Source organism: Paenibacillus sp. J22P90 (assembly GCF_059692195.1).
Genome location: NZ_JCAUAY010000005.1, coordinates 230,687 through 288,357, shown reverse-complemented (window position 1 = coordinate 288,357; position 57,671 = coordinate 230,687). Strand labels below are relative to the sequence as shown.

The 57,671-nt window shown below is 46.7% G+C and carries 52 protein-coding genes and 1 other annotated feature (2 of these 53 running past the window's edge); of the genes, 13 read left to right on the top strand and 39 right to left on the bottom strand.

Features of this window, described 5'->3' with window-relative positions:
- From priA to dapF, 8 genes are all read right to left on the bottom strand, one after another.
- A protein-coding gene (gene priA / locus AC58UX_RS18730) for a primosomal protein N' (protein WP_497255409.1) crosses the window boundary here: on the bottom strand, positions 1-1,571 show its 5' portion. Its footprint begins 943 nt before the window's first position; the window shows 1,571 of its 2,514 coding nt (coding positions 1-1,571); its start codon is at positions 1,569-1,571; the stop codon falls past the left edge of the window.
- Entirely contained in the window at positions 1,571-2,794 is a 1,224-nt protein-coding gene (gene coaBC, locus AC58UX_RS18725) for a bifunctional phosphopantothenoylcysteine decarboxylase/phosphopantothenate--cysteine ligase CoaBC (protein ID WP_497255407.1), read from the bottom strand. Before coaBC ends, priA begins: the two co-directional genes overlap by 1 nt.
- Positions 2,795-2,863: 69 nt before the next feature.
- On the bottom strand, positions 2,864-3,091 hold the full coding sequence (gene rpoZ / locus AC58UX_RS18720; protein WP_068668722.1) for a DNA-directed RNA polymerase subunit omega: 228 nt from the start codon (positions 3,089-3,091) through the stop codon (positions 2,864-2,866).
- On the bottom strand, positions 3,092-3,730 hold the full coding sequence (gmk, locus tag AC58UX_RS18715) for a guanylate kinase (RefSeq protein ID WP_056612367.1): 639 nt from the start codon (positions 3,728-3,730) through the stop codon (positions 3,092-3,094).
- On the bottom strand, positions 3,720-3,980 hold the full coding sequence (remA, locus tag AC58UX_RS18710) for an extracellular matrix/biofilm regulator RemA (RefSeq protein WP_009672664.1): 261 nt from the start codon (positions 3,978-3,980) through the stop codon (positions 3,720-3,722). Before remA ends, gmk begins: the two co-directional genes overlap by 11 nt.
- Before the next feature lie 35 nt (positions 3,981-4,015).
- Positions 4,016-4,915, bottom strand: coding sequence for a YicC/YloC family endoribonuclease (locus AC58UX_RS18705; RefSeq protein WP_497255404.1), 900 nt, complete (start codon positions 4,913-4,915; stop codon positions 4,016-4,018).
- A 14-nt stretch (positions 4,916-4,929) separates the two neighbouring features.
- Positions 4,930-6,804, bottom strand: a complete 1,875-nt coding sequence (locus tag AC58UX_RS18700; RefSeq protein ID WP_497255402.1) for a bifunctional homocysteine S-methyltransferase/methylenetetrahydrofolate reductase — start codon at positions 6,802-6,804, stop codon at positions 4,930-4,932.
- 16 nt (positions 6,805-6,820) lie between these two features.
- Entirely contained in the window at positions 6,821-7,651 is an 831-nt protein-coding gene (dapF, locus tag AC58UX_RS18695) for a diaminopimelate epimerase (RefSeq protein WP_497255400.1), read from the bottom strand.
- Between the two features lie 196 nt (positions 7,652-7,847).
- Here dapF and AC58UX_RS18690 point away from each other — a divergent pair, with 196 nt between their 5' ends.
- The gene (locus AC58UX_RS18690; RefSeq protein WP_497255398.1) at positions 7,848-8,075 is read left to right on the top strand and encodes a hypothetical protein; all 228 of its coding nucleotides are present in this window, start codon (positions 7,848-7,850) and stop codon (positions 8,073-8,075) included.
- Between the two features lie 275 nt (positions 8,076-8,350).
- Here the strand turns inward: AC58UX_RS18690 and AC58UX_RS18685 are convergent, their stop codons facing one another.
- Positions 8,351-11,164: a calcium-translocating P-type ATPase, SERCA-type gene (locus AC58UX_RS18685; protein WP_497255396.1), complete on the bottom strand. Its 2,814-nt coding sequence runs from the start codon at positions 11,162-11,164 to the stop codon at positions 8,351-8,353.
- 269 nt (positions 11,165-11,433) lie between these two features.
- Between AC58UX_RS18685 and AC58UX_RS18680 the strand changes: the two genes are divergently transcribed.
- Complete coding sequence (locus AC58UX_RS18680; protein ID WP_497255394.1) at positions 11,434-13,194, top strand: Rqc2 family fibronectin-binding protein; 1,761 nt, start codon at positions 11,434-11,436, stop codon at positions 13,192-13,194.
- A gap of 69 nt (positions 13,195-13,263) precedes the next feature.
- Here AC58UX_RS18680 and galU read toward each other — a convergent pair whose 3' ends face one another.
- The 5 genes from galU to AC58UX_RS18655 form a co-directional block, all read right to left on the bottom strand.
- Positions 13,264-14,142 carry a UTP--glucose-1-phosphate uridylyltransferase GalU gene (gene galU / locus AC58UX_RS18675; RefSeq protein ID WP_497255393.1) on the bottom strand — a complete coding sequence of 293 codons (879 nt, stop codon included), beginning with the start codon at positions 14,140-14,142 and terminating at the stop codon, positions 13,264-13,266.
- Positions 14,139-14,975: a PHP domain-containing protein gene (locus AC58UX_RS18670; RefSeq protein ID WP_497255391.1), complete on the bottom strand. Its 837-nt coding sequence runs from the start codon at positions 14,973-14,975 to the stop codon at positions 14,139-14,141. The genes galU and AC58UX_RS18670 overlap by 4 nt, the downstream gene beginning before the upstream one ends.
- A 20-nt stretch (positions 14,976-14,995) precedes the next feature.
- Positions 14,996-15,907: a selenium metabolism-associated LysR family transcriptional regulator gene (locus AC58UX_RS18665; protein ID WP_497255389.1), complete on the bottom strand. Its 912-nt coding sequence runs from the start codon at positions 15,905-15,907 to the stop codon at positions 14,996-14,998.
- A 111-nt stretch (positions 15,908-16,018) separates the two neighbouring features.
- Positions 16,019-16,456 carry a hypothetical protein gene (locus AC58UX_RS18660; RefSeq protein ID WP_497255387.1) on the bottom strand — a complete coding sequence of 146 codons (438 nt, stop codon included), beginning with the start codon at positions 16,454-16,456 and terminating at the stop codon, positions 16,019-16,021.
- 267 nt (positions 16,457-16,723) lie between these two features.
- Entirely contained in the window at positions 16,724-16,987 is a 264-nt protein-coding gene (locus AC58UX_RS18655) for a YlbG family protein (RefSeq protein WP_056612401.1), read from the bottom strand.
- Between the two features lie 47 nt (positions 16,988-17,034).
- Here AC58UX_RS18655 and AC58UX_RS18650 point away from each other — a divergent pair, with 47 nt between their 5' ends.
- The gene (locus AC58UX_RS18650; RefSeq protein WP_497255385.1) at positions 17,035-18,039 is read left to right on the top strand and encodes an asparaginase; all 1,005 of its coding nucleotides are present in this window, start codon (positions 17,035-17,037) and stop codon (positions 18,037-18,039) included.
- 6 nt (positions 18,040-18,045) lie between these two features.
- On the opposite strand, the gene AC58UX_RS18645 is transcribed toward AC58UX_RS18650, so the two are convergent.
- The 4 genes from AC58UX_RS18645 to AC58UX_RS18630 form a co-directional block, all read right to left on the bottom strand.
- Positions 18,046-18,483, bottom strand: a complete 438-nt coding sequence (locus AC58UX_RS18645; protein WP_497255383.1) for a YlbF/YmcA family competence regulator — start codon at positions 18,481-18,483, stop codon at positions 18,046-18,048.
- A gap of 62 nt (positions 18,484-18,545) precedes the next feature.
- Positions 18,546-20,582 (bottom strand): helicase-associated domain-containing protein, encoded by a 2,037-nt coding sequence (locus AC58UX_RS18640; RefSeq protein ID WP_497255381.1) that lies wholly within the window; start codon positions 20,580-20,582, stop codon positions 18,546-18,548.
- A gap of 13 nt (positions 20,583-20,595) precedes the next feature.
- Positions 20,596-22,269, bottom strand: coding sequence for a DNA repair helicase XPB (locus tag AC58UX_RS18635; RefSeq protein WP_497255944.1), 1,674 nt, complete (start codon positions 22,267-22,269; stop codon positions 20,596-20,598).
- 81 nt (positions 22,270-22,350) lie between these two features.
- Positions 22,351-22,539, bottom strand: a complete 189-nt coding sequence (locus AC58UX_RS18630) for a hypothetical protein (RefSeq protein WP_497255379.1) — start codon at positions 22,537-22,539, stop codon at positions 22,351-22,353.
- A 117-nt stretch (positions 22,540-22,656) separates the two neighbouring features.
- Between AC58UX_RS18630 and AC58UX_RS18625 the strand changes: the two genes are divergently transcribed.
- A complete protein-coding gene (locus AC58UX_RS18625; RefSeq protein WP_497255377.1) occupies positions 22,657-23,583 on the top strand; it encodes a LysR family transcriptional regulator in 927 nt (308 codons plus the stop codon).
- On the opposite strand, the gene AC58UX_RS18620 is transcribed toward AC58UX_RS18625, so the two are convergent.
- The 5 genes from AC58UX_RS18620 to AC58UX_RS18600 form a co-directional block, all read right to left on the bottom strand.
- The gene (locus AC58UX_RS18620; RefSeq protein WP_497255375.1) at positions 23,528-24,601 is read right to left on the bottom strand and encodes a Gfo/Idh/MocA family protein; all 1,074 of its coding nucleotides are present in this window, start codon (positions 24,599-24,601) and stop codon (positions 23,528-23,530) included. The two genes, AC58UX_RS18625 and AC58UX_RS18620, sit on opposite strands and share 56 nt — an antisense overlap.
- 21 nt (positions 24,602-24,622) lie before the next feature.
- The gene (locus tag AC58UX_RS18615) at positions 24,623-25,774 is read right to left on the bottom strand and encodes a Gfo/Idh/MocA family protein (RefSeq protein WP_497255373.1); all 1,152 of its coding nucleotides are present in this window, start codon (positions 25,772-25,774) and stop codon (positions 24,623-24,625) included.
- Between the two features lie 135 nt (positions 25,775-25,909).
- Positions 25,910-28,015 (bottom strand): PAS domain-containing protein, encoded by a 2,106-nt coding sequence (locus AC58UX_RS18610; protein ID WP_497255372.1) that lies wholly within the window; start codon positions 28,013-28,015, stop codon positions 25,910-25,912.
- A gap of 135 nt (positions 28,016-28,150) precedes the next feature.
- Positions 28,151-28,600: a CBS domain-containing protein gene (locus AC58UX_RS18605; RefSeq protein WP_497255370.1), complete on the bottom strand. Its 450-nt coding sequence runs from the start codon at positions 28,598-28,600 to the stop codon at positions 28,151-28,153.
- Between the two features lie 67 nt (positions 28,601-28,667).
- Positions 28,668-29,837 carry a M20 family metallopeptidase gene (locus tag AC58UX_RS18600; protein WP_497255369.1) on the bottom strand — a complete coding sequence of 390 codons (1,170 nt, stop codon included), beginning with the start codon at positions 29,835-29,837 and terminating at the stop codon, positions 28,668-28,670.
- A 205-nt stretch (positions 29,838-30,042) separates the two neighbouring features.
- On the opposite strand from AC58UX_RS18600, the gene AC58UX_RS18595 reads away from it, so the two are divergent.
- Complete coding sequence (locus AC58UX_RS18595) at positions 30,043-30,390, top strand: YugN family protein (RefSeq protein WP_056612435.1); 348 nt, start codon at positions 30,043-30,045, stop codon at positions 30,388-30,390.
- A 13-nt stretch (positions 30,391-30,403) separates the two neighbouring features.
- The gene (gene ftsW / locus AC58UX_RS18590) at positions 30,404-31,582 is read left to right on the top strand and encodes a putative lipid II flippase FtsW (protein WP_497255367.1); all 1,179 of its coding nucleotides are present in this window, start codon (positions 30,404-30,406) and stop codon (positions 31,580-31,582) included.
- Positions 31,583-31,614: 32 nt separating this feature from the next.
- Here ftsW and AC58UX_RS18585 read toward each other — a convergent pair whose 3' ends face one another.
- Positions 31,615-31,992, bottom strand: a complete 378-nt coding sequence (locus AC58UX_RS18585; protein ID WP_497255366.1) for an Asp23/Gls24 family envelope stress response protein — start codon at positions 31,990-31,992, stop codon at positions 31,615-31,617.
- Between the two features lie 161 nt (positions 31,993-32,153).
- Here AC58UX_RS18585 and cax point away from each other — a divergent pair, with 161 nt between their 5' ends.
- Complete coding sequence (cax, locus tag AC58UX_RS18580) at positions 32,154-33,200, top strand: calcium/proton exchanger (RefSeq protein ID WP_497255364.1); 1,047 nt, start codon at positions 32,154-32,156, stop codon at positions 33,198-33,200.
- Between the two features lie 36 nt (positions 33,201-33,236).
- Here cax and AC58UX_RS18575 read toward each other — a convergent pair whose 3' ends face one another.
- From AC58UX_RS18575 to AC58UX_RS18560, 4 genes are all read right to left on the bottom strand, one after another.
- On the bottom strand, positions 33,237-33,524 hold the full coding sequence (locus AC58UX_RS18575; RefSeq protein WP_056612445.1) for an Fpa/YlaN family protein: 288 nt from the start codon (positions 33,522-33,524) through the stop codon (positions 33,237-33,239).
- Between the two features lie 123 nt (positions 33,525-33,647).
- Complete coding sequence (locus AC58UX_RS18570; protein ID WP_497255362.1) at positions 33,648-33,896, bottom strand: HPr family phosphocarrier protein; 249 nt, start codon at positions 33,894-33,896, stop codon at positions 33,648-33,650.
- A 114-nt stretch (positions 33,897-34,010) separates the two neighbouring features.
- On the bottom strand, positions 34,011-34,694 hold the full coding sequence (locus tag AC58UX_RS18565; protein ID WP_497255360.1) for a TVP38/TMEM64 family protein: 684 nt from the start codon (positions 34,692-34,694) through the stop codon (positions 34,011-34,013).
- Between the two features lie 137 nt (positions 34,695-34,831).
- Positions 34,832-36,817, bottom strand: coding sequence for a diguanylate cyclase (locus AC58UX_RS18560; protein WP_497255358.1), 1,986 nt, complete (start codon positions 36,815-36,817; stop codon positions 34,832-34,834).
- 348 nt (positions 36,818-37,165) lie between these two features.
- Here AC58UX_RS18560 and rpsD point away from each other — a divergent pair, with 348 nt between their 5' ends.
- Entirely contained in the window at positions 37,166-37,765 is a 600-nt protein-coding gene (rpsD, locus tag AC58UX_RS18555; RefSeq protein WP_497255356.1) for a 30S ribosomal protein S4, read from the top strand.
- 53 nt (positions 37,766-37,818) lie between these two features.
- Here rpsD and tyrS read toward each other — a convergent pair whose 3' ends face one another.
- A complete protein-coding gene (tyrS, locus tag AC58UX_RS18550; protein WP_497255354.1) occupies positions 37,819-39,078 on the bottom strand; it encodes a tyrosine--tRNA ligase in 1,260 nt (419 codons plus the stop codon).
- A 51-nt stretch (positions 39,079-39,129) separates the two neighbouring features.
- Positions 39,130-39,520 (bottom strand) — a binding site (T-box leader).
- Positions 39,521-39,647: 127 nt separating this feature from the next.
- On the opposite strand from tyrS, the gene AC58UX_RS18545 reads away from it, so the two are divergent.
- A complete protein-coding gene (locus AC58UX_RS18545; RefSeq protein WP_497255352.1) occupies positions 39,648-42,785 on the top strand; it encodes a transglycosylase domain-containing protein in 3,138 nt (1,045 codons plus the stop codon).
- 128 nt (positions 42,786-42,913) lie between these two features.
- Here AC58UX_RS18545 and acsA read toward each other — a convergent pair whose 3' ends face one another.
- Positions 42,914-44,638, bottom strand: a complete 1,725-nt coding sequence (acsA, locus tag AC58UX_RS18540; RefSeq protein WP_497255350.1) for an acetate--CoA ligase — start codon at positions 44,636-44,638, stop codon at positions 42,914-42,916.
- A 221-nt stretch (positions 44,639-44,859) separates the two neighbouring features.
- Here acsA and AC58UX_RS18535 point away from each other — a divergent pair, with 221 nt between their 5' ends.
- Both AC58UX_RS18535 and AC58UX_RS18530 read left to right on the top strand, forming a co-directional pair.
- The gene (locus tag AC58UX_RS18535; protein ID WP_497255348.1) at positions 44,860-45,498 is read left to right on the top strand and encodes a GNAT family N-acetyltransferase; all 639 of its coding nucleotides are present in this window, start codon (positions 44,860-44,862) and stop codon (positions 45,496-45,498) included.
- 68 nt (positions 45,499-45,566) lie between these two features.
- The gene (locus AC58UX_RS18530; RefSeq protein ID WP_497255346.1) at positions 45,567-46,754 is read left to right on the top strand and encodes an acetoin utilization protein AcuC; all 1,188 of its coding nucleotides are present in this window, start codon (positions 45,567-45,569) and stop codon (positions 46,752-46,754) included.
- Between the two features lie 383 nt (positions 46,755-47,137).
- Here AC58UX_RS18530 and AC58UX_RS18525 read toward each other — a convergent pair whose 3' ends face one another.
- From AC58UX_RS18525 to AC58UX_RS18500, 6 genes are all read right to left on the bottom strand, one after another.
- The gene (locus AC58UX_RS18525; RefSeq protein ID WP_497255344.1) at positions 47,138-47,839 is read right to left on the bottom strand and encodes a 5'-methylthioadenosine/adenosylhomocysteine nucleosidase; all 702 of its coding nucleotides are present in this window, start codon (positions 47,837-47,839) and stop codon (positions 47,138-47,140) included.
- Positions 47,840-47,935: 96 nt separating this feature from the next.
- Positions 47,936-48,937, bottom strand: coding sequence for a catabolite control protein A (gene ccpA, locus AC58UX_RS18520; RefSeq protein WP_497255342.1), 1,002 nt, complete (start codon positions 48,935-48,937; stop codon positions 47,936-47,938).
- A gap of 183 nt (positions 48,938-49,120) precedes the next feature.
- Positions 49,121-49,528, bottom strand: a complete 408-nt coding sequence (locus AC58UX_RS18515; protein ID WP_497255340.1) for a hypothetical protein — start codon at positions 49,526-49,528, stop codon at positions 49,121-49,123.
- Positions 49,529-49,652: 124 nt separating this feature from the next.
- Positions 49,653-50,195: a type 1 glutamine amidotransferase domain-containing protein gene (locus AC58UX_RS18510; RefSeq protein WP_497255338.1), complete on the bottom strand. Its 543-nt coding sequence runs from the start codon at positions 50,193-50,195 to the stop codon at positions 49,653-49,655.
- A gap of 1 nt (position 50,196) precedes the next feature.
- The gene (ptsP, locus tag AC58UX_RS18505) at positions 50,197-51,945 is read right to left on the bottom strand and encodes a phosphoenolpyruvate--protein phosphotransferase (protein WP_497255336.1); all 1,749 of its coding nucleotides are present in this window, start codon (positions 51,943-51,945) and stop codon (positions 50,197-50,199) included.
- A complete protein-coding gene (locus AC58UX_RS18500) occupies positions 51,942-53,831 on the bottom strand; it encodes a glucose PTS transporter subunit IIA (protein ID WP_497255334.1) in 1,890 nt (629 codons plus the stop codon). The genes ptsP and AC58UX_RS18500 overlap by 4 nt, the downstream gene beginning before the upstream one ends.
- Before the next feature lie 264 nt (positions 53,832-54,095).
- On the opposite strand from AC58UX_RS18500, the gene AC58UX_RS18495 reads away from it, so the two are divergent.
- Positions 54,096-54,662 (top strand): NAD(P)/FAD-dependent oxidoreductase, encoded by a 567-nt coding sequence (locus tag AC58UX_RS18495; protein WP_497255332.1) that lies wholly within the window; start codon positions 54,096-54,098, stop codon positions 54,660-54,662.
- 86 nt (positions 54,663-54,748) lie between these two features.
- Here the strand turns inward: AC58UX_RS18495 and AC58UX_RS18490 are convergent, their stop codons facing one another.
- The 3 genes from AC58UX_RS18490 to aroA are packed head-to-tail and all read right to left on the bottom strand — an operon-like array spanning position 54,749 to position 57,339.
- Positions 54,749-55,174, bottom strand: a complete 426-nt coding sequence (locus AC58UX_RS18490; protein ID WP_497255330.1) for a CoA-binding protein — start codon at positions 55,172-55,174, stop codon at positions 54,749-54,751.
- A 13-nt stretch (positions 55,175-55,187) separates the two neighbouring features.
- Complete coding sequence (locus tag AC58UX_RS18485) at positions 55,188-56,009, bottom strand: C39 family peptidase (protein ID WP_497255328.1); 822 nt, start codon at positions 56,007-56,009, stop codon at positions 55,188-55,190.
- Positions 56,010-56,040: 31 nt separating this feature from the next.
- On the bottom strand, positions 56,041-57,339 hold the full coding sequence (aroA, locus tag AC58UX_RS18480; protein WP_497255326.1) for a 3-phosphoshikimate 1-carboxyvinyltransferase: 1,299 nt from the start codon (positions 57,337-57,339) through the stop codon (positions 56,041-56,043).
- A gap of 273 nt (positions 57,340-57,612) precedes the next feature.
- Between aroA and AC58UX_RS18475 the strand changes: the two genes are divergently transcribed.
- Positions 57,613-57,671, top strand: the 5' end (the start) of a protein-coding gene (locus AC58UX_RS18475; protein WP_497255324.1) for a rhodanese-like domain-containing protein. It continues 232 nt past the right edge of the window; the window shows 59 of its 291 coding nt (coding positions 1-59); the start codon lies at positions 57,613-57,615; its stop codon lies off the right edge, out of view.

Below are 57,671 nucleotides of genomic sequence, written 5' to 3'. Positions count from 1 at the left end.
CGGCACATCACGAACGTCGCGTAGCCCCGCCGATTCAATAGCAAAACCGTCTGTTCCTTCTTTTGTAACCGATCTTCGATCGCTTTATACAAGGATCTGCTAAACATCGACCGATTGCCGGTTTTTAGCTCCTCACGCATATCAACAATGGTCACTGGCGGCATCGGCCTGCTCGCAACGCGTTCCTTCATCGTCAGCAGTGTAAACGGAGGTTTCGGTCGATCTCTCCTGCGTCTCGTTTTCTCCATGCTCTCCAGAGAAGGCGTAGCGGATCCAAGCACAACAACAGCATCCTGCTGCTTTGCCCTTTGCACAGCGACATCACGGGTATGATATTTCGGACTCTCTTCTTGTTTATAGGAGGATTCATGCTCTTCATCGATAATGATCAAGCCAATGTTCGTAAAAGGGGCAAAAATCGCCGATCGAGCACCGATCACGACCTTCACTTGCTTGCGCGTAATTTTGCGCCACTCATCATATCGTTCGCCATTGGACAATCGGCTGTGAAGAACAGCAACAAGGTCGCCGAATCTCCCTTTAAAACGCTCCACCATTTGCGGCGTCAATGAAATTTCCGGCACAAGCACAATCGCTTCCTTATCCATATCCAAGCATTGCTGGATGGATTGGAGGTATACCTCTGTCTTGCCGCTTCCCGTCACGCCATGCAGCAGAAACACCTCATGTCGATCTTCTGCTACCGCATCGCGAATAGGAGCAAACACACCGCTCTGCTCTTCCGTCAGCGTCAGCGGCTTCGTCCGTGCAAAAGCACGCCCGCTATACGGGTCGCGCATCACTTCGACCTCGCGCAGCTCGATCCAGCCGCGATCCGCCAAGCTTTTGACCGTGCTCGCCCCGACCTCGATCGTTTCCATCAGCTCTGTCAGCCGAATGGCGTGCGGATGCTCAATCAGATAGCGCAGCACGTCCTTCTGTTTGTTCGCTCTAGCGGGAAGCTCGGCTAGCGCCTCTTCCAAACCATGGCCATCTGCAGGCGGAAATACGGTTAATGCCTTTTTCGTGCTCATCCGGTCTTTGACCAGCTGCACTTCCGCAAGTCTGCCCGTAGACAATAGCTCTTTAATCAGAGCGCCTTCCGTGGAAAAACGCTCCAACAGCACATCCATCGAAACGGATTCCTTGCTCTTCACAAAAGAAATGATCGCCTGTATATCCGGCATATCCAGAAATGTTTGCTCCTCCGACTCCTCGCCGACGATAATCACACGCTCATACTTCGCTTTGAGTGCCGCAGGCAGCATCGCTTGCAAGGCCGTCACCTCGTGGCACAAATACATATGGGCGATCCAACGCCCTAAACTCACAAGCTCGCTCGTTAAAGGAGGAACCAGATCCAATACATTTTGAATCGGTTTGATCCGCTTGGCATCGACCTGCGTCTCCTCTTGCAGTTCAACTACAAACCCCTGCAGAACACGAGGCCCAAAAGGCACCCCTACGCGACTGCCGACCTCAACCCACTTGCGCAGGGATACCGGCACTTCATAGTCGAACGCCCGATTCGTTTGCTTCGCTGGAACATCGACAATGACTTTGGCGTACATCAGGATTCCCCCGCCGCGGCCGCCATTCGTTCAGCTGCAAGCTCAAGCAGCTTGCGTGCAACGTCCCATTTGCTTTGTATCGGCAGCGCTTGTACAAGCCCATTATGATCATAGAAGCGAACGACATTCGTATCCACGCCAAACCCCGCGCCCGCTTGGGAGACATCGTTCCCCACGATCAAATCGCAGTTTTTGCGCTTCAACTTGTCCATTGCATGCTCGTCCAAACGCTCTGTTTCCGCAGCAAACCCGATGACGAAATGACTTGAAGTTTTCAGTGTGCCTATTTCCTGTAAAATATCAGGATTTTTGATCAGCTCAAGCGTTAACGAGTCTGCTTTCTTTTTGATTTTCTGCTCGGCTACTACCGCAGGACGATAGTCGGCTACAGCAGCCGCTTTGATGATAAGCTGGTTTTCCGAGAGCCTGCTTAATACCGCTTCGCGCATGTCTAGTGCAGACTGCACAGGAACAAGCTGAACACCTTCAGGTACGGTTAGGACTGATGGACCTGAGACCAACGTTACCTTTGCCCCCATCCGAACGGCTTCTTCCGCAATCGCATACCCCATTTTGCCTGATGAATCATTAGTCAAATAACGAACCGGATCCAGACGTTCCACGGTGCCGCCTGCCGTCACGAGGACGCGTTTACCCGTTAAACGCCCAGCTTCCCCTTGAAAATGCCGCTCAACCGCAGCAAAAATCTCCTCTGGCTCCGCAAGACGCCCCTTGCCCACATACCCACAGGCTAGCTGCCCTTCGCCTGGCTCAATGAAACGTACGCCGCGGCGGCGCAGCGTCTCCATGTTCGTCTGTACGGCTGGATTCGCGTACATATGCACATTCATCGCAGGCGCTACCCAGATCGGCGCCATGGTTGCAAGCAATGTCGTGCTCAGCATATCATCGCCAAGTCCCAATGCCAGCTTGCCAATCGTATTCGCCGTAGCAGGGGCAATCAGCACGAGATCCGCGCTGTCGGCCAAATTGATATGAGACACGACTGCCGGATCCTTCTCATCGAACGTATCGACAAAAACATGATGCCGCGACAAGGTTTGAAACGTTAACGGCGCAACGAATTGCACCGCAGAGCGTGTCATAATTACCCGCACAACCGCCCCAGCTTGTGATAATTTACTCGTTAACGCAGCAGCTTTATAAGCCGCAATACCTCCACAGACACCGAGCACAATCGTTTTGCCTTGCAATACCCCCATGGGAATCCCCTTTCGTAATGCCAAATGAGAAAAAAATAACAACCACAAAGGGTTGTTGGGTAAGGCAGTTTATTTCTTCGAGTATTTCTCATTCTCGTTTGCGTTAATTTTCTCGTAACCGATGTAATTCCCGTAAAGCTCTTCTAGGGCAAGACCTACGTGTTTGTGAGCCTTCTGGCCTTTCAAATCGGATTTTGCACCGTCGCGCAGGGATCTAGCTCTTTTGGAAGCTGCAACAACCAAGGAATACTTGCTGTCAACAATATCAAGCAGTTTATCAATTGAAGGGTATAACATTCAATTCACCTCATCCATCCATTGTACGATTTTTGGAAACATACGATCTTTTTTGCAATGCTCAGCGGCAAGAATCGCTTGTATTTTCGCGCATGCGGTGTCTACATGATCATTCACGATCGCATAGTCATAGTGTTCCATCAGACGAATTTCATCGATGGCTACTGACATGCGGCTGCGAATAACTTCATCCGTCTCTGTACCGCGTGTAACAATACGATTCTCAAGCTCATCGAGAGATGGCGGCAGCAAGAAAATAAATACACCTTCGTCAAACTTCTGTTTGACCTGCAGCGCCCCTTGAACTTCAATCTCCAAGATCACATCATGGCCTGAACGCAATGTTTCTTCTACGAAACGTCTTGGTGTGCCATAGAAATTTCCCACGTATTCAGCCCATTCTAGCACTTCATCTGTTTCAATTAATTGCTGAAATTGCTCGCGGGTTTTGAAAAAATAATTAACTCCGTCTACTTCACCTTGTCTAGGAGAACGCGTAGTCGCCGATACCGAATAGACAATGTCCGGAGCAACCTTACGCAATGCCGCACACACCGTGCCCTTGCCGACACCAGACGGTCCGGATAAAACAATCAGAATACCTCTCTCACGCTCAAGAGTGTTCGTATTACTCGTCATGATCATCGTCCTTATTCGAAAGTCTATGCGCTACCGTCTCTGGTTGTACTGCCGACAAAATCACATGATCGCTGTCCGTGATAATAACGGCACGGGTTCTTCTACCATATGTAGCGTCAATCAGCATGTGACGATCACGCGCTTCTTGAATGATTCTCTTGATTGGAGCTGATTCTGGACTCACAATCGAGATAATGCGGTTCGCCGATACGATGTTGCCGAACCCGATATTAATTAATTTGATAGCCATCTAGGACTTCCTCCTCGCGAAGCAGCATGCAAGCTTCACTCGATATTCTGTATTTGTTCCCGCATTTTCTCAAGCTCTGCCTTCATCGCAATCACTCTAGCTGTAGGCTCAGCATGATTCGACTTCGATCCGATCGTGTTCACTTCCCGATTCATTTCTTGAATCAAGAAGTCCAGCTTTCGGCCAACAGGCTCTTTGTCTGAAAGCAAATCTTCACATTGCCCAAAATGACTCTTCAGACGCGTCAATTCTTCATCCACATTGGAACGGTCTGCGAATAGCGCAATCTCCGTCGCAAGGCGCTGCTCATCCACAGGTACCCCATCCAACACAAGGGACTGAATGCGACTCGTCATCTTCGCCGCATACTCCTGAACGACTTGTGGAGCTAGCGCTTCTAACTCGATATGCACCCGCTTCATCACGGCTAACCGCTCTCGAATATCCTGCTCCAGGAATTCCCCTTCGCGGCGTCTCATTGCGGATAGCTGAGCGACAGCCTCCTGCAAACAGGCACAAAGCTCCTGTTCCATCTCGTCATCTGGCTCTTGACGTACATCCTTCATCTGAATCAGCTCAGGAAGTCTCAATAAATCCTTGAGCTCCACCTGACCCGCGATCCCATACCGATGCTTCAACTGCGCAGCTGCTTCCAGATAAGCATCTGCCAAATCAAAATTAACCGTTACGTTCTTCGGGGAAGCCGCTTCACGTTCCGCCGTGATAAAGACATCTACACGTCCTCGCTTCACAGCATGCAATACCGTTTTCTTCAAAGCGTCTTCAAAAGCCGCCCATTCCTTAGGCAACCGAATCGACACTTCACTATACCTATGATTGACCGATTTCACATCGATAAACACGTTGTATCCCGCAAAAGAACGATTCGCTTGTCCGAACCCGGTCATACTGCAAATCATTCTAATCACATCCATTACCCTATTTTAATTCATTTTGAAAGTGGGTACAAGTGGAAATCATGCCTTTTCGACTTTTCCCATACATAATTAGTCAGATCTACGCACATTTCATACGCCAGAAAAGGGGTCATCAGATAGATCCCGTTGAAATATTGCATAGCGGTATCCAACAGCTCTTTGGCGATTTCAACGCCCATCGCCCGCCCTTCCGGCCCCTTGAGACCGTTCATCCGATTACGTACTTCGTCTGACAAGCGAATACCCGGAACCTCATTGTGCAAGTATTCGGCATTCCCGCCGCTAGCCAGCGGAGCGATCCCGATGAAGATCGGAATTTGCAAATGTTTGGTTGCTTCATAAATTTGCTCGATCAGTTTGGCATCGTACACAGGCTGCGTCATGATATAATCCGCGCCTGCCTCAATTTTGCGCTCCAAGCGCTGAACAGCCTTATCCAAATGCTTCACATTCGGATTAAACGCCGCGCCAACAACGAAATTAGCCTTCTGCTTCAAAGGTTTACCAGAGAAGGCAATACCTTCGTTGAGCTGTTTGATCATTCGAATGATTTCGAATGAGGTAAGATCGTACACCGAGCTGGACCCGGGGAGATCGCCAAATTTGGCAGGATCGCCGGTCACGGCCAGCACGTGGTCTATCCCCAGCGCGTGCAAGCCCATGAGATGGGACTGCGTCCCGATCATGTTGCGGTCACGACACGCGATGTGGATCAGCGGACGCGCGCCCAAACGCTCCTGCACGAGGTAGCCGAGGGCTAGGTTGCTCATGCGCGTCACAGCCAGTGAATTGTCGGCCATCGTAATGGCGTCGACATGCGCTTCTTGCAGGGCTTTCGACCCCTGCATGAACTTCTCGATGTCGAGATCCTTCGGAGGATCCAGCTCGACAATGACGGTTTTGCGCTGCTTCACGATGTCCAGCAGCGAGGGAATTCCCGCCGGCGGCGCAGGCTTCGCCGGCTCGGGCTCGACCACGAGCACGGCGGCTTCCGCCGGGGCAGCGCCGGGCGCAGCCGGTACGTAGCCCTGCAGCGCCTTCGCCACAGCGGCGATGTGCTCCGGCGTCGTGCCGCAGCAGCCGCCGATGATGCGCGCGCCAAGATCGGCGAAGCGCAGCGCGCTTTCGGCGAAGTACTGAGGCGTCGCCGCATACGTATATTGCCCGTCTACGTAGTCGGGCAATCCTGCGTTCGGAAACGCCGAGAACGGAATGCCGGGGATCGGCGCGATTTTTTCCATCGAACGCAGAATCCCGTTCGGGCCGACGCGGCAGTTAAAGCCGATCACATCGGCGCCCTCGTCACGCAGCCGCAGGAACGCTTCCTGCAGCGGAACACCGTCCTGCGTGCTGCCTGTGCCTTCATTGGCGAACTGGCAGATGACTGGAAGCTGGCTCATGCTGCGAATAATGCGCAAAGCCAATTGCAGCTCTTCCAGATCATAGAAGGTCTCAAGCAGCAGCCCGTCCACAGGCGAGTCTAACAGAACGCCGATTTGTTCCCGAAGAGACTCTTCGACATCGGAGGTTCTTACATTTTTACGCTTACCCGCACGAATTGAGCCAATTGCGCCTACAACATACGCATCGTCGCCAACGACTTTGCGAGCTAATTCAACTCCAGCACGGTTGATCGCTTCAACATCGCCTTCCAAACCGTACTTAGACAGCTTCTCACGGTTCGCCGAAAACGTATTCGTCTCAATAAGACGAGCACCTGCCTCAAAATAACGGCGGTGCACGTCAGCAACCGTCTCCGGTCTAAGCAAATTCAGTTCTTCATATGAAATGCCGACAGGAAAGCCCATTTGATATAAGTATGTCCCCATAGCGCCGTCACCGGTCAAAATTTCCCGTTGCAACGCTGCACGAAGATCCAATTTCATGCATCATTTCCCCTATCTATAGTTTGCCTGTAAACACTTCTTCCGCAGGCCCTGTCATATACACGTGATTATCCTCTTGCAGCCACTCGATGAACAAGTCCCCGCCTTTAAGTGAAACCGTCGCTTCGCGATCGGATAAACCATTCAGCACGGAGGAAACTAGCGTAGCGCATGCGCCCGTTCCGCAAGCAAGCGTAGGCCCAGCGCCTCGCTCCCAAACCCGCATATCCGTATAAGCACGGTCGCGAACGGTGGCGAATTCGACATTTATTTTACGAGGAAACATCGGATGTGCTTCAAGCTTCGGCCCCCAAGTAGCGAGGTCAAAATTGACAGCATCCTCCACATAAATGACACAATGCGGGTTCCCCATGGAAACGGCTGTGAAACGAAACGTTCGGCCATCCACCTCAATCGGGTGATCGATCACTTGGTCGGCGTTAACTGTCGTAGGTACCTGAAGTCCTTGCAGGATAGGTGCTCCCATATCCACACGAGCGGTCACAACTTTCCCATCTTGCACCTGAACTTGCACCTTTTGCACACCAGCGCCGATCGTTTCAATCGTAATTTCTGTTGCGTCTGTCAGCTTATGGTCGTACACATATTTGGAAACACAGCGGATCGCGTTGCCGCATTGCTCGGCCTCAGATCCATCTGAGTTGATAATGCGCATTTGAAAATCAGCCTTCTCTGAAGGAAGAATAAAGACAACGCCATCGGCGCCGATGCTAAAATATCGATTGCACAGCTGAATGGCTAGCTGGTCAGCCCCGGCAGGAAGCTCTTTTTCCCCAGCTACGACGATAAAATCATTGCCAAGTCCGTGCATTTTCGTAAAATTCATGTCAAGCACCCCTATGTGCGGTTTAGCCATTATCATAGCGTAAAATCGTCAGTATGCATAGCCCTACGGCCTCGCAGTACGTTATCGTCGTTAAATCGCCATAGTTGTGAATCTGGTAGTGTCGTTTGGATTTGGTGCAATTGAGAGGAGTTTTCTAGGGTGATGTGATGAGTTGGGAAGGGGGGGATTATAGTACGTGAGTAGCTTGTTTTGGTCGGGGAGTTACAGTAATGAGAAGCGTGCGTTGGATGAGTTGGCTGTGCAGAATAAAGTAACTGGAAAACCTACATCTATTTCTAGCAAATATCGCCTGAATCTAAGTTTAAATGGAAAACATCCAGTTAATTTCTTACATTTTATTGAAATCCTAAGAAAATCCCAAAAACAACTGGAGAAAATCCATTTATTCTGGGTTTCAGGGTAAATATCAACAAACTAACTGTATAAAATACATCTATTCATAGTTGGGTGCGGGGTGCGGAGTGCGGGATTCGGGGTGCGCGGTTCGCGGTGCGCGGTTCGCGGTTCGCGGTGCGGGGTGCGGGGTGCGGGGTGCGCGGTGCGCGGTGCGCGGTGCGGCGTTCGGGGTTCGGGGTTCGGGGTTCGAGGGCCAGTTCCGTGTTCGAGTTAGAGCACCAACCGCCCCCTTCACCCAAACAGAAAAAGCTGCCTCACGGCAGCCTCCCCACTCCTCCTCACCTATCTAAAGCTAGGTTTCGAAGATTTATTATACACGGAGGCGCTTGAGCCTCTCGAGCCTTTTGAACCTTTGGAACGTTTAGGCGACAACACGCTGCCGAGTCCCATGAAGAAGGTCGGAATACCTGCAGCAATGAGAACGAGAATCCAGTCCTTCCAGCCGAGCGGAACGGTTTTAAAGATTGGTTGGAGAGCTTCGACATACATAACGCCGAGCATCAAAATCAGCGATGACAAAACAGCCAAAACTAAATACTTATTTTGCAAAGGATTGCGGTGGAAAATGGAGCGTGAGCTGCGGCAATCGAAAACATGGATGAGCTGGGCCATAACCAAGGTTGCAAACGCGACACTTTGTGCTTTCAATAACGTTTCTGCATCCGACGGATTCACGCGTAATATGAGCCAGAAGGCACCTAATGTACACACCCCGATGAGCATACCGCGGGAAATAATTTTCCAACCTAACCGTCTAGCAAAAATACTTTCCTTCGCCGAACGCGGCCTATGCTGCATTAAGTCTTTTTCGGCTTGATCTACGCCGAGCGCCATTGCTGGCAGACCATCGGTGACTAAGTTCACCCATAGAATCTGTATCGGCACGAGCGGCAGCGGCAGACCTGCCATCATAGCAATGAACATCGTCATGATCTCGCCAACGTTAGATGCAAGCAGATAACGAATGAATTTGCGAATATTTTCATAAATGCTGCGCCCCTCTTCAATCGCCGCAACGATCGTCGAGAAATTATCATCACTAAGAATTAAAGATGATGCCTCTTTAGATACATCGGTGCCCGTAATTCCCATTGCAATACCGATATCAGCCGCCTTAATCGCAGGTGCATCGTTGACCCCATCGCCTGTCATAGCAACTACGTGACCATTGCGCTGCAGCGATTTAACGATTCTAAGCTTATGCTCAGGGGATACCCTAGCATAAACGTAGGTATCGTTGACTTTAGCGTCGAGCTCATCATCAGACAACTGACCAATCTGCTGACCGCTCATGGAGACACCATTGGTAGGAATCATACCCAGCTGCTTCGCAATCGCTTCAGCTGTCGTTTGATGATCACCTGTGATCATTACCGTTTTGATGCCGGCTTTGCGGCATTTGGAGATTGCTTCCCGCACTTCTTTGCGCGGAGGATCGATCATTCCTGTTAAACCTACAAAGACTAAGCCATTTTCGACGTCCTCATAATCATCAAACCGATCGCTGACTTTAAGCTCTTTATACGCGATACCCAGTACGCGAAGCGCTGATTTGGCCATGCCTTCATTGGCCGAGATCACCTTTTGCTTCAGTGTGGATGTGAATGGAATGACTTTACCGTCCCATAAAATGTAGCTGCAATGCTGCAACAGGACATCTGGCGCCCCTTTTGTACAAGCCATACGGCCATTCTCGGAGGACACGAGTACAGACATCCGTTTACGCTCCGAGTCAAAAGGAAACTCTGCGATTCTTTTATATTTTTCGCTCAACGAATCTTGTGTAATTCCGCTCTTCGCACTCAGAACAACTAAGGCCCCTTCTGTCGGATCCCCTTTAATATTCCAAATCGAGGCAGAACCATCAGCGCCTTCTTTGCCTTTCTTTCTCTTCGTTTCTTGTTTTTCTTCTATTAACGTTGCGTTATTACAAAGAGCGGATACATGAAGCAGCTTCGTGAGAGATGGATGCTTGTGCACATCCGTATGCTGCCCGCCCAGCAAAATATTACCGACCGGCGCATAGCCATCCCCTGTTACCTCCAGCACATCCCCGCCAATCCACAAATGGGTCACGGTCATCTTGTTCTGTGTCAGCGTACCTGTTTTGTCTGAGCATATGACGGATGCACACCCTAGAGTCTCCACGGAGGGCAGCTTTCTAACGATCGCTTTCCGTTTAATCATCCGTTGTACACCGAGCGCTAGCGCAATTGTAACAATCGCCGGGAGCCCTTCAGGAATCGCGGCAACGGCTAAGCTGACACCAGCCAGGAACATCGCGTACGGTGGTTGTCCATGCATAATACCTGCGACTACAACAAGAACAGTCAATGCTATGGCGACGATGATTAAAATCTTACCCAACTGCTCCAAACGGTGCTGCAGCGGAGTTTCCATGGATTCTGTATTTTGAATCAAATCCGCAATTTTACCCATTTCGGTGTTCATCCCGATTCGGACGACAACCGCCTTAGCTGTACCACGAGAAACCATCGTGCCCATGAAGCCCAAATTGCGCTGATCACCAAGCGGCACTTCATCATATGGAATCGTCGTTGTCACTTTACTGACCGCAATCGACTCGCCAGTAAGCGCAGACTCCTCAATATACACGCCGTTCGTTTCTAGAAACCGCACATCCGCAGGGACTCTATCGCCGCTTTCCAGAAATACGATATCACCGGGTACCAGATCACGAGCCGGAATTTGATGAACGGCCCCTTCTCTCCAAACATTCGCATTCGGCGCTGACAGCTCTTTTAAGGCACGCAGCGAACGTTCCGCTCGAAACTCCTGGGTAAAGCCCAAAATCCCATTCATCACAATAATGACGACGATGGTAATCGCATCTAGATATTCACCTAGCAAGCCGGATATTAGAGTCGCCCCCAATAGGACCAGCACCATGAAATCTTTAAATTGATTCAAAAGCAGTGTGATTGGCGATACACGCTGCCCCTCCGAGAGCTCGTTTCGCCCTGCTTCCGCCTGCCGTTTCCAAGCTTCTTCCCAGGGCAATCCTTGCTGTATATCCACCTGCTGCAATTGCAAGACATCCTCCGAGTTCAACTGGTACCACTTATTCTGACTCATTCGCCCTTCTCCCTCCCACATCCACTTGATCTTGTCTCACACTTTAAAGTTTTTCGAAGAAAAACTCGCTTCGGAAGCATTTGCTTATACGTATTTGTATTCAGACAAGCAGGAAAATATCCCTGAAATCATCTTTCCTGCCCTGAGCCCCTTAAGTTTTTGTGAAAAGTATGGCATCATAGAGATTAGCAAAGTTGTCAGCTACGGAACTGGTTACAAGATCAAGTTGCAAATGGCAGCAAGCATCAAAGAATGGAGTTGTATGTATCATGGCTTTAGACGGACTCGTCCTGCATGCATTAGTTCACGAACTGCAAATGTATGTGGGAGGCCGCATTAATAAAATTCACCAACCAAGCGAAAATGATATTGTGCTGCATATTCGCACGCAAAGGCAGAATGTCAAGCTGCTGCTTTCCGCCAACCCCACCTACCCACGGGTTCAAACGACGGAACAAGTGACGATGAATCCACTGGATGCGCCTATGTTCTGTATGCTGCTTCGCAAGCATTGCGAGAATGGCGTAATTGAAGCTGTAGAGCAAATCGGCATGGAGCGGGTTATTCGGTTACAGATTCGTCATCGCGACGAGCTAGGGGACATTTCCCTTAAGTATATAATTGTTGAAATTATGGGACGGCACAGCAACATCATCTTACTCGACCCTGCGACAGATACGATTGTCGATGGCATTCATCATGTCACACCAGCAATCAGCTCTTATCGCGTCGTCATGCCAGGCAGCAAATATGTAACGCCACCCGAGCAGGATAAGCAAAATCCACTAGAGATCGATGCCGAAGCCTTTCAGCATGCGTTAGAGAGCACGAAGTCAGCATCGGAAGCCGATGCAGCCTCCCAGATCACACCTGAGCAGCAATTGGTTGCGGCATTCAGCGGACTTAGCCCCTTGATCGCTAAGGAAATTGTGTATCGCAGCAAGCAAGGAAGTACAGCTGTAGACAGCTCATCCCTTTGGCCATCGTTCAGCGAAGTCATGACCGCCATGCGCGAGGATCGCTATGAACCGGTTATTGTAGAGCAAGAAAAGACGGGCAAGCTGTTTTTCGCAATGACACCCCTCACGCACATCATCGGTACTTCGAAGTCTTATCCGACGCCAAGCGCGTGTTTGGAGCAGTTCTATGGATACAAAGCGGAAAGAGATACGGTTAAACAGCGTGTATCGGATTTATTGAAATTTTTACAAAATGAAGTGAACAAAAATGTTAAAAAACTGGAAAAACTTCAAGATACCGTCGAAGACGCTAAAGACGCGGATAAATTTCGGATTCTCGGGGAGCTATTGACCGCCTCGCTACATACGATTAAGAAAGGCGACAAGCAGGTCCAAGCCATCAATTATTATGATGAGGATCAAGCGATGATCACCATCGCCTTAGACCCGCTCCTTGGCCCAGCGGAAAACGCACAGCGTTATTTTAAAAAATACAGCAAATTAAAAAACAGCACGGTGATCGTCGAGGAGCAAATTGCCCAAACGCATCAAGAAATCACCTATCTGACGACCCTGCTCCAACAGTTGAGCGTGGCCTCCCTGCCGGATATCGAAGAGATTCGTGACGAGCTTATGGAGCAAGGCTATGTGCGTGACCGCAACAAGAAGCAGCGCAAGAAAAAGAAAAAAGATAAGCCAGCATTAGCGTGTTACGAGTCCACGGAGGGCGTTCCTATCTATGTTGGGAAAAATAATACGCAAAACGAGTATCTGACGAACCGTCTTGCCTCCTCAACGGATACTTGGCTACACACGAAGGATATTCCTGGTTCCCACGTCGTCATACGCGGTGAATACAGTGACACCACCTTGCTCGAAGCTGCGCAGTTAGCTGCTTACTTCAGTCAAGCCAAAAATTCGAGTCAAGTCCCGGTGGATTACACGACCATCAAGCATGTCCATAAGCCCAACGGCTCCAAGCCTGGATTTGTGATTTACGTGAATCAGAAGACACTTTATGTGACGCCGGAAGAAGAAGAAATTAAACAATTGAAAGTCACGATTAAGTGAACATACAAAAAACCTATCGAGTTGGATCAGAAGATCTCTCGATAGGTTTTTCACATTATTTATGGCTACTTACATGTCCCATTGCTTCGTTAATGAAAGGATATAGGCCTTTACTTGCTCTTGCAGGTCCGGACGCTGTAAAGCTAGCTCAATCGTAGCTTCAATATACCCCAGCTTGTCCCCAACGTCATACCGCTTCGCCTGCATAAGATACGCAGCCATCTGCTGCTCCTTATTCAAAACGCGCAACGCGTCCGTTAATTGAATCTCGCCGCCGCGTCCAGGTTCTTGACGTTCTAAAATGCGGAAAATTTCCGGCATAATAATGTAACGCCCGATCACCGCCAAATTCGATGGCGCCTGATCACGATCAGGCTTTTCTACCAGATCCTCAATCAAACGATAATGATCACGGCTCGCCGCGGGAGAGATAATACCGTACTTGCTAACATCGGCCCAAGGCACCTCTTGTACAGCGATTACCGAAGTTTCCGTTTGCTCATAAATATCAATCATTTGCTTAAGTCCAGGAGGAGAAGATTGGAGAATATCATCGCCGAGCAGAACTGCGAAAGGTTCATCCCCAATGAATTTGCGTGCGCACTGAATGGCATGACCTAAGCCGAGTGGCTGCTTCTGCCGGATGTAATGCACATCAGCCAAATTAGAGACAGACTGCACAATCTCCAGAAGCTGTGTGCTACCTTTTTCCTCAAGCATCATCTCCAGCTCAACCGATTTATCAAAATGATCCTCAATCGCACGCTTGTTACGCCCGGTCACAATGATAATATCCTCAATGCCGGACTCAATCGCTTCCTCCACGATATACTGGATAGCGGGTTTGTCGACGATCGGCAGCATTTCCTTCGGCTGTGCTTTGGTTGCAGGCAAGAAACGCGTACCTAGTCCTGCCGCGGGGATGATGGCTTTACGAATTTTTTTCATACTTGCTCCTCCTTCAAATGTGCTAGTACATCCATCCCGATTCGTCTCGAACCAATCGCTGAATGAAAAGCAATGCCATCTCGAACACCATGGAAGTCAGAGCCTGCTGTCATTAGGAGCCCCTTGCGCTGAGCAAGCTCCCTGTATCTCTCTTCGTCTTCGGCTGAATGATCCGCATGATACACTTCAATGCCGTCTAGTCCTTGTAAAGTGATCGCCTCAACCAGCGCATCATCATGATAAATGCCTGGATGCGCAAGCACCGCTCGGCCTCCAGCCTCATGAATCCATGTAATCGCTGTAGCAGGCTGAATGCGAGGCGGATTAGCGTACGCTGCCGCTCCTGAAGCCAAATAACGATCGAACGCTTCAGTAATCGTGCTCACATAGCCCTTATTTAAAAGCACCGCCGCAATGTGGGGGCGTCCCACCGTATCCCCTTTACGCTTAATATTCGCTACTTCTTTGAGAACTTCCTCCATCGTAATCTCGATGCCCAGCTCCTGTAACCGCGCGATGATCATTTCGTTACGCGTATCCCGCGTGTCTCGCAATGAGGCCAAGCGCTGTAGGAATTGTTCGTCCTCAATATTGATGAAATAGCCGAGAATGTGAATGTCTTGTCCATTCGCAACCGTTGAAATTTCCACCCCAGGCACAACTACAATGCCCAGCTCTGAACCCGCTTCAAGCGCTTCTGCTACCCCGGAGATCGTGTCGTGATCCGTGATCGCAATAGCCCCCAAACCAGCGTCCAAAGCCATCTGTACGTTCGCTCTAGGCGATTGCGTCCCATCTGAGGCCGTTGTATGTGAATGTAAGTCTGCTTCCATACGCAATCCAACTCCTCCTTTTATAAAAAACGGCTTAAATCTTCTTGACGCAAGAACGTCATAAAGCTAACGGCTGAAATAGGCAGCAAGGTCGAATTTAAATAAATCGCATAGAAGCTGCGCTCAAATACGATATTTTCGATTTTTTTCACTTTAAATAAACCTAGTGTCACCTCATGCTTAACGGATGATTGCGAAAGAATGGAAATACCGAGACCCGCTTCAACAGCTGATTTAATGGCCCCTGTACTTCCAAGCTCCATCACGATCTTCATTGAGGAACAATCCATGTTGCAGCGAGCAAATTCTTCCTCCATAACCCGCCTAGTACCCGAACCTTGCTCACGCAGCACAAAAGGGTACTTCAAGAGCTCCTCCAATGTGACCACTTCAACATCCGCAAGCGGATGATCTGAAGGTACAATAAGGCGCAGCTCATCGCTAAGAATCGCTTCCGTGTGCACGTCCGGATGATGAATCGGTGCTTCAACAAGACCGAAATTGAGTTGATGGCTAAGCACCTCGTCCAAAATCTGCGCCGTGTTCATCACCTTCATCGATACGGAAATATTGGGGTAATCTTTGCTGAAAGGTCCCAACAGACGAGGCAGGATATACTCTCCCATCGTTAAGCTGGCGCCTAATTGAAGCCGCCCTTCAATCATCATCGTAAATTTCGACATCGCGACATCGGTGTCGCGAATAAGCTCAATGCTATTTTTTGCAAATGGCAGCAAAGCTCGCCCTGCCTCAGACAATTCGATCTTCTTCGTGCTGCGATGAAAAAGCTTCACACCGAAATAATCCTCAAGCGACTGTACCTGCATCGTGACCGCAGGCTGTGTCATATGTAAAGCAGCGGCTGCGTGTGAGAAACTGCCTTTTTCCGCAACGGTATAGAAAATATGTAATTGATGAAAATTAAGTGCCATGATATACCGCCTCTCTCTCTGCTACCATTATATGAAATCCAGCCATGACAGTCCATCAACACGCCAAAAAAGAGTATGTCTGCCCCAGACATACTCTGATCAATTACTTGATTAGCGACGCTTGCGACTATTCTTAATCAAAGTCATACGGCGCGAATGCCTTAACCAGGAATAGTACGACTTTAGATCGCGCAGCTCCATCGTTTCTGACATTTTGCCAAGAAAGGTAACGATAATCATTTTATGCAGAGGATTGCCTATGAGATCTGTCTCATGCTCTAAATGTGAAAATTCGGCCACAACAACCAAATCATCGTCAATGAGATACACGTCTTCTTCATTCCGGTAGTAAGGGACCATGCTATCATTTTTAAGCTTCTCCCAAAGAAAAGCGCAAATTTCTTCGAGTGAATTGTTATCGCTTGAAATACGATCACTCCATCTCAGCTTTGCATGATTCGTGATCACGATATCCGCCACTTTCTTATCACCTAGCTGTACGAAAAATGGTTCGTAAGTACTCCATCTCCCCATCACCTTATCTTTCATGATCACATCTCCTTTCCTATTTAAATGGGACCTATTACCTACTCCCTGATGTTATGTAAGTTATATTTTACTGTATTATAACTTTTTTTCCCATGGAAGAATATATAAAATTATTAATAAGTATTTATGAAGACAAAAAACTATGCCTAATTTTCGGAAAATTGTGAAAACTTCTACAAATGCCGTTCAGGACAGCTTGAACACGTTCAAATACGACTTAAAAAAATAAAAAAGCTTCTCGCGAAGCTTTCATTTTGCACTGCAGCCTCAAAGCGTGTAAAATCTAGTTTTGTCAGGCACATCACTACTATATTCCGTTTTAATTTCGTTGCGGTACGATTTCTCTACCTTTTTGACATACGGCAGCTTAAGCAGGCTGCGTGTTGTCTCTTCCAATTTGCTGGCATGTATATAAAGTACAGCATAATTCATTTTTTTGGATATGTAATGTAGGGAACCAAACCGCTCCAAATTTCTGGCGGCTTTGATATCGTTTACCCAAATGATTAACCCGCTACGCTCAATCATCATGATTGCAACCTCTTTTCAATAATCCTAGTATGGAGTGATCTCACAACATGAAGCCATCAGATAACATTGTCCGCGTATACCGCGGAAATATAACTGAAAGTATACATCGCGTCCACCTTGCTGTCGTGGACACCCGAGGAACGCTCCTGCATCGCGCAGGCGATCCTCACCTGCTCACTTTCGCCCGCTCGACGGCGAAGCTAATTCAAGCGTTGCCGGTCATTGAGTCCGGCGCTGCTGATCGTTTCGGCCTGACCGAGGCCGAAATTGCCTTATGCTGCGCTTCCCACAATGGGGAAGCTGAGCATGTGAGCACGGCCCGCGGCATCCTGGGCAAGTTAGGTTACCATGCCAAGCACCTGCAGTGCGGTGCGCACGAGCCTTACCACGCGCCAACCGCGCAGGCGATGCGCGAACGGGGCGAATCCCCTTCGACCTTGCATAATAATTGCTCGGGCAAACACTCGGGTATGCTATCCCTCAGCAGCCATCTAGGCGCCTCGCCGGACACCTACATGAGCCCGGAGCATCCTGTTCAACAATTAATGTTGGATGCCGTAAGCGCCATGGCAGGTGTGCCAAAGGAGCAAATGGAGCTGGGAATCGACGGCTGTGGCGTGCCTGTATTCGGAATGCCAATCGACCGCCTCGCGCTCGCTTTTGCCCGTTTAGGAAGCCCCGAGGGGCTATCTGCAGAGCGTGCAAACGCTTGCCAGAGAATTGTCGATGCTGTGCGAAAATATCCTCAATACCTCGCAGGGAACGACCGCTTCGATACGCAACTCATCGAGGTAACAAAGGGGCGAATCATCGGTAAAATGGGTGCCGAAGGAATTTTTGCCATTTCGATACCAGACCAAGCCCTTGGCTTCGTATTAAAAATAGAAGACGGCAATATCCGTGCCTTGTATCCCGCGGTCATGGAGGCGCTGAAGCAGCTAGGCTATCTCTCCGAAGACGAGATTAGCGAGCTTGCAGCTTTCCATATGCCGCCCGTTCAGAACTGGCAAGGAACCGAGGTCGGACGCATCCGCCCCGATTTCTGCCTGTGAGTCACATTAACCGCAATTCCCGCTGCAGCTTCCACCGGAGCTGCAGCCTTTGCCGGTTGGCAAGGGATTGTTGCTTGGCACCTTGATGGAATCCGAAACCGCATGAGCAATCGTCGTAGAGACGGTGTATAGCAAGTCGTCCAAGCGATCCTCAGCTTCTTTATATTTGCGAACTGCCTCAACGGCATAGAGCTTCTCTTGCACTTCATTCACAGCGGCTAGCGCATCATGATAGCTTGGATGGTAATGCCCGAAACGCTCGCATTCAGCAAAGGCATCTTTTTTCCTAGCAAACACCGCTTGTAAATCTTTAACTTCCTTACTGTTCTCAACCGCAGTCTTCCAATATAAATAATCTGCAACTTCGGCAGAAGAATTAATCATGTCACCCATGTCATAGGCTTGCATCAGGATAGCAGACATATCCAGTGTTTCTGTTTCCATTGTTTGTAACATTACGGCAATACCATCCTTCCTCTCGAAAAATCTATAACACTTCTATCATATCACAGTTCGCCAAGAGTTTCTTCCTTTTCTCGCGCACACCCATCATTGATTCCTGGTAAAATGAGCTTCATCTCCTTCCAGTCCTCGCTTGGCCAAGATATCTCCTGATATTCTTCCCAACCTTCTAGAATCCAACCTGTTCGATCTTCCCGCAGCATCCGCGGAATAATGAAACAGTCACGTCCTTCTTTCCTGAGCTGCAGCACACTTTTCCACTCAATGGCTTTACGAATCATATCTTTCCTTGTAGAAGCGTGATAGTCTCGAAGCTCCTTAATCCAACTCATAGGGATTTGCTGCATATCCGGATATAAGTCAGCTCGCTCCGGCAGATGAGGATCAACTTCATAGAGCTGAATGGTATCTCTGGAATAACATAGGCCTATGGCTGCCACATGTACAGGCTCTATTCCCTCGTCCTGAGCAACCGGGGAGGGAAGGCTGCGATTGGGATGAAAGCCCATGGCTTCCAAGCATTTGGTCAAATGTTTCACATGCTCGCGAGAAATAATAAAATTGGTTCCACCTATGCGATCCCCGAGCAAGCTGCTGCACTTTTCGTTTCGAAGTAAAGCTTCCGCCACATCGATATTTTGACAGCGAAGCAGCGTAACATCCTCGATGTAAAGCTTATCTTTCTGCGCCTCCCATTCGGTTAAGGCTATGACTACCTGCTCAGGAACTTCATAATAAGCATTCGCATGCAAAAGTTGAATCACATCTGCGCTCTTCAGCTTATGGTCTAACGCTCGTTGAAAGCTTATCTTCGTCAACCGATAAGTTCTTACAAGGTCAGCTTGCTGAAGGTCAGCAAACGCGGCAATATGCCACTCTAGAAGAAGAGAGGCATCCGGAGGAAGCAGGATTTCGAAATCTGGCTGAACGTAGAGTGAAGGCTCAGCTTGGTGTGATGCATCATCATGCAAGCTTGACGGCATCTCAACATTTGATTGCGGATGGACGAGCCATTTGAACCAGAGCTGACCCTCTTGATCTCGAGCCACCTCGATGAAGCGAAACGTAGTCAATGGCTTGATCCAAGCTGCGAACAATTCCTGGCGTAAATCCTCCTGCCCCGTCAGTTTACGAGCGATTGAGCAGCAGGATTGAATAGCTTGTACCAGCTCATCTAAGCTGTACCATTGCGAAATAGCACCTCGCTCCATGAACGAAATCCCATGCTCTAACCAAACTGGCGCGGGTACAATCGCTTGCCGCCAAATGCGGTACAGCTGCGTTTGCTGGTGCTCATATGAGCCTTGAAGCCAAGTATGCAAGTTGCCATGATTGATCAGAAAGCTGCTGCCCGCTTCATTTTTCATGAGAAAGCCCATCCGGATCGCCATTTCAAGTATCAGCGCGGCAGGTTCGTCATATGTGTCCGTAAATGCGTAAGTTAGCCCAGCCATTGTGATAATGGCTTTCGGCAAACTCACATGTTCAGTAAGCTTTTGTAATTGCTTCTTATGTAAGGTTCCTTTATTCGTGAGAGAAAGATCCGACTGCCGCGAGCAATTGACCATAAAATGAATTAATTGCTGCGCTAATCCTCTGGGATTCACTTGGATCTCTTCATCTGTATCGTCTGTATCGTTTGATTCCACATCGAGATGACTTTCCAGCTCCGAAAGAGGCTTCAAATCAGCAGGAAATAGGATACGCTGCCAACCCGCAAACGCATCCTCTGGCATAACAAAAAGTTGTTCCCCCCACGATTTGCGAAAAGCAACAATGATACCGTATCGACGCAGTCCCCACAGCCCCAAGCTTACTTGGGCACCAGACATGTGAATCGTCGCTTCCTTCTCCAACCGCTCGCTGGTAAATGGAAGACAACCAAACGTCGACATTACAAGCCGCAGCGTACGCCTCTCATCGGAAGAAAGCTCACTGTAAAGTTCAATTAGGTGATGTGGTCGCGTGAGCACCTCTCCTAATGACTCTCTAGACGCGTGAGATGCAGCGCACCAAGGTTGTCTTAGAATCAGCTCCTTTAACGAAAGTGGCATTTTCCTTTCCACCTGATCGTACTTCATACCCAATCTCCCTTCATCTGACCGGTTGATTCCAGCTAGTAATCTCGTACTGGTAGCCTTGCTCCACGAGAAATAATTGCCTCTTCATCGCAAAATCCTGTTCCTTCGTGTCGGAGCTAACGAGTGAATAGAAGACGGCGATGTTGTCGCCATTTCGCTTTGGACGGAGGATGCGTCCGAGTCGCTGTGCTTCTTCTTGCCTGGAACCGTAGCTGCCTGAGACCTGAATCGCGATCGCAGCATCCGGGAGATCCACAGCGAAGTTCGCCACCTTCGACACGATGAGCAGCGGCAGGTGCCCCTTTTTGAAAAGCTCATAGAGCTCCTCACGGCGCTCATGCGGGATGCTGCCGCATATCATCGGTGCGCCGGTATGGATTGCGATTTGTTCCAATTGATCGATGTACTGACCGATTATTAGCGTTGGTTCATCCGAATGAAGCTCCAATAAATGATCAATCACATCCAGCTTCGCCACATTTTCCCCAGCAATTCGGAATTGATGCCTAGCGCTTGAAGCACTGTAAAGATCACGATCCGCTGTGGACAAAGGCACACGCACTTCTTGACAAGTAACCTTGGCGAGCCACCCCATCGTTTCTAGCTGCTTCCACGCCATGTCATATTTTTTGGGCCCAACTAAGGAAAATACATCCCCCTCTAAGCCATCTTCTCTAATCAGCGTCGCCGTTAAACCTAACCTGCGTGTAGCTTGAATCTCAGCCGTTGCACGAAAAACAGGCGCAGGCAACAGGTGAACCTCATCATAAATGATGAGGCCCCATTCCCTCTCGCTAAATATTCGCAAATGCGAGAAATCGGCATCCTTGCTCCCGCGATGCGTGAGAATTTGGTATGTCGCAATCGTGACAGGTTTAATTTCCTTCGTGGTGCCATTGTACTCACCTACCTGATCACTCGTTAGGCCCGTTTTGTTCAGGATTTCGCGTTTCCATTGCTTCACGGATGTCACGTTCGAGGTAAGAATTAATGTCGCGCAGCTTGCTTTCGTCATAGCCGCAATACCCACTACCGTCTTTCCCGCTCCGCACGGAAGCACCAAAACACCGCTCCCCCCGTGACCAACCTGCTGAAATGCGTCTACCGCTTGCTTTTGATAATCACGCAATTGGAACGGCTCTTCCGACTCCTCTTCCTCTCGCCATGGAATCTTCAGAAATTCACCGCTGCGATACTGCGCCATATCCTCCACCGGATAGCCAAGCTTTATCAATTCTTGCTTCAGAATGCCGCGGTAACTCGGTGATATAGCAATAGCCCGTTCACCACGGGTGTCTGTAAGATATTTTTGTAAAGATTCATAGGCACAAATTTCTTTGAATACGACAGTATCCTCACTAACCAAGAAGAGCTCGCTCCCCACATGCACCATGCGCAGGAGTCCATAGCGCTTCGTATATTTACGAATCGTGCTAAGCACAGTGGAAGGAACGCCAAATTTGGCATTTTGCTGTAAGCAAGTTGTCATTTCATCCAAGCCCATCCCTGCTGCAGCTGCATTCCATAAGGACAACGGTGTAACCCGATACGTATGAAGATGCTCCGGGCTTTTAACTAGATCTGCAAAACGAGCCAGCTTGCCCTGGAGCTGTTCAAATTCAGGATGCTTCGTCTCGAGGAGGATAGATAAATCGTTCTGAATGATCAGAGGTCTTGAAGGATCCATAGTCAAAAGCGTATTCCCTCCTTTTTCCTTAGTATGAAGGGAAAGTACTTGATTTAAACATGGTCTCCATGCTAACGTATCTCAAAAGAGTTCACGCAGTGTAACATACCCGATGACCAAGACGGCACCAAGGGGCAGCCATCGAACGATTCCGCGAGGACGAACCCCCTTTTTCTCGACTTTCGTGTACCAATGTGCTTTCCTCGAGCGCTCTTCAACCTCTTTCACATGAGCCTCGAATCTTTTCTCTATCTCGTATAAGTTCCACATGGTAATTCCCCCCATCCTTTGGTTGGAATTGATTTTAACATGGTAAGAAGTACCACAGTTATCTATAAAAAATGATCGATTCGATCGAAAAAAATGATGATTGAGGAGGGCATGCCTATGGATCTGACGTTATACAAAACACTGCTCGAAGTAGCAAAATGGCAAAACTTTACGAAGGCTTCCGAAAAATTAGGATATGCCCAGTCCAGTGTGACCTCACAGATTCAGAAGCTGGAAATCGAATACGGGGTTGAAATTTTTGAACGCATCGATAAAAAGATGCGACCGACGCCTGCGGGGGACATTCTGCTGCGGTATGCTGCGAAGATTTTGAAGCTATACGAGGAATCCAAAATCAATGTGGCCGGCCAAACAACAGGAAGCTTCATGATCGGCACGCACGAAACAACACTCTTTTCCTATATGCTGCCTCCGTTCCTTGGAGCATTCAAGAAGTGCTTTCCGAACATTACGATCACGATCAATGAATTATTGGAAAATGATACGTCACGCGCGCTGAAGGCCGGCGAATGCGATTTAGGCTTCATCGTCGATCGAGAGCTCAGCGATCCTGATTTGGTATTTAAGACGATCCAGGAAGAGGAGTTCGTCATTGTGGCAGCCCCCGATCATCCCTTAGCCGCAAGGACTTCTATCGTGCCAGAGGATCTCAACGGTTCTGAAATTTTAATGTCGATCTCAGGCGGACGCTGCCGGAAGCTATTTGAAACGATGCTGCGCAAGCACAATGTGCAATACACACTCACATACGAGATAAATAACTATGAAACGATCAAAAAATGCGCCATGCACGGGCTTGGCCTCTGCTTACTGCCGAAAACAACGGTGACGACGGAAACACAAAACGGGCAGCTAGCGATTTTACCGCTAAACTACCCGAATTTTAAACTTAATGTGCAATTATGCTATCATGCCAAACGGCAATTATCTGTTCCATTGAAAAACTTCATTCAACTGATGTGTGAAACTACTCCACACGAACGGCTTTCGCTTGGGCAAGCAAGCACAATTCAGCCGCTTTAAACGTATGTGCTTGTGTCATCGCATTCTCTGTACGATGGATGCAATCCAAGATCAACTGACCGAAGAATGGAAAGCCTACTTGTCCATGCAGACTGTAGTGCTTTTCTCCTTGTTGGTTGACCAGATACAGTTGATCCCCTTGCGGGTCACGCGCAATATCAATATATTTACGCATTTCGATGTAACCCTCGGTTCCAAGAATCAACGTACGCCCGTCTCCCCATGTTCCTAAGCCGTTTGGTGTCAGCCAGTCTACACGGAAATAGTTCGTTGCCCCATTGTCCCCAATAAGTGTCGCATCACCGAAATCCTCAAGCTCTGGAAAATCCTTCGCATGATAATTCGCTACTTTACTACTAACCACTGTCGCATCCTTACAGCCTGAATAGAAGAGGAACTGCTCGATCTGATGGCTGCCGATATCAGCCAGAATACCGCCGTATTTCTCCTTCTCAAAAAACCAAGCGGGACGGCTTGCTGCATTCAACCGGTGAGGTCCAAGACCAATGACTTGGACAACGCGCCCGATTGCGCCCTCTTCGATCAATTGACCTGCGAAGACAGCACTTTCCACATGGAGTCGCTCACTGTAGTACACCGCATATTTACGCCCTGTAGCTTCTACAACAGCCTTAGCTGCTTCCAACTGGTCAAGGGAAGTAAATGGCGTTTTATCCGTGAAATAGTCTTTCCCGTGCTCCATAGCACGAATGCCAAGAGGCCCGCGTTCCGAAGGAACTGCCGCCGCAGCGATCAGTTTGACTTCAGGATCATGAAAGATTTCTTCCTCAGAAGAGGCTGCTTTAGCCTGAGGGAACTTTTCGATGAACGCAGCCACTTTAGCTGGGTCTTGATCATATACCCATTTCAACTCTGCGCCAGCTTCCAAGAGCCCATTCGTCATGCCATAGATATGACCATGATCTAGAGCAACAGCCGCGAAGGTAAACTCCCCTTTTTGAACAACAAGGTTCGGCTTCCCTTTCGGGGCATAATTCATGCCATCACTTTTTTGCATTTCGGATTTCCTCCACAGATCTTAGACGTTAAGTGTTTTAAAGCTGCCTGCATCTTTACTCACTTTGGAGTTTTTAATTTTCTCTTGTAAGTGCTGCTCAAACAAGTCTTCATCGATCGGTAGATCGACCCAGTTGTCTGTGAACGTAGACAGCATGATGGCGTTGGAGATCATCAAGCCTTTGATTCCTTCTTCACCTGGAGCAATCAATGGTGTTCCATGAAGAATCGCGTCAACAAAGTTTTGTGTGATTCCCATATGGCCCGTTTCTTTGCCCTCAACAGGAATTTCACATTTCCAGCATTCAGGACTACCGAAGCCGCCTTTGTACGTTTCATTAAATTCTCTTTCCGATACACGTAAACGCCAGAACGTCAATTTGCCGTCTTCAATGACGATTTTCCCACGGTCACCGGACAATTCAAAACGGTTTGTCCCTGGAGCCTCACCTGTTGTCGTCACGAACAAGCCTGTAGCACCATTTTCATATTCTACAAATGCTGTTACATCATCTTCAACTTCGATATTACGGTGTTTACCGAAATAACAGAAAGCGCGTACACGCTTCGGCATCATATCGATCGTCCACTGCCATAGGTCTAGTTGATGCGGATCCTGATTGATCAGTACGCCGCCGCCTTCACCAGCCCATGTTGCACGCCAGCCGCCTGAATCGTAATAGCTTTGTGATCTGTACCAGTTCGTAATAATCCAGTTCGTTCTGCGAATTTCACCAAGCTCGCCAGAAGAAACTAGATCTTTTAATTTTGTATATAATGGATTTGTACGTTGGTTGTACATCATGCTGAATACCTTGCCTGATGCTTTCGCAGCTTCGTTCATTTGGCGAACTTGCTTCGTATATACACCCGCCGGCTTCTCACAAATAACATGCAGACCTGCTTCGAAAGCGCGAATAGCTGTTCCTGGGTGATCGTAGTGAGGTGTTGCAATCAATACCCCATCAATGATGCCGGAAGCCAAAAAGTCATCAAGATTGTCAAATAATTTGACGCCTTCACCTAGGTTTTCTTTTGCCCACTCCAAGCGATCCGCTCTCGGTTCACAAATTGCCGTAAGTTCAGCGCCCTTCACTTCACCTTTGACCAAATATTTGGCATGTCCGGTTCCCATGTTCCCCAGACCAATGATACCAATCCTTACTTTTTCCACTGTACGTCACCTTTTTCTTGTCAGATTCACAATTATTAAGCACGCTTTCACTTTAGCATATTTATGAGGAGGCATCTTGTCGCAGATTGACTACCTTATTGCGAACTTTGACAGTTAGACGTCAATTAGACAAGTTTACTGTGCGTAAGCCGGTAATTGAATGCTGACCGAAGTTCCAACGCCAAGCTTACTTTGATAGCGGATCAGCCCATGATGCTCTTCAATAATGGTAAAGCTTACCATCATGCCCAGGCCCGTCCCTTTTTCCTTCGTTGTATAAAATGGCTCGCCAATTCGCGGCAATCGATCTTCCGAAATCCCTTGGCCCTGATCGACAAACTCCAAAATGACGTCATTCCCTAGAAGCTGTGCATTAATATTCAAGGGACCGCCTGTAGGCATCGCTTCAATCGCATTTTTGATAACATTGACAAAAACTTGCTTAATTTGATTCCGCTCACAATTGACACTCGGAAGAATCGAGTCGGCATTCAGCATAATTTCAACATTATTCATAATGGCTTCTGTATTTAAAAGTTGAATGACCTCTTCAAGTATCACTAATGGATCGTGAGGCATGTAGGCAACCGCTTGCGGCTTAGCGAGTATCAGAAGCTCGCCTAGAATCAGCTCAATGCGATTAAACTCTTCTTGCATAATGTGAAAATAACGCAGTTTACTTTCCTCGTTCGCATGACACATCAGCTTTACAAAGCCCTTAAGCGCTGTCAATGGATTGCGAATCTCATGGGCAATACCCGCTGCCAATTGGCCGGCAACATGCAGTTTTTCTGTTTTACGGAGCAGCTCCTCCGTTTGTTTCTGCAGCGTTATATCCTGCACAGTTCCGAATAAACATAGCGCTCGCCCCCACTCGTCATAGGTGGTTCTAGCTAGTGTGTGCAAGGTTCGCACCTCTTCATCGACCACAACCCGATAGACGAGATCCATCGTTCCATGTTGAAGCGCATTTTTCATCGCTGCCTTCGTTCTAGACAGGTCATCGGGATGAATGCTTTCAAGAATGGTTTCAAGGGGCAACTGATTCACGAAATCGGGACAACCAAATATGGCGGTCATTTCGTCTGATAAATACACCGCATTTTGAATGACGTCCCACTCATAATGGCCTAAACCGGCAATTTCTTTCGCGAGTTCCAATTTTGTTTTACTTTGGAGTATCTCGTGTTCAATTTGCTTATGCATGGTAATATCGTGAGCAAGTCCACGAACAGCCATTCGCCCTCCATTTAGAACGACTCTTTCAGTTTGGGAACGAAGATAACGGATCTCCCCATCTTGACGTAAGATCCTGTAGACGGTATCTGACTTTCCGAAGAGAACAGCCTGTTTAATTGCATGGACTACTTTCTCACGATCATCAGGTAAAACATACTCAATCATTGTACTCAAATCCATCCTGAAGCCAGGTTCAAGACCAAATATCCGGTACAACTCCTCCGACCACATGATCGTATCCTCTTCCACAACTCTTTCAAAGCTGCCGAATTGCCCTAATCGCTGTGCTTGAACGAACCGCTCTTCAACGATCTTGCGCTCGGAGATATCTCGCCAAATACCTATGTTCTGTCTGCGATTCCCAGATTCGTCCAACAACCATTTGAAATTGTTTTCGAACCATATGTACCAACCCTTTTTGTGAAGGAATCGACAGGTGATCGTACCTTGATCATTCGGAATTGTCGTATCATACGACAAAAAAATGTTCTTCAAAACCTCGATATCCTCCGGATGGCAAAAAGACAGTACAGAGGCTCCATACATATCCTCAAGTTCATATCCTAGCAAGGCTTTTATCGAGGGTGAAACATAAAGCAGACTGCCATCCTCGGCAGTGAACGTAATAAGATCTTGCACATAGTCTGTATATTTATGATTAAGATTCGTTTCAATAGCTAAATGATTCTCAATCATTGCAGTTTTCCGAATAATAATATGTAGGTTGTCACCAACAGGATAAGCGTTTACATGAATCCATTGGTTGGACGGCTTCACATATTCCTTAAAGGCAACTTCTTTTCCAGTTCTACGAGCTTGATGAAAATAACTATATGTAGCATGCCTAATCGCGGCAGGAAACTCAGTCCAAGCCATTTTACCTAGAAGCTCTTCAGGTGATCGCGTTAAAACACTTGCGCCATAATCATTAGCGTAAATAAAATGCCAGTTTGAATCTAGAATGATAAAGCCAACGGAAGCATTGTCTTCAAACATATTCATCTCTGTGTACGACCCCCTTCACCCGTTGCGTTTTATTATTATCGCTTACATTGATGCACCTCGTAAAGAGAATTCACAAAAAAACAGCTCTCCCAAAATTTAGGGAAAGCTGCTGTATGACAAGAATATGCTTGCTTAATGACTCCCAACAAGTGTGCGTTCTTGTGAAATCTGGCTTAGCGCTTCGCCAGCCTCATCTTCAAAACTACCTCTAACGGCCAAATCACCAATCGCTACAATCCCAACGAGCTCGCCATGCTCGACAACCGGCAGCCGCCTGATTTGATGCTGTGCCATGATTTTCGCGGCTTCATCCACAGACGTATTGGGCTCAACGGTAATCATATCTTTCGTCATCACCGTTTCCACAGCGGTCGAGCCTGAATGCTTTTCCGCATAGCCTCGGACAACAAGATCACGGTCTGTTACGCCACCAATGAACTTCTTCCCATCGAGAACCCCAACAAATCCAATATCGTGCTGCTTCATTTTCACAGCAATCTCATACACATTATCCAGCAAGGTAACCGTCACGCAGTCTTTACTCATGATGTCCTTTACTTGCTTATCTGGCAATTTCATCATCCTCCTTGGTGTCATGTAGCACAACAAATGATTACTACATTATCATTCACCAATGTTCGGAGGGCATTCATGCCATATAATCCAAGGCCATGGACAGCAGCAAATTCGCCGCGTTAAGCATAGATCTTTCGTCTATATCAAACTTAGGATGATGATGAGGATATACTATGCCAGCTTCCACATTGCCCGCGCCTACAAACATGAAGCATCCAGGCTTCTCTTGCAAATAATAGGAAAAGTCTTCTCCGGCCATAATAAGCGGAGATTCATGTACATTCTCTTCACCAAACAAGGTTGTGCCGACTTGAAAGAAACGAGCTGCTTCATTCGCATCATTGATAACCGTTGGATAGCCGAGTTTATAATCCAGCTCATATGTAGCTTGGGACATTTCACAGGTGGCCTTTACAATTCGCTCCATTCGGGCTTTCACTTCTTGTCTTAGCTCCGGATTGAAGGTGCGCACAGTACCATTGAGTACACTCGTTTCTGCAATAACATTAAAGCTAGAACCGCCATGGAACGAGCCGACACTAACAACGCAAGGCTCAACAGGATCCACTTGCCGGCTTACAATCGATTGCAAGTTCACGACTAATTGCGAGGCAACATACACACTATCGATCGTTTGATGCGGTAATCCACCGTGCCCGCCTTTTCCCTGTATCCGGATGGTGAATTCATCTGGCGCGGCCATGAACGCCCCTGAACGCGTGTAGGCATGTCCAACTGGGAAAGGCGTCCATAAATGAACACCAAAGACAGCGTCTACGCCATCTAACGCGCCAGCTTTAATCATCGAATCCGCACCGCCGGGAGAAATCTCTTCTGCGTGCTGGAACAGGAAAACCAGGTTCCCCTTCAGCTCTGCCCGATGCAGGCTGGCCACCTTGGCGATACCGAGCAATGTTGATGTATGTGCATCATGCCCACAAGCGTGCATAATCCCATTCTTCATTGATGAATAGTCACAGTTCTTCTCATCCTGAATCGGCAGCGCGTCCATGTCAGCACGAAGGGCAACCGTAGGTCCCTCGCCGCTGCCGCGAAGCAAACCGACAACACCATTCCCGCCTACACCTGTACGCACTTCAATGTCCCAGCTAAGCAGATGTTTCGTTACAAACTCTGCCGTCTGGTACTCCTGGTAGGAAAGCTCAGGATTCTGATGCAAATAACGTCTCCAGCCCACCATTTCTTCATAAATGGCTTGGAGATCTTCATGAAATTGAATCATCAGGTACACCCACCTTCCGTTCTTAATCACTAACTTTTACTCAAAAATGATCTATTGAAACCTATTCTATCAAATATTAACCATGGTTTCATCTTTAAAGTGCCATCAAATATTAGAATTTAGACATGGCAAGCGACTTGCAGAACCCTTAGAAACATACTATCATGAGAAAAGAATGCATACGTACAATATGGAGGCGTTAAAATTGATTATTGAAGCAACTGGCTTAAAAGGCCTAAAAAGCGATTTGGCTCACTTGGACGAAGTAACAACTAAACTAGGTTTCGTTCGTTGGCAATGGGAATACACTCGTGCTACTTACGACTTCAAAATGGAAGATAAAGCAAGCAAAGCTGTCTACTTCTTGCGTGTAAATGCACGTGTAGAAACAGGCAAACTAGAATCTCCTTATGCAGTATTATACCTAGAAGAAGCTTACATAGGCAAAGAAACGTTCCCGCATGGTTTGGATTACAATTCACCAATCCCTGAGAACGTGCTCAAAATCTCCAAACAAAAATTAGACCAACTGCAACAATTATTAGCAGACTAGGCGAGGAATCAGCATGAATCCACCTCGAAGAGGAACACCGGATTTTCTGCTGCTCTTACTAACCTTTGTATTAGTTTGTTTTGGATTGGTTATGGTGTTCAGTGCAAGCTCAATGACAAGCGCCTATCGATGGGACGACCCGTGGTTCTTTACTAGAAAGCAAATATTCGCGGTTGGCATCGGGACGATTGGCATGTTATTTTGCATGAACATTCATTACACCAAATTAAAGAAGCTCGTCATCCCTGCTTTCTTCTTCATTGTACTCGGGTTAATATTCGTTGTTTTCACGAGTAAAGCAAATGGCGCTAGCAGCTGGTACTCATTGGGAAGATACGGGATACAGCCAACTGAATTTGCCAAGTTGATTGTCATTCTCTATCTAGCCTCTCTGATCAGCAATAAAGAAGAAAAATTCAGGAGCTTTCAAAAGGGATTACTCCCGGCCATTGTGATCGTTGGCTTTGTGTGCGGCTTGATTCTCTTACAGCCAGACTTCGGTTCCTGTATGATTCTCTTGACGTGCTCCGCCATTGTCATTATGGTTGGCGGCTCTAACCTTAAGCATATTTTTTATTTAGGTGTCATTATGACACTCGTTCTTGGGATAGCGATCCTCTTGTATCTAGTTTTAGGCAATACGGACTCTAACTTTAGGCTTGACCGAATAACGTCGTTTATGGACCCTTTTGCTGATGCGCAGGGCTCAGGCTTGCAGGTAGTGCAATCTTTATATGCCTTCGGACACGGCGGTTTAACAGGCGCCGGGTTCGGACAAGGTATCCAGAAGCTTCACTACCTACCCGAAGCCCATAACGATTTCATCTTTGCTATTATCGGTGAAGAGCTCGGATTTATTGGCAGCTCGTTATTCCTACTCATCTATCTCCTCTTCATCTGGCGCGGTATCTTAATTGCTGTCCGCTGTCCAGACTTGTTCGGGATGTTAGCCGGGGTTGGCATTATGGTCATGTTCGCCATTCAAGCTTTTATCAATATCGGCGGGGTTACGAATACCATACCGTTAACAGGTGTTACGCTGCCCTTCATCTCTGCAGGGGGCTCCTCCATGATGGTCTCCTTGATTAGTATGGGGGTTATCCTAGGGATTTCCCGAGAACAATCCTACAAAGAATTCCCAGCTGCACAAAAAGCGCAGAAAACACATAAAAAAAGACCCTTATCGACATGATATAACGTCGATTGGGTCTTTTTTTTCGGTACTCATTTGACACGGAGCTGCTCTTCCGTCTCTTCTTCCGTGAATGCCACGCCTTCCACTTTTACATTGACTTCTACCACATTTAGACCTGTCATATTTTCAACAGCTTCCCGAACGTTCTCTTGGAGATCCCTACATACATCCTGAATTCGGGAACCATATTTCACGATCACTCGCAAATCTATCGCAGCTTCAACTTGTCCAACCTCAACCGAGACGCCGCGTTGCACATTTTTACCGCTCAAACGTTTCGCTAAGCCTTCGGAGATGCCACCTGACATGCCCGCTATGCCTGCTGTTTCCAGTGCTGCAAGCCCTGCAATTGTCGATACTACGTCATCAGAAATACGAATTAAGCCAGTTTGATTGTCTTCGGACATACGGATCACTCCCTAAACTTGGTATAAATCTATTGTAATAAGAACAAATGCTTAAAGCAAGATCAGCCATCTCGTATCCAATTTAATTTACATTGCTACGCAAAGTAGGTATATTATAAGAAGTTAAAAAGTTCCAATATTTCAGATTCGGAGGGTTCCCATTGAAAGGAAAATTGTTCTACATAGGGTTGCTCGTTTCATTCGTAGCAGCTGGAATCGCACATTACATGCACCTTGATACGACATTGCAATTCGTCATCGCATGTGTTGCCATCGTTTTTGTCGCAGGGTTCTTGGGCAAAGCGACCGAGAGCGTAGCTCATTATGCTGGAGATCGCATGGGCGGCTTTCTGAATGCGACGTTTGGTAATGCAGCCGAGCTCATTATTGCTTTCTTTTTAGTGCGAGACGGCCTATTTGAAGTCGTTAAAGCAAGTCTTACCGGCGCCATCATCGGGAATTTACTACTTGTACTTGGTCTGAGTCTATTCGCAGGCGGTCTCAAGTACAAAGAGCAATCCTTTAATGTTAAAATGGCATCTCACAACTCTTCCTTAATGATCCTCGGCGTCGTTGCCTTATTCATTCCTGCGATCTTTGCAGGCGGTCTGACAACCAAAGAAACATCGTCCATGAGCATGATCGTCGCGATTATCCTGATCGTCGCTTACATACTCTGGCTGATCTTCTCAATGATTACTCACAAAAGCGTGCTTTCCGATGAAGCCATCGAGCACGGTGAGGCCGCTTGGTCCAAAGGCCTTTCCATTGTCTTCCTCGTCGTTGCAACGGCCATGGTTGGCTTTACGAGTGAATGGTTAGTCGGTACGCTGGAAGAGGTTACACACAAATTCGGGTTATCTGACCTGTTTGTCGGTGCTTTCCTCATTGCCATTATCGGTAATGCCGCTGAACATAGTGCTGCTGTCATGATGGCGATGAAAAATAAAATGGGCGCAGCCGTAGAAATTGCCATCGGAAGCTCCCTGCAAATCGCGCTATTCGTCGCTCCAGTACTGATCCTGCTTAGCTTTTTCGTAAGTGGTACCCCGATGAATATCGTCTTTACCACCTATGAAATCGCAGCCATTGGCGTCGCGGTATTCATCACCAAGTCCATCACACAGGATGGATCAACGAACTGGTATGAAGGTCTTCTCCTTCTGTTCGTATATATCATCCTTGGCGTCGTATTCTTCCTCGTTTAACTACATACAGACAACAAAAAAAGTAACCCTCCGGGGTTACTTTTTATTGTTCAACGCTTCATACAGCTGCGCAAGATTACGTTCAAGCTTATTGAGAATTTGTTTGCCTGGCAATTCGGAGATCAGTCCCGCACGAATGGCAAAATCAATTTCTCGCGATAGTCCGTACATTTGCGTATCTAATACCTCTTCGTATAGTGGACATTGACGCGTCGTCAAATTTTCCATCTGCACTTCGATCAGCTTTTCGATTTTATCTGCATCTTCTTGAAGAAGATTAAGCGCCTTTTGATTCATATCCAGCAATAAATCAGATGAAGACATTCCCAACTTCCCCCTATACGCAAAGTCATCCGTCCTTATATGATCTATATTAAGCGAAATTGGCGCAATATACAAGAGAAGGTATCCTCAGAGATTCTGAGAATACCTTCTCTTGTTACAAAATTAATCTTGAACGACGTTTACGCCCAAGTTGTGCTTAGCGAATACTTCAGCCATAGCTGCTTTTGCTTCTTCAGCATCTGGACCATGAACATGAAGATCATAGTTGCTGGAGCTAAGTAGTGTAGTAAACAAGCCTAGAATACTTTTGACATCGATATACTTATTGTCGTATTGAAGAACGATGGATGATCTAAATTTATTCGCTGTTTGGGAAATCTCAACAATTGCTGCATTATTAGCACTTGGCATATTTCATTCCTCCATTATAGTCGCGTATGAGTTGGTCGTCTTACACTTCTATGATAACTTGGAACAGGAAGGGAAAGCAACTACAAAATTTCCTGCATTCTCCATGTAAGCCCTTTATTTCGCCTTCGGCGAAAGAGCTCTTTTCACACTATTCCCCAGAAACAGAAGGGCAACTAAGATGCCAAGCAGTAAGAGCAATCGTCCCTTGTACTTCTGGAAGTGAAATAGATCATGTGCGATCATTGATTCCAGAAAAACGATGGGAAACTTTCCAAGCAACGTGCCCCACAGGAAATGACGAAATTTCATGCGTGTAAGACCCGCAGAAAAGTTAATGGCTGACGACGGCAAAATGGGGATCAACCGGCCAATTAGAACGTAGAAAAAGCCGTGTCGCTCCATCCGCTTACTGAATTGAGTAACTAAAGGAAAGCGTTCAAGCTTCTTTTCCACCCAAGCATGTCCATAATAACGCGCAAAATAAAAGGAAGCAACAGCTCCTAAACACGACATTACGTAGTTCACAAGAAAACCCATTTTAATCCCAAATATCGCAACGTTCGTACCTGCTACAAGAACAAATGGAATAAATGGAAAGAACGTTTGGAAGAAAATCAAGCTCATTCCAATTATTTTACCTGGCCACCCGATGTCTCTTAAATGTCCAGACAATTGCCTCATGTTACTATGCGCAAGTTTGATGCCTACAGGATTATAGAAGAAGAAATAAAGCAAGGCAAGGATTACGATGATAATAGATATAAGCAGTACGGTACGTTTACTTTTAAATGCCGACAAAATTCGACCATCCTCCCTTAGACCAAATCATTGTAACATGTTACAACAAGTTCAGGAAGAGCAAACAAATGATCGTTATTCTCACCACTTCACACAATTAAAAAAAGTGCTTGCCCACAGACAAGCACCACCATGCGTCAACCAATTTGAATCTGATTACGACCGTTATGCTTGGCCTGGTAAAGGGCCATATCTGCTCGGTAGAAAAGCGATTCCACGCTGATTTTATCTTCTTCCCAATTCCAATCCGATACCCCACAGGATACCGTAACTTGCGGCTGCGTCTCTTCCATCGCGCGTCTGCGAATACGTTCAGCAATCCGAATCGCCTGATCCTTGGACACTTGAGGCAAGTACACGGCAAGCTCTTCTCCGCCCCATCTAGCCGCGATATCCGTGTCTCTAATGCTGGACTTGATGATCTGGCTTACATGGATCAGAATCTTGTCTCCAATTTGATGACCGTACGTGTCATTTACCTTCTTGAAATAATCAATATCTACAACTATGAGAGAACCGCAAAAATCTTTCTTCTGCATCAGATTCGCTTGTTCATCCAAATAATGTCGAGCGTAAAGCCCCGTTAAATTGTCTGTGATGACCATACGCTTCACTTCCGCATGTAAGGAGGCGTTCGTCATGGCCAGTCCGATATGGCTTGAGAGCACTTGTAACAGCTTGTAATTGTCGTAAGAGAAAAAATTCGGCAAGCGATGAACGATGAGGATGACGCCCTCTACGTTGCCATTTACAAGGATAGGTGAACCGATCAATGAACGGGAATTCGTTCGCTGCATCAAACTAGAGCTTACTTTATCATTACTCCAGTAATCAGAAATAATGATCGGCTCCTTAGACGCATAGATCATGCCTGAAAACCCCTGGTCAAGTGTAAAAGTTTCATGGAACATGGCCGGTAAATTGGTCGCCTGAACAACTAAATGATCACTATCTTTGGAGTTTTGGAGAATACAGCTGTAATCCGCACCAAAGATACTTAAAATTTCACTAGAAGCTGAATTGAAAATTTCATTTAGACGTAAACTTTGATTGAGCTGTTTTGTAATTTCATTAATCAGCCTCAGCTCATTGATCATGAGATTGGATTGTTCGTACAGCTTCGCATTTTCAAATGCCGTACCAGCTGAGTCAGCCAACAGCGAGATAAATTGCAAATCCGAGGCGTCGATCTGCTCATTCGTAAACTCCATGTACAGAACGCCATACACGCCTTGCTTGCCTGATAAAGGTGCCGCGACGTTGCCTGAACTCGAAACGCTCCCCGCATGCGTTGGCTCAAAGATCACTTGACCTTCCATGAAAGCACGAGTTCGGATATCCGACTCCGAGCGTTGAAAACTCAATGGCTTCACAGCTACATTCGTAGAATCATTATCTTGAGAAAGCAATAAGTCTACTCGCGTGTGAGGGTATACACGTTCCAAGCACTCAGTCACTTCTGTCAAAACAGAATGCACATCAATCTTCGCAAGCAGCTTCTTCGAGGCTTCGAATAAAATGACGTGCTTCTTTGTTTCAATTTCCTTCAGATGGTGAAGATTATGTAGATGAGCAAATTTCCTTTGTTCTTCAACGTGTAACATGGAACTTTCGAAGGTAAGTGCAAGACGGTATAGCAATTGTGCTAAATCATCCATATTTATGTGGGATTGGGTGAAAAGCCCTAAATAAAAGTAAACTTTGCCTGAATCGTCAGAAACGGGGGTAATTGCAGAATGATAAGGTGTAAACTCTCGAAGATGAGCATCATCGCGACTCGTCAACTGTAAATGACCTGATCCTTCACAGCGAGCAAACGGATTATCTCCACGATCTGCAGCTTTCCAAGAGATGCCCTGCTGCAAATATTTGTCCAGATAAGGCGTGTCATTCGCACACGCGTCGACCACACACAGATGCTCATTTACGCACAACAGAGCCGTTTGTGACGGGATCATGTAAGCGCCAAATTGTTGATTCCAGTTCTCAAAGACTTGGTGTAAAATGGGGGTTGCCTGCAAACTCTCGTAAGAAAAGTTGCTAGAAAGGTTAAAACCTTGCCGAAGAAACACGTCAAAGTGTTCTGCGCGACTATGCTTTTGTACACTGCGAAGTTCACTCATAGGCTCTCCTTCACTCACCAACAATAGTCCTGAAGTACTAATTTAAAACTAGTTACTTCTATCATACTATTTTTTTTCATCTTGTGCACGATATTTTCCTCTCATTTAGTCGGAGAGAGACTTGACACTTGCCCATGTTTTTAATAAAATTAGAAGTCGAGTAACACCATGATTTCGGTGAGTGCCAAATGTGTCACCCTCACTGCTTTTGCTCCTGACAAGACAGCGGCTGAACTCTCTTGACAGGGAATCACATTATGATTCATTAGCAAAATCGGGCACATGACTTCACCCTGACATCTAGATGCTATTACTAAACTAATTGTCATGAGAAGGAGTTTTCCCAAAATGTCACGTTATACAGGACCTAAATTTAAACTAAGCCGCCGCGTTGGTATTTCCTTGAGCGGTAACGGAAAAGACTTGAAACGCCCATTCCCTCCAGGTCAACATGGCCCAGGACAACGTAAAAAAATGAGCGGTTACGGCGTACAATTGAACGAGAAGCAAAAGCTTCGTCATATGTACGGTTTGAACGAAAAACAATTCCGCAACTTGTTCGACAAAGCTTCCAAGCTTAAAGGTATTGCTGGTGAAAACTTCATGGCGTTGCTTGAGAGCCGCCTAGACAACTTGGTATACCGTCTTGGTCTTTCCAACTCCCGTGCAGGTGCTCGTCAACTCGTTTCCCACGGTCACGTAACTGTGAACGGTAAAAAAGTTGATATCGCTTCTTACATCGTTTCCACTGGTGATGTAATTTCACTTCGTGAAAGAAGCAAAGGCCTTTCCACTGTGAAAGAAGCTCTTGCTAACCGTAACTACCTTCCAACTTACCTTGAGTTTAACGATGCAGCTCTAGAAGGTAAATATATCCGTTTACCAGAACGTTCAGAGCTTCCACAAGAAATTGACGAAAAACAAATCGTCGAGTTCTACAGCCGTTAATAAAAGCAACCCCCTTAGGGATTTCCCTAAGGGGGTTATTTTGTTGCGTCCAATTAAGCAAATTTGACGAGGAAGTAATTCTTTTTGCCGCGGCGGATAATGAGATAGGAATCACCAAGGCGACCTAACTGGTTCGTCGTCGCTTCAAGATCCGTCACCTTAACGCCATTCACCGTTACAGCTCCGCTTTCAATGTCTTGACGCGCTTGACGTTTAGACGGGGCAGCACCCACTGAAATTAGAAGATCAATTAGAGCAACATCCTCTTGCTCCAAAGTCGTCGATGGAACATCCTTGAAGGCTTCTTCAATTTCCGAACGTGACAACGATTGAATATCTCCACTGAACAAAGCCGAAGTAATGTTAAGCGCACTTTCTAACGCTTCCCCCCCATGTACAAGCTTCGTCACTTCCCGAGCTAGTACTTTTTGAGCCTCTCTTTTTTCTGGCTGAGCTTGTACTTCAGCTTCCAGACGCCCAATTTCCTCATGGGATTCAAACGTGAAATATTTCAAGAATCGAATGACATCATTATCTGCTGTCCCTAACCAGAACTGGTAGAATTGGTATGGTGATGTTTTATCTGCATCCAACCAGATCGCTCCGCCTTCTGTTTTACCGAACTTCTGACCATCGCTCTTCGTCACAAGCGGCAGCGTCACACCAAAAGCACGTCGATCGGTAGATTTGCCAATGAGCTCAAGCCCTGCCGTAATATTGCCCCATTGATCGCTTCCGCCAATTTGTAAGGAACAATTTTTCGTTTCATTTAGTTTTAGGAAATCATACGATTGAAGAATCATGTAGCTGAATTCCGTGAACGAAATCCCTTTTGTAATACGCGAATCTACAGAATCTTTAGCGAGCATGTAGTTCACTGTAAAGTTTTTGCCCACATCACGCAGGAATTCAATCACATTCAAAGAACCTAACCAATCGTAATTGTTCACAAGCTCAGCACTGTTCTCAAGGTTTGTTGAGAAATCTAGAAAACGAGAAAGTTGATTTTTAATGCTTTGCGACCACGCTTCAACAACTTCTGGCCCATTCAACGTACGTTCGTTCGCCTTACCGCTCGGATCACCAATAAGTCCCGTTCCGCCGCCAACTAATGCCAATGGAATGTGACCTGCAAGCTGGAATCGTCTCAAGGTTAAAATCGGAAGCAAACTGCCGATATGCAAGCTATCTGCTGTCGGGTCAAAGCCGCAATAAAGGACAACGCGCTCTTCACTTAACTTTTTATCCAAACCTTCTCGATCTGTAATTTGATGCAGCAACCCACGAAACTCTAAATCCTTCAGAATACTCATCTTCAACCATCCTTTATTTATAAAATGAAAAACAAAAAAGCCTTCTTATCCCAAAGGGACGAGAAGACTTAACTCGCGGTACCACCCTAATTAAAACAGCAGTTACGTACATCTATGAGAAAACCTCTATCGAGGCCATTCAAAGATGAGCGACCGCGTTTAGATGATGGTTTTATTGCCAAATAGAAAGACGTTTTCAGAAGCCGAAAACTTATACTTTCTATTGTGGTAACCAAAGTCGTAGGCACGGCATGCTATTTTCACTCAAGAACCGATAACGAGGTTTAATCGGTAAATACTACTTGTGCAGGCACATTCCTGCAGGTTCCCATTTACTGCTCAAGACCGTAATTCACTAACTTGCAGGTACCGGTTCGCACCCTCCACCGGCTCTCTGAAAGCATCCACAAGCTACCTACTGCTGATCCATCAACGCATGTGATCTTGTTATAACACAGGATTCCGATGCTTGTCAAACCTCGAACTGCACCTTTCTTCCAGTAGCATTACCGCAAAAGGTGCAATTATGGTATACTATTAGGGTTCATGTAAGGAGGATATTGGAACTTATGCGCAATTTTTTCGCGAAATGGAATCGCCCCTGGGTTAGAACAACACTTAAAGTAACTGGGATTACCTTAAAATGGGCCATCGTCTGCGTCTTTTTGGCAGGCCTGCTCGGTGGATCCGCCGCTTTCGGATATGTTAGTGCACTCGTGAAGAAAGATCCGATCCGCAGCGAAGAAGCGATTCGCCAGCAAATGCAAGAGAATGCGATCACGGGCTTTGCTTATTTCAATGATGATGCGGTCATTGGGCAACTGCGTACAGAAGAAGATCGACGTCTTGCACAGCTTGACGACATCCCGCAGAACCTGCTAGATGCAGTCCTTGCCATTGAGGATAAGGATTTCTACAATCATCGCGGCATCGATTTTCGCGGACTGTACCGTGCGGTCACTCAGAAGCTTCTGAATGAGGATGTGCAAACCGGCGGCAGCACCATCACGCAGCAGCTGGCTAGGCGTGTATTCCTTACGTTAGATCGTGATGACGGCCGTAAAGCGAGAGAATTACTGCTTGCACTTCGAATGGAACGTATCATGTCGAAAGATGAAATTTTGCTAGCTTATTTAAACAAAATCCCTTACGGCAATGGAGCAACAGGTTACAATTTATACGGGATCAAAGCTGCTGCGAAAGGCTTGTTCAACATTGACGACTTGAGCAAATTGAACACTGCGCAAGCTGCGTACTTAGCTGGATTGCCACAATCCCCTTCGCAATACTCGGCTTTTACAAGCAAGCCCGCTTTCGACGAGGAAGGCTATAAAAAAGCAGTCACCAGACAGCAATTAGTATTGAAGCGTATGTTGGAAGAGAACAAAATTACGAACGATCAATATCAAGATGCTTTGAAATTCGATTTAAAAGCGTCGATGCCTGCAGCTGCTCAAAAAGCGTACACAACGTACCCTTATCTGATGATCGAGACTGAGCAAGAAGCCGCAGAAATCTTATTGAAGCTTCAAAATCCAACGCTTGATCCAAAGACGAACCAAACCGCTTATAATGAAGCTCTTAAAAACATACATACCCAGCTATTACGCGGCGGTTATCAAATTTACACAACGATTGATAAAACGATTTATGATTCAATGCATGAAATTTCGAGCAATGACAAGAACTTTGCCCCTACGGATGAGAAAAAAGGCGGTATTGAGCAAGTAGGCGCCATCATGATTGATTCCAAAACGGGAGCGATCAAAGGCATGATTGAAGGCCGCGACTTCTTCGATGAGCAGCTCAATCACGCGACGCAAGCGTACAGACAGCCAGGATCAACGATGAAGCCAATTGCCGCTTACATCCCTGCGCTGGAAAAAGGGGTCTTGCAGCCTGCCAGCATTGTAGATGATATTCCGATCATCCTCAAAGACGGCGTCAAAGGCTTCCATCTCCCTGAGAACTGGGACCATAAGTTCCATGGCTTGATGACAGCGCGCAGAGCGTTAAATCAGTCCTATAACATCCCTGCTATCGATGTGTTTCTCAATAAGGTCGGCATCACACAGGCATGGGACTTTGCTAAGAAACTAGGCATTACGTCGCTTACCAAAGAAGACAATGCCGCACAAACAGGAGTTATCGGCGGTTTGAGCCGCGGTACCTCTGTTAAGGAATTAGCAGGTGCTTACGCTTCGATTCCGAATAAAGGCGTATTTAATGCGCCGTACTTAATTCGTGAAATTAAAGATTCGAATGGCAAAACCATTTACGCTCATGAACAGAAGCCTCAAACGGTGTATTCACCGCAAAGTGCGTACCTTATCACGGATATGATGAAAACAGTCATTAGCAACGCTAGCCAAGGAACGGCCGCTGACCTGATGAAGAAATTCAAATCCTATGGCAAAATCGAAATCTCTGGAAAAACGGGTTCCACGCAGGATGATGCCGACGCTTGGTTCATGGGCTTTACTCCTGATATTACAGTAGGCGTGTGGATTGGTTATGATCAGCCGATTAATAAGCTGTCATCTAAAACGGGTCAAACGAACCATGCTAAAGATGTCTGGGCGCTAATCATGAATAAAACAATCGAGCAAAAACCAGAGCTTTTCGCGAACAAGACGTTTGCTAAGCCGGATGGTATCGTTTCAGCTACAGTCTCCAGTTTATCCGGCATGCTTCCGAGTGAACTAACGACAGGCTCTAATCATGTAGTAACAGATATTTTCAACAAAAAGTTTTTGCCAACACAAACCGATAATGTCATGGTTAAAATGAAAATCAGTTCACTAAACGGGCTCAATTATGTCGCCCAAGAAACAACACCGGCTGATTTCGTGGAGGAGAAAGTCGTTATCAAACGACAAAAATCCATCACGCAATTGTTAAAAGAAATCGATGAAGCCATGCAGAAGCTGCCTGAAAAAAGCAGAAAGCCTATCGAATTCTATAAGCCAGAAGATTACGATGTTGATGCACCATCCGATCTTGATCCAAGGGTGGATGATGGCAAAGTGCCACCAGCGCCAGTCAACGTCGCGACAGTCAAAGCCGGTGATACGGCGACAATTACGTTCCAACCGAACACCGATGCGGATATTGTTGGCTACCGTATTTACCGTTCGGATAATCAAGGCAAATTCCAGCTCATGGGCGGCAAAGTCGTGCTTGCAGGCGCCGAAGCGAAATTTGTGGATCAACTTCAAACAGCTGCAACAGTTGGCTACTACGTAACCGCAGTAGACGTTGCCGGTAAAGAATCTACGCCAAGCCGATCTTCCTATACGGATGGCACTACCTTAGATTCCTTGATCCTCCCAGGCGTAGGTGGCACTGGCAATCCGCTAACGGATCTTACGTCTCCTTCACCGGGAACAACGAACGGCGGAACTGGCAATAACACTGGCAAACCAGTCTCGAAGGATGCACCTGCTGCCCCAACCGGCATTAAAGCCAAAGCAGAGGTCACCTCTCTTGTCCTATCTTGGAAAGCCAATGATGCCAAGGACAAAGTCAAACAATATGTCGTGTACTTTAGCGATAAAGAAAAAGGCACGTTTATGAAATTAGGTACGGTTGAAAATGGTACGGAATTCCATTACTTTGCCGCAGCATTCAATGGTTATTACAAAGTAACAGCCATTAATGATGCCGGTGAGTCTAAGTTCTCTGCTACAATTGCTTATAATAAATAATGTTAGGAATGACCTGGCCGGTGGCCAGGTCATTTTTGATTTAATAGGTCGTCATTTTCGCCGAACTTCCGATAAACATAAAAAGCTTTCTCAACACCTCACAGGGTGCTGAGAAAGCTTTTCATCAATTAATCTTCAATCGTTGACAAGTCACCAGTCGGAAGGTTTAACTCCCACGCTTTAAGTACACGACGCATGATCTTTCCGCTGCGCGTCTTAGGCAGTTTATCTTTGAATTCAATTTCACGCGGTGCTGCATGGGCTGAAAGCCCTTCCTTCACGAACTTCGAGATTTCAGCTTTCAGTTCGTCGGAAGCTACGAAGCCTTCACGCAACGCGATAAACGCTTTGATGATTTCACCGCGCATAGGGTCTGGCTTCCCAATTACCCCTGCTTCTGCAACGGCTGGATGCTCGACAAGCTTGCTTTCAACTTCGAAAGGACCCACTCGCTCACCTGCAGTGTTAATAACGTCATCAACACGGCCTTGGAACCAGAAGTAGCCATCCTCATCTTGATAAGCGGAATCACCGGAAACGTACCAGCCCGTTAAACGGAAGTACTCTTCATATTTGGAAGGGTTGTTCCAAATTTTACGCATCATGGATGGCCAAGGTGTCTTGATCGCAAGGTTCCCCATCCGATTCGGAGGCAGAACGTTCCCCGCATCATCAATAATAGCAGCATCCACACCTGGAATTGGACGACCCATGGAGCCTGGTTTGATCGTCATTGATGGATAGTTACAAATCAACTGTCCGCCAGTTTCCGTCATCCACCATGTATCATGAATACGTTGGTTGTAAACTTTCATTCCCCATCTAACAACTTCTGGGTTTAATGGCTCACCCACGCTCAATACGTGGCGAAGCGCTGACAAATCGTACGCAGCTGAAACATCGTCGCCAGCCCCCATCAACATGCGGAATGCAGTTGGCGCACTGTACCAGACAGTAACTTTATATTTCTGAAGTGTATTATACCAATCTTGTGGACTAAAACGTCCTCCGCGGATAACATTCGTCGCGCCATTCAACCATGGAGCGAAGATTCCGTAGGAAGTACCTGTTACCCAACCTGGATCAGCCGTACACCAGTAGATGTCGTCTTCTTTAAGATCAAGAACAATTTGACCTGTATAATAGTGCTGAAGCATCGCATTTTGAACGTGGAATACGCCTTTCGGCTTCCCTGTTGATCCGGATGTATAATGAATAATTAATCCATCTTCACGGTCCAACCATTCAATTTCAAGCTCTGTGGAAGCGCTCGCCATTTCTTTATAGTAATCAACTTGTCCTTCGCCTAATTCAATATTCTCGCCTACAAGGATTACATGCTTCAAATGCGGGAGATCATTGTAAGGTACACGAGATAGCTGACTAGGTGTCGTGATAATGGCTACAGCTTCGCTATCTGCCAAACGGTCTTTCACCGCTGTTTCCATAAATGCTTCAAAAAGCGGGCCTACAACCGCGCCTACTTTTAAAGATCCAAGTAAAGAATAGTACAGCTCAGGCGTCCGCGGCATGAAAATGAAAACTCTTTCACCTTTACCGATGCCAAGGCCTCTAAGCACATTTCCAAACTGATTGGATCTTTCTTTCATTTGCCCAAATGTAATCGCTTCATCACGCGTGCTGTCGCTGTAATATAAAGCGATTTTGTCCTGCTTCCCGCCTTCCGCATGACGGTCAATGGCCTCATAGGCCATATTCACTTTGCCTGTTTCGTACCAGGAAAAGTTTTTCTCGATGTCTTTCCAATCAAATGTCGCATGTGTTTGTTCGTAATTTGCCATGTTAGGATTAAGGGATACTGATTTAATGAGTTCATTATTGAGTTGATCCATAAACGTAAAACCCTCCTCACGAGATAAACCGCTTTCACTTTACTGATGAATTCGAGCAAAATGTGATCGATTTTTGACATGTTCTATTATAACACACTCAGAAAAATTCGCCTACGTTTAAGTTTTACTATGATTTCACCCCAAAGTTTGGTATATAAATACTATGAAACCTCGTAAAGGAAATGCCCATCATGCTGTTTTTTAGAAGGAGAGCCAAGGTTATGCAGCATATCAAAATTTACCACTCACAAAGCTTGCGCAGTGCTCCTGATCAACCAGAAATTATTATTGAGGGCCCCATTCCACCTGAAAAACTGCAGGATCTTACGATGCACGCGAAACTTGACGCCTTCCGTCGACCCAAAGAACAGCACGAAGCTCTTATCGAGATTGCAGGGTTACCTGAAGGGCGAATCATTCTTGCAAGGGACGGATCCACCATTGTAGGTTACGTCACGTTCCATTATGCAGACGAAATTGAGCGTTGGTCTCAGGGCAATATGAAGGATTTAATTGAACTCGGCGCCATTGAAGTCGCGGATGATTACAGATCGATGGGTTTAGGCAAAAAGATGATCCAGCTCGCCTTTGAAGGCGAACAAATGGAAAATGTCATTTGCTTCACAACGGAATATTATTGGCATTGGGATTTGGAAAACAGTAAATTAACAGTTTGGGAATATCGTCAAATGATGGAGAAGCTGATGAAAAGCGTTGATATGATCTGGTTTGCGACGGATGATCCGGAAATATGCTCGCATCCCGCCAACTGCCTCATGGTAAGAATCGGGAAGAAAGTGCCAATCTCGTCCATTGAGCAATTCGATCGCGTGCGTTTTCAGCAGCGCTTTATGTATTAGCATCATGGGGTCCAGTTAGTAGCAGATCTATAAACGAAATTGTTAGCCAATTCGGGGGAATTTGGAATATGAACAAGAAGTTTACGCAACCTGTTTTTATCTATGATGACCAAGAAATTCAATATAAATTTAATGATAACCATCCCTTCAATCAAGATCGCCTTATCATGACGGTTGATCTGCTGCGCAAGTCTGGCGCACTCCAAGGCGGCGCCGTGCTCACTGCCAACCCAGCGACAGACGCCGATCTATTACGGGTGCATGCTGCCCCTTATATCGAGGCTGTGAAAGCGCTAAGCGAGCCGGTGCCTGACGAACGTTGGGTGCGTGAAGCAACCCGATTCGGGTTGGACACGGACGACACCCCCTTCTTCCCTGGGATGCATGACATCACAGCAAAGGTTGTAGGCGGCTCGATCCTGGCCGTAGATCTCGTTATGTCCGGGCAAGCCCCGCACGCTTTGCATTTAGGCGGCGGCCTCCACCACGCCCTGCAGAGCAAGGGCGCGGGCTTCTGCGTCTATAACGACGCATCCGCAGCCATCGCCTATGCCAAAGAGAAGTACGGCGCCAAGGTGCTCTACATCGACACCGACGTGCATCACGGTGATGGCGTGCAGTGGAGCTTCTACGCCGACCCGCAGGTCGGCACGCTCTCCATCCACGAGACGGGGAAATATTTATTCCCCGGCACCGGCGCTGTGAATGAGCGCGGAGAAGGCGACGCGTTCGGCACGTGCGTGAACATACCGGTGGAGCCATACACCGAGGATGACTCCTGGCTGGAGTGCTTCAGCGAGGTGCTAACCGCGCTGATCGCCCGCTTCCAGCCGGACGTCATTATCTCGCAGCATGGGTGCGACGCCCATGCTTTCGACCCGCTCGCGCATGTGCATTGCTCCATGCGCGTGTACAAAGCTATGCCCGAGCTTATCCATCGACTTGCGCACCAATGGTGCGAAGGTCGGTGGGTCGCGCTCGGGGGGGGCGGGTACGACATCTGGCGTGTCGTACCGCGGGCTTGGAGCCTGCTCTGGCTCGTGATGAGCGAGCAGGCGATCTTGGATCAGCTGGAGGCGGAGCCCCAGCTGAGGCTGCCCCAGGCGTGGCTGGACGCCTGGCAAGGCAAGAGCCCCGTCCCACTCGTGGAGACGTGGCTCGACCCGGTTGAAACGTGGGCGCCGATTCCAAGGCGCCAAGTGATTACCGAGAAAAATCGGCAGACGAAGGAACTCGCGATGATGTATTTGAAATAAGTTTTGATTAGCGTTTAGTGGGAACCTCAAGATTGCTCGTTTGTCCTTCTCCTTCTGTTTAGAAATGCAAAAGTGCAACTTTTTTCTAAGAAATACACGTTTTCAACTAAAATTGATGCAAATAGGCATCAATTTTTGTGTTTTCAGCCCTGTCGAGACATTTTCGCCTCCAAAGGATGCCTTTTTGCATTTATTTAAAACATTTACGTGAATACCCCTGAAAAGGATGCTCTTCTGCACTTTTGCACTTCTGCTTTTGCACTTCTACTCTTTCACCTATGAACCAACATAACTAAGGGGTACGCTCTCTTCTATTTTTAGTAAAAAAAGCTCAGAACCCGCCATTCGGCGATGCTCTGAGCTTTTTATCATGAGAAGCAGCCTTACAGCTGCTTAACCATTTCTTCCACCATTTTATACGAATTCTCCGAAGCAATCACAGTAAACTCCGCGAAATTCACATGCGCAGAGCCATCGGCTTTGTCGGACATGGAACGTAGAACAACGTAAGGAATGCCATTCATCGCACAAACCTGAGCAACCGAAGAACCTTCCATCTCAACACAAACGCCGTTCAATTCTTGATGAAGGCTAGCTACCACTTCTCGGCTTGCAATAAACTGATCGCCAGACAATACCCTGCCCTTCTTCACTTTACCTGCAAACAGTTTCTCGCCTGAAGCTACTGCTAAATCAACGAGCTTGCTGTCCGCCACATAAACGGAATTATCAGCGTAAGGAATAACACCACGTGGGAAGCCAAGTGCCGTCACATCCATATCATGCTGAACACATTCTGTAGAAATAACAAGATCACCAATCTGCAGCTCAGGATCCAACGCCCCTGCAACGCCAGTGAAAATAACAGCTTCTACCCCAAATTGATCAATCAGGATTTGCGTTGTAACCGCAGCATTTACTTTGCCTACACCTGTACGGCATACGACGACATTTTTACCAAAGTACGTTCCTTCTCTGAACGTAATCCCCGCTTTTACAGACTCACGCACATCTGTCATGTGAGCCACGAGCAGCTCAATTTCCTCATTCATCGCCCCGATAAGAGCAATTTTGTTCCACGTCATAATTAGTTTCCTCTCTCTCTTCTTACATGAGAAAACCTCTACCGCGCCTCTTCCATAAAGGAATGACACGATTAGAGGTTTATTTTTCATTTAAGTTTAAGCTTTAACCGAATGACGGTTAATGATTTCGTGCGGCAAAATGACTTGCATATTATCTGTTGACTCTTTATTCATCAACTTTGTTAGAAGTCTCATCGACACAGCACCGATATCATACATCGGTTGCGCTACAGTCGTCAATGTCGGTCTTACCATAGACGCCATGCGGATGTTGTCCACACTAATGACGGCGATATCTTCTGGAACGCGAAGACCATTATCTTGAATCGTATGGATAGCGCCAATCGCCATTTCATCTGTTGCAGAGAAAATCGCGGAAGGTCTTGGTGAAAGCTCCAAGAAATAGTTGACCGCATCCACACTGGATTCGTATCGATAGTTGCCAATTCGCACATACTCATCACGTACTGGAATACCAGCCGTTTCAAGCGCACGCTTGTAGCCTTGGTATCTTGCAAAACCATTCGCAGGATCCTGCAGCGTTCCTGAGATCATCGCAATGTCACGATGCCCAGCAGCGATCAGAACATTCACAGCATCAAATGCAGCCATCTCATGATCGATATCAACGGAAGCCATCACTTGATTCTCATCCTTCGTACCGCAAAGTACAACTGGAACGGATGAAGTACGGAACGCTTGGATATGTTCTTCGGTTACAACACCGCCCATGAAGAGCAGCCCGTCCACTTGTTTTTCAAGTAACGTATTAATAACGCGAATTTCTTTCTCTTTCTTCTTGTCTGCATTACACAAAATAATATTGTAATGATACATATTCGCTATATCTTCAATCCCACGTGCAACTTCAGCAAAGATGGAATTGGAAATATCGGGAATAACAACGCCAACTGTCGTTGTCTTCTTACTTGCCAAACCTCTTGCTACCGCGTTTGGTCGGTAACCCAATCGCTCAATGGCTTCAAAAACCTTCTTACGGGTTTGCGGCTTCACGTTCGGGTTATTGTTTACGACCCGAGATACGGTTGCCATGGATACGCCTGCTTCTCTCGCTACATCATAAATAGTTACGGTCACGGTTGCTCTCTCCACTCCACAAGTATTCTGCGAACCTAGTAGTATATTAAGGTTTATGATACGACAAATTAATCCATCTTGCAATGTAAAATGAAAATGCTTTGAAAAAAATTTCATTTTGTTTTCAAAAGGTTACAAAATAGAATAAAAGCCAACCTTTTCTCAAGATTGGCCGTCCATATTTTAGGTATAAATTGCGCTTTGTGTGATTTGTGATAATCTTTTGCGGATTTCCTCAGCCCATGGCTCATCCCCTAGCGATTGCGCTAGCAGCATGATGTCCAACAGCTCATTGATGCGGTCCTCCACAATTTTCTCCATGGAATCATTCATACGCTCTTTTTCTGTTACTTTCAACAGCAGGAAAGCAACCTCAGAAACTTCATGAAAGAAGAATTGCTGCTTCTCTGGCTTGCTCCCCAACCTACCGATCAGACCGGTAAGCTCAGGCTTCACATGAGGTACGACCTCGCTTCGTCCACAGGCCTCACAGGAATAAATCGGAACATTCTCGATATCTACTTTACTTTGATAAATAACCGTACGCAGACGAAGGTTCATCGTGCGTCCGCACTTACAATACTTTTGCATTCTAACACTCCTTCACTGACAGGCGGCATGTACATGAGTTGCTTGTACTAAGTTATTCTACGATACCTTCAGATTTCCTTCTGAAATACGCATAGTAGTTTTTGCCACCTTTGGAAGCGGAATGTTACTTTTTCTGTTGCTTGCTGAAAGAGATGACCTCATCCACAAAACGCTTGGAAAACGCAGGAAGATCAGGAGGTCTACGCCCAGAAATGATGTTGCGATCAACGACCACTTCTTCATCGACCCATGTTGCGCCAGCATTTTCGATATCGTCACGAATTCCAGGTGTAGACGTCATCGTGTAACCATTTACGATTTTAGCTGAAATCAAAACCCAGCCAGCGTGGCAAATCTGAGCAATAGGCTTCACATCCGCATGAAACTCCTGTGTAAGTCTAAGAACGTCGGCGTAGCGACGAAGCTTGTCAGGTGCCCAGCCTCCTGGCACGTACAGGCCGATATAATCGGAGGATTTTACCTCGTCAAAAGCATAATCTGTCGTGATCGGAACACCATATTTTCCGTGGTAAACGGTTTTGGCTTTAGGTCCAACGATATCTACAGTTGCTCCAGCTTCACGCAAGCGGTAAACCGGGTACCACATTTCCAAATCTTCAAATTCCTCATCAACAAAAGCGAGTACTTTCAGTCCAGCTAATTCCATATCAATTACCTCCTACAATGGATTCCGTTTGTTCTATTTGTTCCGTTTGAGCAAGCAGCTCTAAGATCTCATCACTAGTTCTGCATAATAAAATGCGATCTACTAATGCCTTGCATGTCGCGGCATCACTACTAAGCAACCGATGCTTCACCTGCAGAAGCGTCTGAACGGATATGCTCAGCTCTTCTATGCCCAATCCTAGCCAGATAGGCAGCGCCCGAATATCTCCCGCCATTTCCCCGCAGACGCCAACTGGAATGCCAATACGCTTACCTGCGTCGATCACGAGTTTGAGCATTCGAATAACGGCTGGATGATAGGGATTATATAAGTGCGCGATATTCTCGTTCATTCGATCCACAGCTAATACGTATTGGACGAGATCATTTGTACCAATACTCATGAAATTCACTTCGCTAGCAAGTACATCCGCGATAATAGCCGCAGCTGGAACCTCAATCGTCAGGCCAACCTCAATATTGGCATTAAAAGGCACACCAAGACTACTAAGCTCCATCTTCGCCATTTCCAAATGCGCTTTCGCTTGACGCACTTCTTCAACAGACGTCACCATCGGGTACATTATCTTCACATTGCCATAATGACTAGCTCTTAAGATCGCTCTCAGCTGCGTCATAAATAGATCCGTACGATCCAACGAAATCCGGATGGCTCGATACCCTAAGAACGGGTTATCTTCTTTGGCAAGAGGCATGTAGTCGAGCTTCTTATCTCCGCCAATATCCAGTGTGCGGATCACAATAGGACGCCCTTTAAGCTGCATCGCCGCGTGTCGATAGACCTCGAATTGCTCATCTTCACTAGGTAATGAATCGCGATCCATGTACAGATATTCCGTACGGAACAACCCCACACCGGAAGCGCCATTACGAAGCACTTGGTCAATTTCCATGACGGAATTAATATTCGCATGCAAATTCACAAAGTTCTTATCTAATGTCAATGGAGCTACATCAGCAATCTCTTGCAGGCTTTCTTTGAACTCCAGCCAATTTTTCTTACGAGCCTGATATCGCTCAATTGTCGTCTTGTCCGGGTTAATATACAAAGTGCCTTCTTGCCCATCAATAATGAGGAAATCGCCATTTTGAATCGGACGAAGCAGCTTCCCTTCCAGACCAAGGACATAAGGAACAGACATCGCTCTGGCCATAATCGACACATGCGAGTGCGTACCTCCGAGAATCGTCAGAAGGCCTAGCACATTCGTAGGGTCCAGATGAGCCAGCTGAGATGGTGTAAGCTCCTTCGCCACTAAAATATAAGGATGATCAATAGGAGGCACCGTCGAGCTTGTATCTCCTAATAAATGCTTCAAGAGACGATTACCGACATCTTTGATGTCCAACGCACGTTCTTTCATGTACTCATCATCAATGAGATTGAACATGCCGACAAATTTATCAATGACTTCTTTGACCGCTACTTCTGCGGCTTTGTATTGCAGCTCAATAATACCTTGAATCTCATTCATGAAAATGGGATCTTCCAAAATGGCTAAATGCGCATCGAAAATATACGCTTGCTCTTGCCCAACCACTTCTTTAATCTCTTGCTTAATTAGCTCCAGCTCATCTTTCGAGTGCCGTATACCATCATATAATCGCTCGAATTCATAAGCTAAATCTGTCACATCAATCATTTTCTCGGGGAAATCCCATTCCCATGTGGGGATAACAAATGCCTGCCCCATAGCGATTCCCGCTGATGCACCTACACCTCTAATCATCCGTTCGTCCCCCCATCGGATTTAGTCGGCTTAAGGACTACGGACATAACAGAGCCTTGGCCTTTCTTGACTGGTTTAAACGGAGCAAAACTCCATGATTTCACAATATCAGGATTTGTAATAATCATTGGCGTTGCTAAGGAAGAAGCGAATTTCTTCACTTTGTTATAATTGAATTTCACTAGCATCTGGCCTGCTTCCACACGATCGCCTTCCTTCACCACCGCATTAAAGCACTTCCCTGGTAAGCTGGACGTATCAATTCCGATATGCAGCAGTACTTCAAGACCTTCATCTGTTAAAATCCCCAATGCATGCATCGTAGGGTAAATATGCATGATGGTACCTGCAACCGGTGAAACCAACTCACCTTTTTCAGGAATAAAAGCAACACCGTTACCGACTAGACGCGAAGCAAAGATACGGTCTGGCACTTCTTCGATCGGGATCATACGCCCCTGCATGGGAGAAGTAAACAACACAACATGAATATCCTTGCGTAATACTTTCATGATTTCTTCACGTATAAGCTCTGAAAATGTTCCAAACACGACTTGAACATTGCCTCCTCCAAGACGTATGACGCCTGCTGCTCCTAAGTGTCTTAATGCCGTGATGTCCATCAAACGATCATTGACAAGTGTAAGTCGCAATCTGGTAATACAGGCTTCAATCTTCTTAATATTGTCTTTCCCACCAAGTGCCTGCAAAATTAATGGAGAGCGATAAGGAATGTCTCCTGCCCATTCTTCCAAGGAGGAGCCTTCTTCTCTACCAGGTGTAGGAATTCGAAACTTCTGAATTGCCCAACGGAATAAGAAATAGTAAAGCAAACCATAAACCAAACCAATCGGAATCAACAAGAGGCCGTTGTGCGACAAATGCAAATTGATAATGTAGTCAATTGCCCCTGCCGAGTATGAGAAGCCATGGTGGATATTTAACTCATAAGCAATCCACATCGCAACGCCCGAAAGGATCGCATGGATAATAAACAAATAAGGAGCGACAAATAAAAATGCAAATTCAATCGGCTCTGTCACACCAGTTAAAAAGGAGGCCAATGCAGCTGTTAAGAAAGTCGCCTTAATTTTAGGCTTCAAATCTTCCCTTGCTTCTCCGATGATCGCGAAAGCAATAGCTGGCAAAGCAAACATCATAATCGGGTACAAGCCTGACATATACATGCCAGCTGACGGATCCCCGGCAAAAAAGCGAGGCAAATCACCATATGCGTATTGACCAGACGGTGTCTCGTAAGCTCCTACTTGAAACCAGAAAAAGTTATTCAAAATATGGTGCAAACCGGAAGGAACGAGAAGCCGATGAGCGATACCGTAAATGAATGCACCGAAGCCGCCTAATCCCAGCAAGCCGCTTGAAATTTTACTCATTAATGTTTCAAGATACGGGCCAAGACCGATCATAATATAAGATGCGATCAGTGTGGAGAGCCCCATAACAAGTGGAACCATCCGCGGTCCGCCAAAAAATTGTATGTACTCCGGGAGTTTAATCTCCTTACAGCGATGATAGATAATTGCGGCCAGTAAGCCAATCAATATCCCGCCAGAAACGCCTAATTGAAATTGCGGGCCAAGCTCATGCTCAATCAGACGGGTAAACATGAAGTACCCTAACATGGCAGATAAACCAGCTATTCCAGCACTTTCCGTTAAGCCCAATGCCACACCAACTGCGAAGATGATCGGTATATAATCAAAAACTGTATTTCCAGCCAATGACAGCATATCCCCAAAACTTGAAGCATGTATGACATCCCAAGGTAAATCCCCGAGACAAAGCAGCACAGCAGCGATAGGAAGCGCTATGGTAGGCAGCATTAAGGAGCGGCCAAGCTGTTGTAAATTCCCCATCCAGTTCAAAAGAATGCTACCTCCTTAAAGTTTTCGTTAGAAAACTGACTTCGTAAGCATCTACTTTAGCAAATTCGAAGAGTATCTCCTTCATCATCATAAGATTCTCTTCTCAAATCGTAAAGCTTGTTTGTTCTTTTGTCAAAAAAAATACGCATATTACCCATTCCAACAGAGTTATTCGACATTCTATACGTAAAAGTTGACTAAGTACCTATAAAGCTGTCATACTTTACCTGTACCCCATTTCATGACCTTAGGAGGAAATACGTTATGTCTTATGATGTTATTATTATTGGCGCTGGGCCGACAGGTGCAAGCGCAGCTCTCTTCACTGCAAAGGCTGGCAAGAAGACGCTAGTTATCGACAATGAACAAAGCGTTACGAAGCGTGCTTGGATCGAAAATCACTACGGTGTTGACGCTATTGGCGGACCTGATTTAGTTGAAATTGGTAAAAAGCAAGCAGCTAAATTTGGCACAGAATTCGTCCAAGGCAAAGCAACTGGGCTTGTCAAAAGTGAGGATGGCTTCCAAGTTTCCACTGAAAATGGTACATATACGGGGAAACATGTCATTCTAGCAACAGGCTTGTCCGTTGAGCTTGCAGAAGCTGCTGGCATCGCAACTAAAGCAGGAACAGAGCCGCGTATCAAATCGATTGTTGACTGCGACGCACAAGGCAATACAAGCCTGAAAGGTGTCTGGGCAGCCGGCACAACCGCTGGAGTCAGCATGCATACCATTATCACAGCTGGCGATGGCGCCAAGGTCGCGATCAATATCATTAGTGAGTTGAATGGTGAGCGTTATGTGGATCACGATGTTTTGAAAGCTTAACATACACAGTATGAGAAAACCGCTAGTCGATCTCCTGTAGAGGCCTTCGACTAGCGGTTTTATTTGATTCCAATGATTTTCGTTCGTTAGTTGTTACGTGGATTTAGAATCGCATCTTCCACTTTAATGCATCGGTCCATAATAACCTCTAAGCCCGCTTCACTGGCAATGCGTCCAGCCTCTTCATTCACGATATCAAGCTGCAGCCAGAATACTTTCGCTCCAACTTTAACTGCTTCCTCAGCAACAGGTACAACTTGATCGGCACGTCGAAACACGTTTACGATATCGATCGGCTCCGGGATGTCAGATAAAGACGCATAGCATTTCTCGCCTAGAATTTCATCGGCATTCGGGTTAACAGGAATAATGCGGTATCCACGGCTTTGCATAGCTGCAGAAACCATATACGAAGTGCGATCTGGTTTATCGGATAAACCAACTACAGCAATATTTCCGGCACTAGCCAGCAATTCCTTGATGTGTTCCCTGGACGGATTTTCAAATGACATCGCGATCACTCTCCTATTTATTCAAGTAGGTTAGACCTTGTTGGCCCATCGCTTTCCAACTCTCAACAAACTGGGCTTTGCTCACTTGCACTTGCTTTTTCCCGCTCAATGGATCATTTAAGTAGACATTTGTTTCATCAAAGCCAACAAGAACAACTGCATGCTCGGAATAGGTCGTCTTAAGCGGACCAATAGGTGTATCCCAAGTCACCCATTTGTATGGCAGATTGTAATCAATCGTCGTCCATACAATGACAGGGATGCCACGCGCTACTTGCTGCTCGTACAGCTCGAATGCCTCACCTGTGATACTAATGGCTTGAGGAATGTAGTTCTTCAGAAGAGGAAACAGTCCAGCTGAATAAATACCGAAGCCTCTTTGCTTACGGGTAACATCACCTACAAAGCCTGTATTCGGATTCCCCCAATACCCGATAGATCCGTCTGCATTAAGTGATGCCGGTGTGCTGTCTCTAGGCATTTCTGCTACTAGCTCCATCTTCGTTTTGTTCACGCCGTAGAATTGCAGCAGCATCGTGAGGCTTGTCACCTCACAGCCTGCAGGCAACTCCGGCAGCTGACCGACGATGGGGACATCCAGCATAGCTGATTTTAAGGGTGCTTGAGCAGGTGTAGGTGTCGGCTTTAAAGCGGTCTTCGGCGTTGCAACGGGTTTATCAACTACTGAGGCTAATGGACCAGACGCGAATAAGGCTGGCTCTTTCCCTGTTGCCTTCGCATACAGCAAGACAGCAAATACGCTGCTCGCAAATGTAAGACCTGCTACGAGAAATAATCCAAACGTCACCTTCAATCCTTGCCAAATAATCCTCATGCTGACTCACCCATTCATTGTAATTGTGATTCTAAGACTCGTTCACAAGCTCAACCTGAGCGCCGATCGAACGCAGGTGGTCGAAATATTGTGGATACGACTTGGCCACATGATGGGCATCCCGAATCGTTAACCCCTTCTCGGAGCGTAGACCAACCACAGTCAAGGCCATAATGACGCGATGATCGAAGTGCGCGTTAATTTCGACGCCTCCTTCAACACCTTGCGGTTTGCCATGAACAATAATTTCGCTCTGACGCTCTTCTACATCAGCCCCAGCTTTACGAAGCTCATTCAAATAATCTGTGATACGATCACACTCTTTATACCGCAGGTTCTCAACATTGTAGAAGCGTGAAGTCCCTTCCGCGAACACAGCCGCCGCAACCATCGCAAGAACTGCATCTGTAAAATGATCTCCATCAAATTCACCAGCAACCAGACTTTGATTCCCGCGAACATGTACAACGCCATTGTCATGCGTTAAATTAACGCCCATAGCCTTCAAGACATCCACACAAGCCTTCTCGCCCTGCTTGCTGTTTTCTTCTAAACGAAGTACACGCACATCTGAGTTCGTTACCGCAGCGGCAGCTAGAATAGCTGCCGAGCCTGGGTAATCGCCTTGGATGACGTATTCTTTGGCTTCGTAGGATTGGCGGCCTGGAATTCGGTAGTGCATCAAGTCTTCGCTTGCATGAACGACTATACCTGCCTGAGCCAATACCTCTAGCGTCTGGCCAACAATAATTTTGGATTTTAAATCATGAAGTACTTCGATCTCACTATCCTCTTCAAGTAGAGGTGTCATAAACAACAAGGAGCTTAAGAACTGTGAGCTCACATTACCCGAAACAGTAATTTTACCGCCACGAGGTTGTCCGCCTTTAATAGTTATCGGCAAACGGCCGTTATTATGTTGTACTTCTACACCCATTTGCTGCAAAGTATCAATTAAGTCATCATGCGGACGCTTGCCCAATGATTCTGGATACGTATTTACGAAAGTCACTTCCGGGCAAAAAGCAGCCGTGGACATCAAAAAGCGCAAAACCGCTCCGGCATTGCCAACGTTTAATTCAGACACATGCTTAGGGTTTTTACCAAAGCCTGTGATCACAATTTTCTCATCATCTTCTTCTATAATGGCACCAAGATCACGCACACAGCGTCTCATGGCATCACTATCTTCACTATGCGCTGGATAATAGATGGTGCTTGTCCCATTCGCGAGTGCACCGATAAGTAAGTAGCGCGTTGTGTAGTTTTTGGAGGATAACGCATTAATTTCCCCTTGAAGATGGGAGGTTGGTTTAACGATGGCTTTCATGTCGTTTGATAACTCCTTCGCAAGTAGATTATATGTATATCCGGCATGATGATCATGAGAAGCAACCATCAGTGGGATGATAGAAATCCTAAGATTTATTGACAGTGTACCATACGAAATCTAACTTGGAAACCTACTTCCCTCGCAGATTAACCGTGAAAAAGCTAGGCCATGCAGCACTTCGTTTGACATCCGAGCGTTATATTTCTATCATACTAAGTAGGGAGATTTCTTGCGAAATCACATCTAAATTACATTTATGGAGGCCTATGAATGGATACAATTCTACCATCGGAGATCAAAGCAAGACTCGCACAAGGCGAGAAACTGAC

Coding starts and splice junctions, on each gene's coding strand:
- coaBC (WP_497255407.1), bottom strand. CDS start 2,794: ATGGGGGTATTGCAAGGCAAAACGATTGTGCTCGGTGTCTGTGGAGGT.
- rpoZ (WP_068668722.1), bottom strand. CDS start 3,091: ATGTTATACCCTTCAATTGATAAACTGCTTGATATTGTTGACAGCAAG.
- gmk (WP_056612367.1), bottom strand. CDS start 3,730: ATGACGAGTAATACGAACACTCTTGAGCGTGAGAGAGGTATTCTGATT.
- remA (WP_009672664.1), bottom strand. CDS start 3,980: ATGGCTATCAAATTAATTAATATCGGGTTCGGCAACATCGTATCGGCG.
- AC58UX_RS18705 (WP_497255404.1), bottom strand. CDS start 4,915: ATGGATGTGATTAGAATGATTTGCAGTATGACCGGGTTCGGACAAGCG.
- AC58UX_RS18700 (WP_497255402.1), bottom strand. CDS start 6,804: ATGAAATTGGATCTTCGTGCAGCGTTGCAACGGGAAATTTTGACCGGT.
- dapF (WP_497255400.1), bottom strand. CDS start 7,651: ATGAATTTTACGAAAATGCACGGACTTGGCAATGATTTTATCGTCGTA.
- AC58UX_RS18685 (WP_497255396.1), bottom strand. CDS start 11,164: ATGAGTCAGAATAAGTGGTACCAGTTGAACTCGGAGGATGTCTTGCAA.
- AC58UX_RS18680 (WP_497255394.1), top strand. CDS start 11,434: ATGGCTTTAGACGGACTCGTCCTGCATGCATTAGTTCACGAACTGCAA.
- galU (WP_497255393.1), bottom strand. CDS start 14,142: ATGAAAAAAATTCGTAAAGCCATCATCCCCGCGGCAGGACTAGGTACG.
- AC58UX_RS18670 (WP_497255391.1), bottom strand. CDS start 14,975: ATGGAAGCAGACTTACATTCACATACAACGGCCTCAGATGGGACGCAA.
- AC58UX_RS18665 (WP_497255389.1), bottom strand. CDS start 15,907: ATGGCACTTAATTTTCATCAATTACATATTTTCTATACCGTTGCGGAA.
- AC58UX_RS18660 (WP_497255387.1), bottom strand. CDS start 16,456: ATGAAAGATAAGGTGATGGGGAGATGGAGTACTTACGAACCATTTTTC.
- AC58UX_RS18655 (WP_056612401.1), bottom strand. CDS start 16,987: ATGATGATTGAGCGTAGCGGGTTAATCATTTGGGTAAACGATATCAAA.
- AC58UX_RS18650 (WP_497255385.1), top strand. CDS start 17,035: ATGAAGCCATCAGATAACATTGTCCGCGTATACCGCGGAAATATAACT.
- AC58UX_RS18645 (WP_497255383.1), bottom strand. CDS start 18,483: ATGGAAACAGAAACACTGGATATGTCTGCTATCCTGATGCAAGCCTAT.
- AC58UX_RS18640 (WP_497255381.1), bottom strand. CDS start 20,582: ATGAAGTACGATCAGGTGGAAAGGAAAATGCCACTTTCGTTAAAGGAG.
- AC58UX_RS18635 (WP_497255944.1), bottom strand. CDS start 22,269: ATGGATCCTTCAAGACCTCTGATCATTCAGAACGATTTATCTATCCTC.
- AC58UX_RS18630 (WP_497255379.1), bottom strand. CDS start 22,539: ATGTGGAACTTATACGAGATAGAGAAAAGATTCGAGGCTCATGTGAAA.
- AC58UX_RS18625 (WP_497255377.1), top strand. CDS start 22,657: ATGGATCTGACGTTATACAAAACACTGCTCGAAGTAGCAAAATGGCAA.
- AC58UX_RS18620 (WP_497255375.1), bottom strand. CDS start 24,601: ATGCAAAAAAGTGATGGCATGAATTATGCCCCGAAAGGGAAGCCGAAC.
- AC58UX_RS18610 (WP_497255372.1), bottom strand. CDS start 28,015: ATGAATATGTTTGAAGACAATGCTTCCGTTGGCTTTATCATTCTAGAT.
- AC58UX_RS18605 (WP_497255370.1), bottom strand. CDS start 28,600: ATGATGAAATTGCCAGATAAGCAAGTAAAGGACATCATGAGTAAAGAC.
- AC58UX_RS18600 (WP_497255369.1), bottom strand. CDS start 29,837: ATGATTCAATTTCATGAAGATCTCCAAGCCATTTATGAAGAAATGGTG.
- ftsW (WP_497255367.1), top strand. CDS start 30,404: ATGAATCCACCTCGAAGAGGAACACCGGATTTTCTGCTGCTCTTACTA.
- AC58UX_RS18585 (WP_497255366.1), bottom strand. CDS start 31,992: ATGTCCGAAGACAATCAAACTGGCTTAATTCGTATTTCTGATGACGTA.
- AC58UX_RS18575 (WP_056612445.1), bottom strand. CDS start 33,524: ATGTCTTCATCTGATTTATTGCTGGATATGAATCAAAAGGCGCTTAAT.
- AC58UX_RS18570 (WP_497255362.1), bottom strand. CDS start 33,896: ATGCCAAGTGCTAATAATGCAGCAATTGTTGAGATTTCCCAAACAGCG.
- AC58UX_RS18560 (WP_497255358.1), bottom strand. CDS start 36,817: ATGAGTGAACTTCGCAGTGTACAAAAGCATAGTCGCGCAGAACACTTT.
- rpsD (WP_497255356.1), top strand. CDS start 37,166: ATGTCACGTTATACAGGACCTAAATTTAAACTAAGCCGCCGCGTTGGT.
- tyrS (WP_497255354.1), bottom strand. CDS start 39,078: ATGAGTATTCTGAAGGATTTAGAGTTTCGTGGGTTGCTGCATCAAATT.
- AC58UX_RS18545 (WP_497255352.1), top strand. CDS start 39,648: ATGCGCAATTTTTTCGCGAAATGGAATCGCCCCTGGGTTAGAACAACA.
- acsA (WP_497255350.1), bottom strand. CDS start 44,638: ATGGATCAACTCAATAATGAACTCATTAAATCAGTATCCCTTAATCCT.
- AC58UX_RS18535 (WP_497255348.1), top strand. CDS start 44,860: ATGCAGCATATCAAAATTTACCACTCACAAAGCTTGCGCAGTGCTCCT.
- AC58UX_RS18530 (WP_497255346.1), top strand. CDS start 45,567: ATGAACAAGAAGTTTACGCAACCTGTTTTTATCTATGATGACCAAGAA.
- AC58UX_RS18525 (WP_497255344.1), bottom strand. CDS start 47,839: ATGACGTGGAACAAAATTGCTCTTATCGGGGCGATGAATGAGGAAATT.
- AC58UX_RS18515 (WP_497255340.1), bottom strand. CDS start 49,528: ATGCAAAAGTATTGTAAGTGCGGACGCACGATGAACCTTCGTCTGCGT.
- AC58UX_RS18510 (WP_497255338.1), bottom strand. CDS start 50,195: ATGGAATTAGCTGGACTGAAAGTACTCGCTTTTGTTGATGAGGAATTT.
- ptsP (WP_497255336.1), bottom strand. CDS start 51,945: ATGATTAGAGGTGTAGGTGCATCAGCGGGAATCGCTATGGGGCAGGCA.
- AC58UX_RS18495 (WP_497255332.1), top strand. CDS start 54,096: ATGTCTTATGATGTTATTATTATTGGCGCTGGGCCGACAGGTGCAAGC.
- AC58UX_RS18490 (WP_497255330.1), bottom strand. CDS start 55,174: ATGTCATTTGAAAATCCGTCCAGGGAACACATCAAGGAATTGCTGGCT.
- AC58UX_RS18485 (WP_497255328.1), bottom strand. CDS start 56,009: ATGAGGATTATTTGGCAAGGATTGAAGGTGACGTTTGGATTATTTCTC.
- aroA (WP_497255326.1), bottom strand. CDS start 57,339: ATGAAAGCCATCGTTAAACCAACCTCCCATCTTCAAGGGGAAATTAAT.